The sequence below is a fragment of the Neorhizobium sp. SHOUNA12A genome, from assembly GCF_023006505.1.
Lineage (GTDB): Bacteria > Pseudomonadota > Alphaproteobacteria > Rhizobiales > Rhizobiaceae > Neorhizobium.
In genome coordinates this window covers 1-54,375 of sequence record NZ_JALBGV010000039.1, presented here as the reverse complement: position 1 = coordinate 54,375, position 54,375 = coordinate 1, and the positions used below count along the sequence as shown (strand labels likewise).

48 protein-coding genes and 3 pseudogenes are annotated in these 54,375 nt (G+C 55.2%); 29 read left to right on the top strand and 22 right to left on the bottom strand.

Going from position 1 to position 54,375, the window contains the following annotated elements; all coding sequences use genetic code 11:
• Positions 1 to 277 (top strand): hypothetical protein (locus tag MOV63_RS18150; RefSeq protein WP_247035440.1); only part of this gene is annotated, 277 nt, incomplete at its 5' end.
• A 1,014-nt stretch (positions 278 to 1,291) separates the two neighbouring features.
• Here MOV63_RS18150 and MOV63_RS18145 read toward each other — a convergent pair.
• The 6 genes from MOV63_RS18145 to MOV63_RS18120 all read right to left on the bottom strand — a co-directional run bounded on the left by MOV63_RS18145 (position 1,292) and on the right by MOV63_RS18120 (position 6,581).
• On the bottom strand, positions 1,292 to 2,134 hold the full coding sequence (locus MOV63_RS18145) for an ABC transporter permease (protein WP_247035438.1): 843 nt from the start codon (positions 2,132 to 2,134) through the stop codon (positions 1,292 to 1,294).
• Complete coding sequence (locus tag MOV63_RS18140; protein ID WP_247035436.1) at positions 2,131 to 2,985, bottom strand: ABC transporter permease; 855 nt, start codon at positions 2,983 to 2,985, stop codon at positions 2,131 to 2,133. Before MOV63_RS18140 ends, MOV63_RS18145 begins: the two co-directional genes overlap by 4 nt.
• Before the next feature lie 25 nt (positions 2,986 to 3,010).
• On the bottom strand, positions 3,011 to 4,093 hold the full coding sequence (locus MOV63_RS18135) for an ABC transporter ATP-binding protein (RefSeq protein WP_247035434.1): 1,083 nt from the start codon (positions 4,091 to 4,093) through the stop codon (positions 3,011 to 3,013).
• Positions 4,093 to 5,115: an ABC transporter substrate-binding protein gene (locus MOV63_RS18130; protein WP_247035432.1), complete on the bottom strand. Its 1,023-nt coding sequence runs from the start codon at positions 5,113 to 5,115 to the stop codon at positions 4,093 to 4,095. The genes MOV63_RS18135 and MOV63_RS18130 overlap by 1 nt, the downstream gene beginning before the upstream one ends.
• A gap of 194 nt (positions 5,116 to 5,309) precedes the next feature.
• Positions 5,310 to 5,495, bottom strand: coding sequence for a hypothetical protein (locus tag MOV63_RS18125; RefSeq protein ID WP_247035431.1), 186 nt, complete (start codon positions 5,493 to 5,495; stop codon positions 5,310 to 5,312).
• A 138-nt stretch (positions 5,496 to 5,633) separates the two neighbouring features.
• Entirely contained in the window at positions 5,634 to 6,581 is a 948-nt protein-coding gene (locus tag MOV63_RS18120) for a hypothetical protein (protein ID WP_247035429.1), read from the bottom strand.
• An 882-nt stretch (positions 6,582 to 7,463) separates the two neighbouring features.
• Here MOV63_RS18120 and hutH point away from each other — a divergent pair.
• Positions 7,464 to 8,993, top strand: a complete 1,530-nt coding sequence (hutH, locus tag MOV63_RS18115; protein WP_247035422.1) for a histidine ammonia-lyase — start codon at positions 7,464 to 7,466, stop codon at positions 8,991 to 8,993.
• 224 nt (positions 8,994 to 9,217) lie between these two features.
• Positions 9,218 to 9,967, top strand: a complete 750-nt coding sequence (locus MOV63_RS18110) for a UTRA domain-containing protein (RefSeq protein ID WP_247035420.1) — start codon at positions 9,218 to 9,220, stop codon at positions 9,965 to 9,967.
• Between the two features lie 338 nt (positions 9,968 to 10,305).
• Here the strand turns inward: MOV63_RS18110 and MOV63_RS18105 are convergent.
• Positions 10,306 to 10,599: pseudogene (locus MOV63_RS18105) on the bottom strand (IS630 family transposase); the annotation flags it as partial.
• A 324-nt stretch (positions 10,600 to 10,923) separates the two neighbouring features.
• Between MOV63_RS18105 and MOV63_RS18100 the strand changes: the two are divergent.
• The gene (locus MOV63_RS18100; protein WP_247035419.1) at positions 10,924 to 12,249 is read left to right on the top strand and encodes an NtaA/DmoA family FMN-dependent monooxygenase; all 1,326 of its coding nucleotides are present in this window, start codon (positions 10,924 to 10,926) and stop codon (positions 12,247 to 12,249) included.
• Between the two features lie 536 nt (positions 12,250 to 12,785).
• Here MOV63_RS18100 and MOV63_RS18095 read toward each other — a convergent pair.
• The gene (locus tag MOV63_RS18095) at positions 12,786 to 14,132 is read right to left on the bottom strand and encodes a hypothetical protein (protein WP_247035416.1); all 1,347 of its coding nucleotides are present in this window, start codon (positions 14,130 to 14,132) and stop codon (positions 12,786 to 12,788) included.
• Positions 14,133 to 14,524: 392 nt separating this feature from the next.
• Here MOV63_RS18095 and MOV63_RS18090 point away from each other — a divergent pair, with 392 nt between their 5' ends.
• Positions 14,525 to 15,541 carry a hypothetical protein gene (locus MOV63_RS18090; RefSeq protein ID WP_247035414.1) on the top strand — a complete coding sequence of 339 codons (1,017 nt, stop codon included), beginning with the start codon at positions 14,525 to 14,527 and terminating at the stop codon, positions 15,539 to 15,541.
• 759 nt (positions 15,542 to 16,300) lie between these two features.
• Here MOV63_RS18090 and MOV63_RS33055 read toward each other — a convergent pair.
• From MOV63_RS33055 to MOV63_RS18075, 5 genes and pseudogenes are all read right to left on the bottom strand, one after another.
• Positions 16,301 to 16,561, bottom strand: a complete 261-nt coding sequence (locus MOV63_RS33055) for a TOBE domain-containing protein (protein ID WP_366518560.1) — start codon at positions 16,559 to 16,561, stop codon at positions 16,301 to 16,303.
• The gene (locus tag MOV63_RS18085; protein ID WP_247035412.1) at positions 16,447 to 17,388 is read right to left on the bottom strand and encodes an ATP-binding cassette domain-containing protein; all 942 of its coding nucleotides are present in this window, start codon (positions 17,386 to 17,388) and stop codon (positions 16,447 to 16,449) included. The genes MOV63_RS33055 and MOV63_RS18085 overlap by 115 nt, the downstream gene beginning before the upstream one ends.
• Positions 17,388 to 17,567 (bottom strand): M24 family metallopeptidase, encoded by a 180-nt coding sequence (locus MOV63_RS33050; RefSeq protein ID WP_405029350.1) that lies wholly within the window; start codon positions 17,565 to 17,567, stop codon positions 17,388 to 17,390. The genes MOV63_RS18085 and MOV63_RS33050 overlap by 1 nt, the downstream gene beginning before the upstream one ends.
• A 564-nt stretch (positions 17,568 to 18,131) precedes the next feature.
• A pseudogene (locus MOV63_RS33045) lies at positions 18,132 to 18,593 on the bottom strand (aminopeptidase P family N-terminal domain-containing protein); the annotation flags it as partial.
• A 268-nt stretch (positions 18,594 to 18,861) separates the two neighbouring features.
• Complete coding sequence (locus MOV63_RS18075) at positions 18,862 to 19,857, bottom strand: LacI family DNA-binding transcriptional regulator (protein WP_247035407.1); 996 nt, start codon at positions 19,855 to 19,857, stop codon at positions 18,862 to 18,864.
• Positions 19,858 to 19,915: 58 nt separating this feature from the next.
• Here MOV63_RS18075 and MOV63_RS18070 point away from each other — a divergent pair, with 58 nt between their 5' ends.
• Positions 19,916 to 20,320 carry a hypothetical protein gene (locus MOV63_RS18070; protein ID WP_247035405.1) on the top strand — a complete coding sequence of 135 codons (405 nt, stop codon included), beginning with the start codon at positions 19,916 to 19,918 and terminating at the stop codon, positions 20,318 to 20,320.
• Positions 20,321 to 20,453: 133 nt separating this feature from the next.
• Here the strand turns inward: MOV63_RS18070 and MOV63_RS18065 are convergent, their stop codons facing one another.
• Both MOV63_RS18065 and MOV63_RS18060 read right to left on the bottom strand, forming a co-directional pair.
• Complete coding sequence (locus MOV63_RS18065; protein ID WP_247035403.1) at positions 20,454 to 22,307, bottom strand: histidine phosphatase family protein; 1,854 nt, start codon at positions 22,305 to 22,307, stop codon at positions 20,454 to 20,456.
• Positions 22,308 to 22,996: 689 nt separating this feature from the next.
• Positions 22,997 to 24,862, bottom strand: coding sequence for a hypothetical protein (locus tag MOV63_RS18060; RefSeq protein ID WP_247035401.1), 1,866 nt, complete (start codon positions 24,860 to 24,862; stop codon positions 22,997 to 22,999).
• Positions 24,863 to 24,890: 28 nt separating this feature from the next.
• Here MOV63_RS18060 and MOV63_RS18055 point away from each other — a divergent pair, with 28 nt between their 5' ends.
• From MOV63_RS18055 to MOV63_RS33035, 16 genes and pseudogenes are all read left to right on the top strand, one after another.
• Entirely contained in the window at positions 24,891 to 25,214 is a 324-nt protein-coding gene (locus MOV63_RS18055) for a hypothetical protein (protein ID WP_247035399.1), read from the top strand.
• A gap of 156 nt (positions 25,215 to 25,370) precedes the next feature.
• On the top strand, positions 25,371 to 26,549 hold the full coding sequence (locus MOV63_RS18050) for a Xaa-Pro peptidase family protein (RefSeq protein WP_247035397.1): 1,179 nt from the start codon (positions 25,371 to 25,373) through the stop codon (positions 26,547 to 26,549).
• Positions 26,550 to 27,231: 682 nt separating this feature from the next.
• The gene (locus tag MOV63_RS18045) at positions 27,232 to 27,735 is read left to right on the top strand and encodes a hypothetical protein (RefSeq protein WP_247035395.1); all 504 of its coding nucleotides are present in this window, start codon (positions 27,232 to 27,234) and stop codon (positions 27,733 to 27,735) included.
• A 447-nt stretch (positions 27,736 to 28,182) separates the two neighbouring features.
• A complete protein-coding gene (locus MOV63_RS18040) occupies positions 28,183 to 29,340 on the top strand; it encodes a hypothetical protein (RefSeq protein WP_247035390.1) in 1,158 nt (385 codons plus the stop codon).
• A gap of 1,113 nt (positions 29,341 to 30,453) precedes the next feature.
• Positions 30,454 to 30,942 (top strand): lytic transglycosylase domain-containing protein, encoded by a 489-nt coding sequence (locus MOV63_RS18035; RefSeq protein ID WP_247035388.1) that lies wholly within the window; start codon positions 30,454 to 30,456, stop codon positions 30,940 to 30,942.
• 16 nt (positions 30,943 to 30,958) lie between these two features.
• Positions 30,959 to 31,372: a TrbC/VirB2 family protein gene (locus MOV63_RS18030; RefSeq protein WP_247035386.1), complete on the top strand. Its 414-nt coding sequence runs from the start codon at positions 30,959 to 30,961 to the stop codon at positions 31,370 to 31,372.
• A 66-nt stretch (positions 31,373 to 31,438) separates the two neighbouring features.
• Complete coding sequence (locus MOV63_RS18025) at positions 31,439 to 31,717, top strand: VirB3 family type IV secretion system protein (RefSeq protein WP_247035384.1); 279 nt, start codon at positions 31,439 to 31,441, stop codon at positions 31,715 to 31,717.
• Positions 31,710 to 34,070, top strand: coding sequence for a DUF87 domain-containing protein (locus MOV63_RS18020; protein WP_247035378.1), 2,361 nt, complete (start codon positions 31,710 to 31,712; stop codon positions 34,068 to 34,070). The genes MOV63_RS18025 and MOV63_RS18020 overlap by 8 nt, the downstream gene beginning before the upstream one ends.
• A gap of 139 nt (positions 34,071 to 34,209) precedes the next feature.
• On the top strand, positions 34,210 to 34,968 hold the full coding sequence (locus MOV63_RS32835) for a type IV secretion system protein (protein ID WP_247035375.1): 759 nt from the start codon (positions 34,210 to 34,212) through the stop codon (positions 34,966 to 34,968).
• Between the two features lie 7 nt (positions 34,969 to 34,975).
• Entirely contained in the window at positions 34,976 to 36,304 is a 1,329-nt protein-coding gene (locus MOV63_RS18010; protein WP_247035374.1) for a type IV secretion system protein, read from the top strand.
• Positions 36,305 to 36,321: 17 nt separating this feature from the next.
• The gene (locus MOV63_RS18005; protein WP_247035373.1) at positions 36,322 to 37,047 is read left to right on the top strand and encodes a virB8 family protein; all 726 of its coding nucleotides are present in this window, start codon (positions 36,322 to 36,324) and stop codon (positions 37,045 to 37,047) included.
• Between the two features lie 22 nt (positions 37,048 to 37,069).
• Positions 37,070 to 37,855, top strand: a complete 786-nt coding sequence (locus MOV63_RS18000) for a TrbG/VirB9 family P-type conjugative transfer protein (RefSeq protein WP_247035372.1) — start codon at positions 37,070 to 37,072, stop codon at positions 37,853 to 37,855.
• Positions 37,842 to 39,194 (top strand): TrbI/VirB10 family protein, encoded by a 1,353-nt coding sequence (locus MOV63_RS17995; RefSeq protein WP_247035371.1) that lies wholly within the window; start codon positions 37,842 to 37,844, stop codon positions 39,192 to 39,194. The genes MOV63_RS18000 and MOV63_RS17995 overlap by 14 nt, the downstream gene beginning before the upstream one ends.
• Positions 39,191 to 40,243, top strand: a complete 1,053-nt coding sequence (gene virB11 / locus MOV63_RS17990; protein WP_247035370.1) for a P-type DNA transfer ATPase VirB11 — start codon at positions 39,191 to 39,193, stop codon at positions 40,241 to 40,243. The genes MOV63_RS17995 and virB11 overlap by 4 nt, the downstream gene beginning before the upstream one ends.
• Positions 40,244 to 40,523: 280 nt before the next feature.
• Positions 40,524 to 40,817: a helix-turn-helix domain-containing protein gene (locus MOV63_RS33040; RefSeq protein WP_405029348.1), complete on the top strand. Its 294-nt coding sequence runs from the start codon at positions 40,524 to 40,526 to the stop codon at positions 40,815 to 40,817.
• Positions 40,751 to 40,902 (top strand): annotated as a pseudogene (locus tag MOV63_RS33035) (IS630 family transposase); the annotation flags it as partial. The gene MOV63_RS33040 and the pseudogene MOV63_RS33035, both read left to right, overlap by 67 nt.
• Positions 40,903 to 40,988: 86 nt before the next feature.
• Here MOV63_RS33035 and MOV63_RS17985 read toward each other — a convergent pair.
• A complete protein-coding gene (locus MOV63_RS17985; protein ID WP_247035363.1) occupies positions 40,989 to 42,464 on the bottom strand; it encodes a hypothetical protein in 1,476 nt (491 codons plus the stop codon).
• Between the two features lie 242 nt (positions 42,465 to 42,706).
• Here MOV63_RS17985 and MOV63_RS17980 point away from each other — a divergent pair, with 242 nt between their 5' ends.
• Positions 42,707 to 42,967, top strand: coding sequence for a hypothetical protein (locus tag MOV63_RS17980; RefSeq protein ID WP_247035362.1), 261 nt, complete (start codon positions 42,707 to 42,709; stop codon positions 42,965 to 42,967).
• A 691-nt stretch (positions 42,968 to 43,658) separates the two neighbouring features.
• Here MOV63_RS17980 and MOV63_RS17975 read toward each other — a convergent pair.
• The 4 genes from MOV63_RS17975 to MOV63_RS17960 all read right to left on the bottom strand — a co-directional run bounded on the left by MOV63_RS17975 (position 43,659) and on the right by MOV63_RS17960 (position 47,764).
• Positions 43,659 to 43,823: a hypothetical protein gene (locus MOV63_RS17975; RefSeq protein ID WP_247035361.1), complete on the bottom strand. Its 165-nt coding sequence runs from the start codon at positions 43,821 to 43,823 to the stop codon at positions 43,659 to 43,661.
• A 110-nt stretch (positions 43,824 to 43,933) separates the two neighbouring features.
• Positions 43,934 to 45,985 (bottom strand): type IV secretion system ATPase VirD4, encoded by a 2,052-nt coding sequence (gene virD4, locus MOV63_RS17970; RefSeq protein WP_247035360.1) that lies wholly within the window; start codon positions 45,983 to 45,985, stop codon positions 43,934 to 43,936.
• Positions 45,986 to 46,035: 50 nt separating this feature from the next.
• Positions 46,036 to 47,049: a relaxase/mobilization nuclease domain-containing protein gene (locus tag MOV63_RS33030; protein ID WP_405029349.1), complete on the bottom strand. Its 1,014-nt coding sequence runs from the start codon at positions 47,047 to 47,049 to the stop codon at positions 46,036 to 46,038.
• A gap of 253 nt (positions 47,050 to 47,302) precedes the next feature.
• Positions 47,303 to 47,764 carry a DNA mobilization endonuclease VirD1/MobC family subunit gene (locus tag MOV63_RS17960; protein WP_247035358.1) on the bottom strand — a complete coding sequence of 154 codons (462 nt, stop codon included), beginning with the start codon at positions 47,762 to 47,764 and terminating at the stop codon, positions 47,303 to 47,305.
• A gap of 276 nt (positions 47,765 to 48,040) precedes the next feature.
• On the opposite strand from MOV63_RS17960, the gene MOV63_RS17955 reads away from it, so the two are divergent.
• The gene (locus MOV63_RS17955) at positions 48,041 to 48,736 is read left to right on the top strand and encodes a conjugal transfer ATPase VirC1 (protein ID WP_247035356.1); all 696 of its coding nucleotides are present in this window, start codon (positions 48,041 to 48,043) and stop codon (positions 48,734 to 48,736) included.
• A gap of 1 nt (position 48,737) precedes the next feature.
• Positions 48,738 to 49,313, top strand: a complete 576-nt coding sequence (locus tag MOV63_RS17950) for a VirC2 family conjugal transfer protein (RefSeq protein WP_247035354.1) — start codon at positions 48,738 to 48,740, stop codon at positions 49,311 to 49,313.
• A 486-nt stretch (positions 49,314 to 49,799) separates the two neighbouring features.
• On the opposite strand, the gene MOV63_RS17945 is transcribed toward MOV63_RS17950, so the two are convergent.
• Positions 49,800 to 50,408, bottom strand: a complete 609-nt coding sequence (locus MOV63_RS17945) for a hypothetical protein (RefSeq protein ID WP_247035353.1) — start codon at positions 50,406 to 50,408, stop codon at positions 49,800 to 49,802.
• A 414-nt stretch (positions 50,409 to 50,822) separates the two neighbouring features.
• Here MOV63_RS17945 and MOV63_RS17940 point away from each other — a divergent pair, with 414 nt between their 5' ends.
• From MOV63_RS17940 to MOV63_RS32825, 4 genes are all read left to right on the top strand, one after another.
• Complete coding sequence (locus MOV63_RS17940; protein ID WP_247035352.1) at positions 50,823 to 51,746, top strand: hypothetical protein; 924 nt, start codon at positions 50,823 to 50,825, stop codon at positions 51,744 to 51,746.
• Between the two features lie 441 nt (positions 51,747 to 52,187).
• Positions 52,188 to 52,427, top strand: a complete 240-nt coding sequence (locus MOV63_RS17935; protein ID WP_247035351.1) for an agrocinopine phosphodiesterase — start codon at positions 52,188 to 52,190, stop codon at positions 52,425 to 52,427.
• Entirely contained in the window at positions 52,420 to 52,830 is a 411-nt protein-coding gene (locus MOV63_RS32830) for an inositol monophosphatase family protein (protein ID WP_309500837.1), read from the top strand. Before MOV63_RS17935 ends, MOV63_RS32830 begins: the two co-directional genes overlap by 8 nt.
• Positions 52,808 to 53,188, top strand: a complete 381-nt coding sequence (locus MOV63_RS32825; protein WP_247035350.1) for a hypothetical protein — start codon at positions 52,808 to 52,810, stop codon at positions 53,186 to 53,188. Before MOV63_RS32830 ends, MOV63_RS32825 begins: the two co-directional genes overlap by 23 nt.
• 420 nt (positions 53,189 to 53,608) lie before the next feature.
• On the opposite strand, the gene MOV63_RS17920 is transcribed toward MOV63_RS32825, so the two are convergent.
• Positions 53,609 to 54,241, bottom strand: a complete 633-nt coding sequence (locus MOV63_RS17920) for a hypothetical protein (protein ID WP_247035349.1) — start codon at positions 54,239 to 54,241, stop codon at positions 53,609 to 53,611.
• Between the last annotated feature and the right edge of the window lie 134 nt (positions 54,242 to 54,375).

The window sequence follows — 54,375 nt, the reverse complement described above, 5'->3', positions numbered from 1 at the left end:
GTACCGCGAGTTTTTGACCTTCATCCATAACTTGGTGTCCACCTCTTTTAAGTGGACACCACATGCCAAAGCTCACTCAAATACAGAAGGTGCGGAGAAATTCGCGCTTACGAATATGTCCCCCGCCTTGCTGCGCAAGCCTCTGTCGACGAACTCATGGAAACGGCCTGAGCAGAACACATCAGGGATCAACTTCCAAGGCTCGATCAGGACAAACTACCACTTGGCCCGGAAATGTGTCTCACGGACGCCCGATGGTTACGCGGAAATCTTGTAATGGGTGGTGGCAGTGCGCCAGTAGGAATGCCCAGTTTTTGTTCGGAAGTGGCGGGCGGGACACAATGAACCCAGCCTATTCTATCTCCTTGTAATTCTAATGTTTTTTGACGGCTATTTTCGTAGGTCCCTGAGGGCTTACGAGCGGCCGGGCGATGGTTAGGCAGGAGGAAGTCCTTCTTGATCAGCTCCTCCCAGTGATCAAAAACCGGCGTAAGCATCGGGTCGAGATAGCTGATTTCGCCATTCATGAGCGCAAGATGCGCGTCTCGCCGCAGAACCTGATGCGCGCTGCAGGCCGTCCACCCGAGGATTCCTCATATCCGTCGTACTCAAAGCCCCTCCTCCCGCAGTCCTTCCAGCACACGAGTGACAGTTGGCAAGCTTATTCCCAGACCGATCGAGACCCGCGAAGGCGACGTCATCTGTTTGCGACGTACAAAATCAATGATGGTGGAGCGGTTGATTGAGCGCAGTAGGCCTGCCTGTGCCGGAAGTTCTCTCATGGTTGCCCTCTTCGCAAAGAGAGCTACGCCTGAAGCCATCACCAAGGAGATGTCAGCTTTGATTGTAGGCTCGCGGCGCAAATGTTGGCAAAAGGCATCGATAGCCGGCGGGACCGCCAGAAATACCACATTAGTAACCCTCCGTCCGAGCCGGCGCGGACCGCGCTACCCAAGCCATGGGTAATAAGTTTCACCCTGTAAAGACACGGTGGCGGTTCTTCAGGATTCGGAATACTCGGCCGAATTGAAGTCGCAGTCGAAGAGGTTGGGCCGACGCTTGCCTCGCCGAGGGTGACGGGGCTGGCCGCCAGATGCATCTCCGTCTCGATGCTGTTCCACAGGCACAGTTCAGAGATAGACGGCTGAGAAGTTGGCTGCTGCAAAACTACCTTTCACCGATGGTGAGCATTGATTCGCGCGGTGTCAGCGGATGGGATTCTTGCTTGAGGGCCGCAGGAGATCAAACGCACTACCGGTTTTCGGATCGCGGATATGATCACTCTTCCGATCTAGCTGCGGCGACCGGTAAAGACGTTCAGACCGACCAGGCGGTCGATGATAAGAACGACGATCGCAGAGCCAATCACGGACCATGTGGAAACCGCGGCGATCAGCGGCCTATACTGGTACAGAAGATACTCATAGATTTTGATCGGCAACGGCTGTAGTTCGCGCGGCGTAAGGAAGACTGAGATGGAGAAGTCATTCCACGATGTTATGAAAGCGAACAAAAACCCAGCGATGACCCCAGGTTTGATCAAGGGCAACGTCACCGACACGAACGTGCGCCACGGGTTTGCTCCGACACTGCTGGCAGCATCCTCCAGCGCCGGGTCGAGGTTCTCAGTTACCGCTGTAATAGTTCGTACCGGGTATGGCATGGTGATCATCACGTGACCGATCACGAGGACAAAAAGGTTGGTCACCCCGAATGCGTAGATCACCACCGAATACAGCGACAGCGCAAAGATCACTGATGGGACGAGCAACGGCCCCATGAACGACAAGGTCAGGATCTTGGCCACCGTTGGGGGAGCTTTCCGCAGTTGCAACGCGACCGGAAGCGCAAAAATCGTCGAGACTGTGGCCGCTACCGCTGCGACGGTAAAGCTGATCAGAGCGCCATTCACGAAGCTTCCGTCCGTAAGAGCCGCAACCATCCAATGTAAAGTCAACTGCTTGGGTGGGAAGAACATGGCTTCCGCGTTCAAAGCCGCGCCGACGACCACAAAAAGTGGTGCCACGACGATGACGAACGCACAGAAAGCGGCAATGCCTAATGCTGTAGGGAGTGGCAACCGCATTTTCCTGCTCGAAACCACTTTGTCCGTCGAGATTGTCGTGGCACTCATGTTGCTTTCCTCGCCGTGCGGAAGGTTCGATTGATGGCGAACAGGTAGATTGCAGTAATCAGGATGCTCAGAATGGTCAGGCTAATCCCGATCGCCGCCGCGAAGGGAAAATTACCCTGCACGGTGGCCTGTTCGTATGCCATCATACCCATCATTCTCACTCGGCCGCCGCCCATGAGAGATGGAATGGCAAATGCTGCGGCGTTCAAAGTGAAGGCAATCAGGGTCCCCGCGACCACTCCCGGTAGCGACAGCGGGAAGGTCACCGCCCAGAACGTTTTGTACTTGTTTGCGCCGACACTTGCCGCCGCCTCTTTGAGGGCGGGGTCGATCGCGGCGATTACGCCGATGAGTGGCAAAACAACATAAGGGATGGCAATCTGAACCAAGCCGATCAAAACGCCAATCTCGGTATACATGATGCGAACCTTCGGCATGCCGATGAAGGTCAGGGCGCTATCGACAAGCCCGCCACTCATTAGAAGAACATTCAATCCAAAGATGCGGATGACAATGTTCACGGAGAGAGACACGACCACCATGCTAGTGAGAAAGCCTCTGCGGTGCGGAGGCAGCTCGGCGATATAATAGGCGAGCACGTACCCGATAATCAAAGCCAGTACCGTAGACAAAACCGAGAGCTTCACGGTCGTCCAGAGCGCTGTCTCCAAATAGAAGGGATCGGTCCAGAACCTCGCGTAGTGCGCCAGTGTGCCGGTAAAGACAGGCGCACTGCCAACCTCGTGTGATGACATGCTCGTCGCAACAAGCCAACACACGGGGACGAAAAAGAAAAGTATGACGAACGCGAACGGCAAGAACAACGGTGCGCGGGTCGCCCAGGCAACCATGCGCTCCCGGAGCCTCCCGTGTTCGTCACTCTGTGGCAATGACGGCGTTAGTGACATTAATTCTGACCTTATCCCCGGGTTTCAAAACATCGGCGTTAGAGCGTTCCTGCAGGAAGATCGGCGACTCGGGCTCGTGAGTGAGTTTGATCCCGTACCGGATCGCCGATCCCTCATAGATCACATCACCAACAGTGCCTTCGAGCTGATTGGTGGGCAGCCCACTGCCCTGCCGTTCAAGCACAAGCCACTCGGGTCGGACGATGACTGTGACCTTCTCCCCCACCTGCTTGACCGATGGCGCATGCGCGGTAACAACAGCGCCATTGCCAAGCTTGATCTCAGCCCTGCTCTCCCGAGAATTCTGCACCAATTCCCCGGCCAGGAAATTCGCGCTACCGAGGAAGCCAGCAACGAAACGGTTGGCCGGACGCTCATAGACTGTCCGCGGGTCGGCGATCTGCTGAATCCTTCCGGATTGCATCACCACCACCTGGTCGGACATGGACAGCGCCTCCTCCTGGTCATGGGTGACGAACAACATCGTTACGCCCAGAGACCGCTGGAGCCGCTTTAGCTCAATGCGGAGCTCTTCCCGCAACCGCCGATCCAAATTGGACAGCGGTTCATCGAGAATGATCACCTCCGGGTCGATCGCAAGCGCTCGCGCCATGGCGACACGCTGCTGCTGCCCGCCACTCAGTTCCCGCGGATACCGATCCTTCAACCCGGTGAGTTGCACCATGCTTAGCGCCTCGTCTACGCGACGGGCGATTTCTTCCCGGGGCAACTTGCGTATGCGAAGACCGAACGAGAGGATCTCTGAGACAGTCATGTGGGGCCACAGGGCGTAGTTTTGGAAGACCACGCCGATGTTGCGTTTGTAAGGAGGCAGATTGGTAACCTCTCTGCCTCTGATCGAAACACGACCGTTGTCGGGGATGATGAACCCCCCAATCACTCGCAGCGTTGTTGTCTTGCCGCACCCGCTGGGCCCAAGAACGGTGATGAACTCACCGTTCTTGACCTGAAGAGAGACGTCATCCAGAACGTCGATGTCGCCATAAGTCTTGCGGCAATGCGACAGCTCAATGTCGAAGCCTTGGGTCATTATCGCTGAATTTCCCGTTCCCAGCGCTGCTGCCATTGATCGTACACTGAAACGATATACTTCCAGTCGGAACTTTTCAGATCCTTGACGTTGTCCGGCGTGATCATGATCTTCGCCTGCACTTCCGGCGGCAGCTTGGCTTCGCGGTTCGTCGGGAAATAACCAAGGCGAGTGGCCATATTGAGCCCGGATGCAGGGCTCAGCAAGTGGTTGACCAACTTCTCTGCAAGTTCGGTGTTCGGCCGGCCAGCCACCACGCTGAGCGTCGACGCGAGCGGGAAAAAGCCTTCCTTCGGAATTATGCCCTGGATTTTCACGCCTTCAGTGTCACGTGCCCAGCCAATACGACCGTCGGTCCACATGCTCATGGAGATCTGGTCGTTGCGATAGAGTTCGAGATGGTTGGCGTGGGAATCAACCCAGACGTCGATGTTCTTGGCGATTTTGGCCATTTCGGCAAACCCGGCATCAGGATGGCGCTCATCGCCGCCAGCCTCTTTCGCGAAGAGGGTGATGAGATCGATGTTTTCAGGCCGGAACCCACGTAGAGCAATGCGGCCCTTGTATTCCGGCTTCGCAAGATCGTGCCACGATTGCGGCGGCTTCACCTCGGCGGGATTGTAGGCAATCACATATGCGCCGAAATTCGCGGCCACGACTGCGTCGGAGTAAATCGCGTTCGGGTAGATGTTTTTCAGGTTCGGAACCAGGTTCGGATCGAGCGGCGCGAACGCCTTTTCGGCCTCCATACGAAGCGCAAACACCGGATCAGAAACGATAACGTCGACTTCTTTGTTTCGGACACGAGCGATGTTATTCGCGCCCGAGCCGGCGACGATGGTCACCTTGACACCGTTTTCCTGCTCGAACGACTTGACGCTCGCGACCATGGCCTCGTCATAGGCGCCGCCGAAGCCACTGAGGATTAGTTCCTTTTGTTGCGCCAGAGCCCCTGAGCTTAGCGCACAGGCTGCCACCATCATTACGCCACCAACGATGGCTTTCCCTAAATGCCATTTCATGGATTTATTCCCCTTTGGTTAAAGTTTGGCTCGCATGAGGACCGGACAAACTTTCCGCGTCAGACACCTTGTCCTACCGCAGAATTTCGGTTGACTTCAGGTTTCGCGACTGGGCCTCTATTGCCGTCAAGGCCCATCAACTCGTGTTGGAACGTCGTCTCTTTGTGCTGGGATCGACCGCGTCGAACTAAGGTTCAGCGCGACCGAGCAAACACCGCTTGGGGTTTTAGGCTTAAGAGCCACTCAAACCCATTTCTCGAGAAACGCAATGTCAAGTTGGATAAACGGTCGGATTGCGACGGATAGCCGCCAACCAGTTCGCCAAGCCATGCCCTGTTTGGGAGGTCACTGATTTTCTCGAATTCAAACCAGAATGCCATTGCGCCGTTCTCCTCTTCCCGCATGTTTCTGCAGATTTGTCTATACATATTAACAGATAGGCATAGCCAATCAAGATAATTTTTCGTCGCTTAATCAGAAGCGGCCCCTCACTTTGGGGCCGCCACGTTCACTGCTCGCTACGCAAGTTCTACCGTCAGGAAAATCGGCTCTTTGTTGCCAAAGTTGCTTTCCAGAACGGCGCGACCAACCTTGTAGAGGTCTTCGGCGTATTCCGGCAGGATCTCGCCGAGAACCGGTGTTGCGATGTCTTCGGTCACTTCGCCATACTGGACGATAACCTTGTTGCCGGTACCCTGAGAATAGCGGATCCGTCCGACCGGAGCGTCGCACTGACGTTCCTTGACATTCACCTTTGCCGTGCTGACGACAGGAGCCCAGGCATATATGGATTCACCGCTGACAACGGCGTGGTCCTGAACGACTTTAAACGGCAGAGCCTGGATAAAATCGAAGCAAAGTTCCGGGTTTTCCTTGGTCGCCAGATAGGCAATGACGCGAATGCCCAGCGGTTCCCACGTGAGGCGTACCTTCTGGCCATTGGCAATCTTCACTCGGCGCGACGGGTCGGCCAGCGCCGCAATCGAACCTTTGGGAGTCTCATAGGTGAGATGCTTGCCGATGCTCCACGGGAAGTAGTGGAAGGACCATGCCGCCAGGCGGTTGAGGTAACCCAGAAACGCCTTTACGGCTTCAACCGCTTCCTCGCGGCTGGTTGCAGTTGGGAGATACTTTGTGATCGCTTCGGCGAATGCGCCCATTTCCTGCAGGCCGCTGTAACGCAGATAGTTGCTGTACGCGTAATCAAAGCGATGCACGAGTGCACAGCACTGCTCAAGGGTGAACCTCTCGTCCTGGAACGTCAGCAGAAGCGGGTACCACGTGTACATCGACTGGTCGCGAAGCATGCCGTTCACGAAATCCAGGTTCGTGAAGTACTGGTTGTTTGTGCCGACCGCGAAAGTCCCGGTGCGGATATCCTGAAGCTCCTTTGGCTCGGTGCTTTCATAAGCATGCGTTGCTGCCCCCACCGCCTTAACGACGTCACTCAATTTATTAAACGACATTTCTCGGATTCCTATTGTTGATCTTGTGTGGCTCTGAACTCACCTCAATTAGCATAGCCAAAGACGCTGTTTTGTATATACCATTAACGGCCATGCGCGCAAATACTCGCCCATAAGTCCCCGCGCAGAACGGGAATGGAGCGTTCTTGGAAAAAATTTCGGTATAATCTGCCCGAGGGATAGAAACAAAATTCCACTTCGAGCGAGTTTTATCACCGTGAAATAAATATTTTTGCTTGTGCGGGATTTTTTCTGCTGCGGATGGCGGTCTTAACGTAATTTGCATGCCGCGGTCTAAGGACGGGTATGGTATATATCTATTCGAGCAATGGTGATAACTTACTCGATTTTGCCAGGACGATGTTAGCAATGGGAAGATCGATCGATATTGCGTGACCAGAGCTCGTGAGTATGGTCGTGACCGAATATTCAGACGAAGATAACCCCAAACTCTGCGAGCAGGTTTGGCAAGATCTGCCATTCCATCTATGGATGGATTCCAAGGATCAGCACATCACCGGTGCGGCTGCACCGACGGATCGTCGATTGCGCCATCGTGGATCGTAGATATTCCCAGGCGAGCGACAACAAATTCTTCATTCAGTACAGCAAGGGTCTGGAGCCCTGGCGCAGCCCACATTTGGAAAATTTCTGCCGCAATATCACCGTCTGCTGCCGGTGGTCGGCAAGGCTTGAGTCCGCATAATCAATTAATCGCCTTTTCGTATCAGCTATCGGGGCGGCTCCAAGCGGGAGCCGCCCTATGCATTTTTATGACGCGGCGCTTTACATCGGGACAGATTTCATATTTGTATATACAAAATGGAGGCCATAGGACGGTTATGTATGCCTCCAATTTCCCCTCTCCAAAAGGTATGGAACATGGAAAACACGCTCGTCCCCGGAAGGGTCTCACTCGAAACTCTGGCTGCCGTCTATGAAGGCATGCTCGTGCCCGTTGTTGATGCCGCCGCGCTGAAGAGGGTGCAGGTTTCTGCCAACCGGGTCGCCGAGCTCGCCGGGGGCGAGAAGGCCCATTACGGCATCAACACCGGCTTCGGGAAACTGGCGAGCGTGCGCATCCCAGCGGAAGACGTGGAGACCTTGCAGCGCAATCTGATCCTGTCGCATTGCTGTGGTGTCGGAACTCCGCTCGCAGACGGGGTCGTTCGCCTGATCATGACGCTAAAGCTGATCTCGCTGGGAAGGGGCGCCTCGGGCGTGCGGCCGCTGGTGATGAATGTTCTTTCCGCGATGCTCGAAAAGAACGTCTTGCCGATCATACCGGAAAAAGGCTCGGTCGGCGCCTCTGGCGATCTTGCTCCTCTCGCCCATATGACCGCGGCCTTGATCGGCGAGGGCCAGGCTAAGTTCGATGGCGAGGTGATGTCGGCAAAGGTTGCATTGGCAAGAGCCGGCCTGACGCCGATTGTGCTGAAGGCTAAGGAGGGCCTCGCCATGATCAACGGCACTCAGACCTCGACGGCACTCGCATTGGCGGGCCTGTTCAGGGCTCATCGTGCTCTGATTTCCTCCCTGGTTTCCGGCGCACTGTCCACCGACGCGGCGATGGGATCGACGTCGCCTTTCCACCCGGAGATCCATAGTCTCCGGGGCCATCAAGGCCAAATCGACGCGGCCAAAACACTGAGATTGCTCATGGATGGATCCCAAATTCGGGAAAGCCATCAAGAAGGCGATGAGCGCGTTCAGGATCCGTACTGCATGCGGTGCCAGCCACAGGTCGTCGGGGCTTGCTTGGATCTTCTGCGACAAGCGGCGAATACCTTGATCATCGAGGCCAACGCGGCCACGGACAATCCCCTCGTACTCTCCGATGGTACGATTGTCTCGGGTGGCAACTTCCATGCTGAACCCGTCGCATTCGCAGCAGACCAGATCGCGATCGCAATCTGCGAAATCGGGGCAATCGCCCAGCGACGCATCGCCCTGTTGGTGGATCCGGTTTTGAGCTACGGCCTGCCGGCGTTTTTGACGCCGAAGCCCGGTCTAAACTCCGGCTTCATGATCGCCGAAGTCACCTCGGCCGCGTTGATGTCGGAAAACAAGCAAATGTCGCATCCCGCTTCGGTCGACTCCACACCGACGTCGGCAAATCAGGAGGACCACGTGTCGATGGCATGCCACGGCGCGCGCCGTCTCCTTCAGATGACAGATAACCTGTTCTCGATCGTTGGGATCGAAGCCATCAGCGCGGCCCAGGGTATTGATCTGCGTGCTCCCCTCACCACCAGCCCGGAGCTTGGTGCGGTTCGAACGGTCATACGGACGTCGATACCAAAGCTTGAAGACGACCGCTATATGGCGGACGATCTCAAGCGGGCGACCGAGCTCGTTGCAAGTGGTCGTTTGGTCGCTCCGTTGACCAAGGGTCTCTTGCCGCTGCTCTAATCCGCAACGACACAGTTCTTTGGACGGCGGCACCATTCGTGCCCTATAGAGTCAAATTTCGGTAGAAAACCCTTCTTTGGACCCGTTAGAAGCTGCGACCGGACCGGCCTTCGGTGTACGAGCAATTCATCATATGTTATAGACCAATGAGAGATTATATACAGAACGGTCAGAGAATATGATGGTGAGCGATTCCCACTTTCGTAAGGTAGCGTTGTCTGCCCATGGATGATTTTGTAACGGAAAAGCCGGCTTCTTCACGATACCTGGAGATCCAGCGCGATATCGAAAGCAAGATGGCGACTGGTGAATGGGGCCCAGGCTATCGGATCCCTCCAGAGCGCGAGCTGGTCGATATTTACAATTGTTCTCGAATGACTGTGAACAAGGCTCTGTCAAGTCTTGCCGCTTCGGGGATGATTACTCGAAAGCGCCGGTCTGGCTCCTTTGTCGCGCCTCCGCGTATCGAAGAGCCATTGATGCATATCCAGGATATCCGAGCAGAGGTCATGGCGATTGATCGGACCTACACGTTTGAGATTACCGATCGCAGCATTCGTACAGCCACCGACGCGATCGACGCACGCCACGTCGGGGTTCTTGTCGGAACGCGCCTTCTGACCCTTGAGGTTATGCATTATGCCGACAATCTGCCTTTCACAATGGAAACCCGCCAAATCAACCTGGATGCGGTCCCGCAGGTGGAAAAGCTACAGTTCAAAGACGAGCCGCCCGGCAGCTGGCTCCTTCACAACGTTCCCTTCACGGACGGAGAGCACTCGATCCGCGCGGTCTCGGCAGACGCAATCTTGGCCAGAAGGCTGCAAGTCGTTGAGCGCACCGCTTGCATTTCTATTGCCCGCAGGACTTGGCAGGACGGCGTGCTCATTACCTTCGTTCGCCTCATTTATCCTGGTGATCGCCACCGTTTCGTCGTAAGATTCAAGCCGTCAATGACACTTGGCGCCTCCTAACGGCCCGGAAAGCAGACAAAAAGGCTGGAGCACTGCCTTGCGGCGTTCAGCCGAGCCAGAATTGATTTCATGGCCGAGGCCACTGGCCACCTGCGTGCAAGTGGCCGCGTGATCGATGCACGATACTGTTCGGAAACCCTTTTCGCCCATGTCAACGAAATACCACTATACCCCCCTTCCGACATAACATCGACCTCGTCGAACCTTCAGGAAGGTTCAAGATAGGAAGCGTTCAATGGCTCCCGTCCGAATAGGGGATAGATATCGGCGGCACTTTTACCGACTTTGTTGGTTGTGACCGAAGGTTTCCGCGATATCTTTGAGCTCTCCAAAGCCTTCGTCTCACTGATCCTGATCTGCCGTTCGACAGACAAGAGCAAGACCATTTCGTCGAGCGTCACGTCCTTGCGTTCTTCGATCAACTCGATGACGAAGGCCTCGTGTGCACCCAGTGCCGACGGCCGCCTCCAACCCTGCGGTCGGGAGGTTGGCTCACCGTCTTTCGCTCTTGTAATCCAGCGGATCGCCGTGCAAATGGCAACCTCGAACCGAGCCGCCGCCGGGGCCGAAAGGCCAGCAGCAGACGCTTTCAACAAACGCAATCGAAGGTCATCGTCCAATACCCGTGCCATCATCCACCTCTTCGCTGTGGATGTTGAATCAGTTTCGGCTCGCATCGTCACATCAGGATTGATTCAGTGATCGCCGGATTGGCTCTAGTCGCCGCTGGATGAAAGTGGCCTTGGCAGGTCATATCCAGCCCCAAATCGCCCTCAATTGATTATACTTGTCGTTGATATGTATATACCATATAATTGAGAAGGCTGATAGAGAGAATGGGCCAACGCCTAAAGGAAAGCTGTGAGCGATATTCGGATTCAAAAGGCTTCTCCAATTTTAAATGCCAAGAACATGTAGTCGGTTGAGCACTGCAGATGGTTTGATAAAGGAGACTGATGTTGCCTGATAAGAAGAAGCTCAAACTGGGCCTTCTGCTGGAAGGTGCTGGCCGAACGTTCACAGACTGGGCGCACGCAAATGCGGTCCGCGACGCCGGATCCAGCTTTGACTTTCATAGGAGACAGACACAGCTTGTGGAGCAGGGCAAGTTCCACTTCGTCTTCCTGGCGGACCAAGTCTACTGCGAAGCGAGATCGGAACCGCACGCTCTGAGCCGTTTGGAGCCGATCGCTCTCTTGTCTGCGCTTGCTGTTGCCACGCAGCGCATTGGATTGGTCGGGACCGTCTCGACGACATTCAGCCATCCTTATACAACTGCGCGGCAGATGGCCACGATCGACCATATTTCAGGAGGCCGAGCGGGCTGGAATGTGGTTACCAGCGATCCGAACAAGGGCTGCCAGAACTATGGCGGCGTGCCTCAACTTTCCCACGCCGACCGCTATCGGATGGCACGTGAATATGTTGGACTTGCCACGGCACTTTGGGACAGTTGGGAAGACGATGCATTCGTCCAGGACAAGGAAAAGGGAATCTTTTTCGACCCGGCCAAAATGCATACGCTTAACCACAAAGGGGAATTTTTTCAGGTCCAAGGCCCACTTAACATTCGCCGTGCTCCCCAGGGCTATCCCCTGCTTCTTACGGCGACCTTCTCCAAGGAAGGCCGTGTCTTCGCTGGCGAATGTGTTGAAGGCGTTTTTAGTATACCGGAAAATCTGCCTGAATCGCAGGATCTCTATAGACAGATCAAGGCAGCCGCCATCAATGCTGGTCGCAATCCTGAGCATGTCATCATCCTTCCGACCTGCAAGCCGATCGTCGGCAGCACAGAAGAAGAAACGGCAAAGTTAGTTCAGGAGCGTCGCGCCAGCGTGTCTTTCGAACAAAAGTTGCGTTATTTAGGTAAGTGGTTCAAGAATCACGACTTCTCCGTTTATGACCCCGATGGACAGATACCGCTGGAGGTCATTGCATCAGGCCTCATTGGCCACGAAGGCGAAGTCGAAAGAATCGAGCATGCGACAAAGGTTGAAAAGCTGAGCCTTCGCCAGATTGCGGAGCGTTTTGGCCAGCCGGTAGATCGCTTCGCAGGAACTCCGCAGCAGATAGCAGATGAGATGGAACTTTGGCTGCGGGAAAAAGGCGCGGACGGATTTATCATGGGAGAACCACTTCCCGGCCAACTCAAGGTGTTCGTTGAGGAAGTCGTTCCCCTTCTCCAGAGACGCGGCCTCTTCCACGAGGATTATGAAGGGGCGACGCTACGTGAAAACCTCGGCCTGCCACGACCCAAGAATCGTTTCGCCGCCAAGGCCTAATTGACGTGGCAATTTACGCACAAACGCACAAACGCACAAATGAATGAATGAACCTAGTTTCGCACGCCACATAACCATATATCCTGCAACAGCAGCGGTTCAATTCCGAGCCCGCAGCCTGATTAGAGGCAGGACGGTGATCAGGATGATAGGCAGCGTCGTCAGGTGGAGGAATTTGCGACCGCAAACTCAATGTCGTCGGCCTTAGATGAGCGCGACTAGATTGAAAACGATGCCTTGCCCACCCTCACGAAAAAAGAAAGCAGTGCCGGCTTCTACGATATCACAATCATTATTGACGCAGAAAATTTAAAGAGCGTATGTAGTTGGTATTGTTATCCGGGATAAAGCTAAGCTACTTTTTTGCAGATGTTGAATTCATTTTTTTGGTTTAAATGATGGCGTTGAAGCCTCTGAAAATCAGTTGTGTTGCACGTTAATCCACCGGTTCCTCAGAGGGTTGAAAGCTCTGTTCTGCCTCTATTCGATTGTTGAATATCCCGTTCTTCCACCGCCTTTTACTGGCATCTGATCTTTCACCAGAGATATCGGGCCATTTTCCCAGGATATTTGCAAATGCGAGGCACCCACTCGATCAAAAAGGGCACGGTTTTGCCCGAAAAGATCATGACGTAAGTGAGTTGCAAGCCCAGCATAATGAAGTACCTGTAATCCTCGACAGCTGTTTCTTTAGTTGCCCGGTATGGGATTGCGACGAAGAACATCTGGCCGAAGAGGCCGGAGACCGTGTTGGTGGTAAACTCGACTAAGTCATCGATGAGTTGCTCATCTTCGGTGACCATAAGGAAAGTGTTGATTTCCATGACAGTCGCATATCCGAGTGCCTGGAAGAAGGTGCCCCACGCCCGAAGGTAGAAGAAGGCGTTACCAAAGAGAATGATACCGTTCGCATAGGAATAGTAGCTCTTGGGGTTTTTGAAAAATGCGAAAAAGGCCCCGCTAAAGCTTTGCGTTGATCTGTAACGATGTCCAGGCGGCAGGGCACTGTCGAGGAAGTCGATCTTGCGGCGGATCCCGCGCCTTGTAACCGACAAAGCTAACTTCGTCGTTTTGCTGAGTTTCTTGGGTTTGGTCCACTCGGTGAGGTCATTAAGCACACCCCTCAGCCGCGTGCATTCATTCACCGTTTGCGTGAAAGAGGTGGTCAGGCCTTTTTTCGAGATCCGGCGATTAAGCCAAAAGCGATACCAAAACCTTTCGGCGAATTGCGCGCAGATCTGAAGCAGGATTCCGAAGACGCACGCAGGAATAAGGTAGGCCTGTTCGTAGTAGAAGTGGCGGAGATCCCTATCGAAGCCCAGTGGAGCAAACCAGATACTTGTGGTAACAGGCCCAACGGCTTGCTCTCTGATGAACTGGGCACAGACGGAAGGGACCTGATAGCTGCCGAAAAGCAGGGGAAAAAGCTGCCACGTAATAAAGCTGGAAGTAGGGACCGAGCGAACATTGAAGATTTTTTCGCCGATCAGGCCGAAGCTGAGATTGGGGAGCGTGAGAAGCGCGACTATGAGAGGCCAAAAATACCACGCGCTGAGAATGATCCTGAGATGCCAGGTTACCTTGCTGCGAAATCGTGCATCCGGTTCGGGTTGCTTCCAGACAATCTTTTTGGAAAAAGGCGATTGAACTTCGCCTTGCCCCAAGATGCGTTTGAAAACCGCGTCCTCCTTGTTCTCAAAAATCTTAAGGCGATCCTTGATATGCTTGGGATAAGTGGCGACGAGATCCGTATTGACCTTGACACGGTGGATCCAATTCTCGTCCGCGAATTGACCGGGAAGCAGCCGATCGTCGCGAGGGTTCCAGGCCCCAATGCAGGTCACCCAATCGACGCTGTTCAGGGCGTTGCGCCAACCCATCATTTAAGTCGGCGGTGATGGATCCGGTTTGTTGAGTGCTTGTTGGGATTGATTGGGCCGGTCTGTTGAATTGTTATTTTGAAGGGATATCAAACATTATTCCGGCAGAGGAGGAAGGCGGCACTATATAAGTTCACCGGATCATGTCGTTAGCGAGCAAACATCTAACTTGACACGTCATCCGCCACGTCAGCATAGCGATCTGGCTACGTCCCCTGCCACGTCATCCGCCACGTCAGCATAGCGGCCCGGCCACGTCATCCCGACCGATGTCACTATACAACTGCTCCAAGTCCATACTTCCATTCCTCATCAACACCACCGCCTCTCAAACAATCAAGACCTGCTCCGACAAGATTCAACGATCGCACCGGCCACCGAAGTCAACATCCGACATGGCGTCGCAGCAATATGCCAACCTCACCGCGTTGATTGCGGCCATAGAGGAGGCAACCAAGCACATCTCCTCCGAGCAGCCCACGGAGGTGGCCGATCTCTTTTCCGGAAAGCATGAGAATATGATCGGCACCGGCGGGCAATTTTTCTCGACCGGTGTCTTTGCCTTCGCCTATTCCCTCTGCGACAGCATCAATGACTGGCCCAATCTGGCCAAATGGGCCCGCGATCCCGAGGTCTCCATCGACATTCTTCTCAAGCTTCTGAAGGACCTTGCTCAGCAGAACATCAACTATCAGGGCTACAACAAATTCGGCAGCATTCAGACCTTCGGTCAGTCTGTGATTGACTTGTCGCATGCTGAACCGGGCAACAGAGAGGAGATCACTCGGGCCATCTCCGCATTCGCCCGACACTACAACATGTTTCATCAATGGATGCACCAGGCCTTTCCCTGGAATGTCGGAACGCAGCCGGAATTCCAGTATCCAAACCTCACGGATGCCGAACCCGTCGAACCGGACCCTTCACGCCGTGTCAAGATTGAGGACGGCCGCGTTATCGAGCTGTCGTACATCAAGATGTATCCGGACGCGCCGGCTGAGAACCTGCCGACGTTGAAAGCGGTGCTCGCAGTCAACGAAAACCCAGAGCTCGCCCAGGAATGGATCGACTACCTCACGAACTATGATGAGATGGCTGTGCTCATGAACGCTGCTATGGTCAGCGGCGGATCCATTTACGGATGGGCTCCCATCCTCAGCAGAGCTGCGATCCAGCAAAAGGAGCGACAATGCGATGCCCCGATCGGCCGCATTCGCTATTCCCCCCTGACAGGCAACAAGATTATCATTCAGGATGGTCCTGTGACCGAGGGCATTGAGACCCCGGTGCTAGGCGAGGTTCTTCCGGAAAGTCTCAACGACCTGGACGTTGTTTCCAAGGCCATTCGCGACAACACATTTGCCAAGAATACGCAGAAGGCGCATATCTGGGTCGTCATCACTCTCGCCTAAACGGCAAGAGCAAACGTCGGATCGAATTCAACATCAGGCATGGCTATTGCCCGCAAGGAGCTCAACCTCCTTGAGCGATTTCCTTATAAAACCGGATACAACATCCAGGAAATTCTCAACAATCAAACAGACGGTACACAACTACCGCACAAAAATACTGTTTAGCAAACATGTTGAATGGCTTTGCCATAGCAAGTATCAGCAGATATGAACGATAAAGCACGATGTTCTCTGCAGCGGTTTCGCAATTCCCTCGTAAACACCATGACCAATTTTTGAAATTTCAATCACGTGACATGTCGGGCATCCATATATTGAGATCGAACCATTGTCAGGATAACCTAACCTAAGATTAATCCCTCATATTGCGCCGTTTACAGGTCGATATATCCTGCCAAACAGGCGTCACGCGAAATGCGCGATAGAAAATACCAACAAATGGGTTCGCCACTACCTGCCGCCAATCAGGACATCCGCCGAACTGAACGACACGGGAAACAACACAAGCAGCGGGAGGAGAACATAAATCGATATGACGACCAGATAGGCCGGCTCGGCGAGCAACCAGCAAAAACGCGATACTGCTGGAAAGCTCAAGCGCGCCTTTGCATCGTCACCCAGGATCGCCTGCTTGTGCCGCAGTGATGAATATTGCGCCGATCGCTGTAATCATTGCGACTGGGATGCCGATGCAGAGACTGCGTCTCATCATGTTTACCCCTCTTTTTGTCATGTTCTTTGCCTCTCTGAGAAACCACCTCAAGACGATCCTTCGGCGGGAAGTACGGCGACGGAAGCAGGCGCCCATCTTGCGATGACGGATTTGCCGGGGCCAAGATCCCCGGCAATCTCATTTCCACGCACGATCGTGGCGAGCAAGGACTGCCCGTCGGGAAGTGTTAATGTCACGCGCCAGCCGGCGCCGAGATAGGTGACGTCGCGAATGTTCGCCGGAACTTCAAAGACGTTTTCGGCAGTTGAGGCTGCCGCTGAATGAACGGAGACATTTTCTGGACGCACGACGATATCGAACCGCCCCACGCGGCGGACGGCAACGCCTGGCGCGGGCCGGTAATCTCGTAGCCGCGACCACCATCGATCGATTTCACCCGCAGAATCGAGCACTCCCCCAGAAACCGGGCGACGAAGTGATCGGATGGTGAAGCGTAGATATTTTCCGGGTCGGCCACTTGCAGAAGCTGGCTATGAGCCATGACCCCTATCGGGTCTGCCATACCCATGGCTTCGGATTGATCATGCGTCACATAGATAACCGTGAGGCCGAGCTCACCTTGAATCCGTTTCAGTTCCAGCTGCATCTGGTCTCGAAGCCGTCTGTCGAGGGCGCCAAGCGCCTCGTCCATGAGCAGCAGGCTCGGGCCGAAGACAAGCGATCGAGCAAGAGCCACGCGCTGCTGCTGGCCACCCGACAACTGGGAAGGATAGGAAGTGCCACGTTCGGTCAGATTGACGAGGCTCAGCGCTGCCTTCACTCGCTCTTCGCGATCCGGGCGCCCGACGCCGCGCATCTTTAGGGGATAAGCGACGTTTTCGGCTGCGGTGAGATGCGGGAAGAGCGCATAGTTCTGAGACACAACCCCGATCTGACGCCGATGTGGCGGCACCTCGGCAACCGACGTGCCCGACATGAGAACCCGGCCTTCGGTCGGCCTGTCGAACCCGGCAAGTAGCATGAGAAGCGTTGTCTTACCTGAACCGCTTGAGCCGAGCAGCGCGAAGAACTCCCCTGTCGCGATATCAAGACTGACATCATTGACCGCAGTGACCGCCCCGTATCGCCGGGCGACGCCCTGAAATGAAACGGCTGGAAGCAGTTTGTCCTTCATTAAACAGCCCTACCAAGCTCGAAAGGGGTGAGCAATTCACAACCGGTTTCGGTCACGAGGACCGTATCGCCAAAGCGTGCCCCACCCACGCCGTCCACGTAAATTCCCGGCTCAACCGTAAGAACCCTGCTGGGTTCAAGCACGGTCGGGGAGCCGGCCTTGAGCTCATGCCGTCCCAACGCGAATATCCGATCGACCGGCCCGTCAGGTGCAGGACCGGGCTCTCCCAACCGCTGCGATCAATCACTTCCATGGCAGCGGCATGGACATCGCCAGCCGTGACGCCTGGGCGCACCTTCGCCCAATGCGGCTTCCTGTGCCTCCCTCGCCAGATCGATCACTTTGCGCATTTCCGGGGCTGGTTCGTCGGAGCCGATTTTGACCGGCCGGTCAAAACCGATCAGATGTCCGTAGAAACCCGTGCTGCACCGGCAGATCTGCACGATGTCGCCCTCCCACATCTTGCGGGCGGCCCCTGCCGCATCGCATCGCGCCGTGCGTTCGGAACCGCTTCCCGTCATGTGCAGGCCGTGCGCCAGTGGAGACTGCTCTCCGTTTTCGCCCCATAGCTCGGCAGCACGCTCGGTGCCTGCAAAGGAAGCAAGAGCCACCTTCCACTCCGGAACACCAGGTGCGATGGCGTCACGGCTGGCTTCAAACTGACGGGTTGTCACAACATAGCAGCACAATCGAATGGCGTTGATCGCCGCAGCATCCTTGATTGTAAGCAGATCACGAAGCAGCGGCCCCGCATCCTTGACCCGGTGGGTCCCGAGCACCTGCCTGACCAGCTCGATATTGGCTCCGCTGGCGCCGTTGAAGTCGATACCAATGGTTCTGGCGTCGCGCGCCGTCTCCTGAAGATATTTGGCAAGTGCATCCTGATGCGTCATCGGACCTGGCACAGGCTCTGCCCACTCAACCCATCTGGTGACCACCGGCGTATTGCATCGGGCTCTGATCTCTTTCTTTTCGCTGCCGTGTGACACGAAACTGGGCGCCCCAACCTGCGGGAGGATGAGCCAGATCGGACGCGTGACCGGCAGGCCGTGGAGACCGGTAATGAAGCGAAGAATGTTAGTGCCTGCCTGCGCGAGAACATCGAGACAGTGTTCCCTCATGCCCGTCTGAGCGCGCTTGACGCGTTTGCCGTAGTCGGCATCCGAAGGGAGATTGATCCTGGGAGTTGCGGGATCCTCGGTCATGTCATTTTCAGTTGCCCATTGTTTGTATTGCCGATGCAATCGATTGGATCGTAAAGATTTATTCGCCGCGCGTCGCAATTTATCTGCGTCGAAGCCAAGAATATGCTCGTTTTGACCCGGATACGGGTCTTCGACATCCAGTGGATTCATCTTGATTTTGATCGCCTGCTCACGCAACGCGACCATTCCCGCCCATCCGTCTATCGGGTCGATCCGGGGGAAACGCTCCCGACCAGCGCCGGGCCAACGGTTTGCATTGTCGAACGCCTCAAACGATCGTCGCGACGCTATCTCGCAGTATCAGCCGGTGGTCGAGCACGACCTTGCTGGATGAGGGTGCGTCCTTGTAGACCTGCCGGAACAGCGCTTCCGCGCCTCTACGACCCATTTCGAAACGGGGGACCGATACCGTTGACAATGGCGGAGACATGAGCGGCGTCAGTTTCAGATCATCGAAACCGAAGAATGATATGTCTCGCGGGATGATCTGATCGGCTTGCCGAGCTGCGGCCATCGCTCCGATCGCCAGTTCGTCGGTGGCGCAGAAAACTGCTGTAGGTCGATCACCCTCGTTGAGTATGGATTTCATGATGTGGAAGCCGGAATCCGCGTCATCGTTGAACGAGTCGGTTGCGCGCATCCTGGCGAGCTCCGCAAGGCCGTTTTCCCGCATGAAATCGGCATAGGCGCCCCTTCGATCACGGTAAGTCTCGGAGTAGTTTGGTCCGCCGATATAGACAATTCGCCGGTGCCCCCTCTGATGAAGGTGCTGCATGACCTGCCTCGTTGCAGCGCAATTGTCGATCGTTACGCAGGTTACCCCTTCGTGGGGGACGGCCCGGGATATCGCCAGCACCTTCCGTTCGAAGCCCGGCATGCTAAGGACTGGCTTGGGAATGCTGCCCGTAACGGTGATGATGCCGTCGACCACCCCCGTCAACAATTGCTTTGCGAGTTGGGCTTCCCTTTTCGCTTGTCGCAGTGTAACCCCCAGCAGAACGTTTATGCCACGCTCGGCCAGAGTTTCAACGATACCCTGAACGACATCCGAGTAAAACGGTGCGGCGATATCGGACACAATCACCAGTATCTGGTTTGCGCGACCACCCCGCAGATGCCGAGCGGTCTCATTCACAACGTATCCCGTCTCGTGGACGATCTTGTCGATCAGGGCCCTTGTCTCTTTGGTGACGCGCGGACTTCCTGCCAAGGCTCGGCTGACTGTCGAGGTATCGACGCCAGCGAGGCGCGCGATCTCAGCCATCGTCGGGCGTCGTCCAGAGACAGGCAGTTCGGCATTATCGTCCATCGATGAAGGCGGCATGGTCATCCAAAACAAGCGCGTCTCAAGACCCTGGCACCAACTGATGGCGGGGGCTTTTAAGTACCAGTTGAATAAATTACCTACAATGCTTGCTATCGATCATCAAGCCGGCATTCACGCCATTTGCCAACAATGCAATCGGTTGTATCGGCGATTCAACCGATTGCCTTCAGAGCAGGCGGTGCCAGCGCCTCGATCTCGCACAAACCCACAAACATACAAATTTAGGGATCAGCAAACAAATGAATTCCACATGCCTATATATCCTGCAAAAAGCTATAAGCCGCATTTCGAAGGTCGTGATCCTGGAAATTTAGTCATGTCACCTCACAAAATTCATGGATGGATTAAAACTCATTGTGCAAATAAACTAATTGCGTTGATGATTGCTAATGACCACTAATATTGACTGCCTTTCCTGTTGAAGGTGCGGCTATCTCCATTTTTTCATCCTCCTGTTGAAGGTCGGATCTTTTTGTCAATGAAACAAAACCGAAGGAAAACCTCAAAGCTCTTTAAAGCAATGGGCGGAAATTTCAGATGTACGCGCTAACGTCTGCGAGAGGGACTTCCCACTTAGCCTGAGCTTCAATTCCCTCGCACAAAGCGACGGTGCGGTGGCCACCGTTCAGAGGCGCCCCCGCCTTGTAAAATTGAACCTTACCGGTTCCAAGCGAGATGTCTCTGACGATATCGGTGGTTGGTCCCCCGCCACGAGCCGAGGCGGCAACCATCCATCGCTTTTCGGCGGCGAAAGCCAGAGCTTTCATGGCGCCGGTGACGGTACCGGCTTGACCGGGCTTGAACAGGAAGCCGCCAATAGCATTGCGCTGGAAAGCCTCTTCCATGCGCCCGATGTTCGTGACAGTGAGATCGTCGCCGATAATGACGGTATTGGGGATCTCCCTGCGAGCCATGGCAAAACTGTCGAAATCGTTCTCGTCAAACAGGTCTTCCATGAAGACGAAGGGGAACTTATCCGCGAGCCCTTTGTAATAAGGGATCAATTCCGCGGCAGAAAGACGCTTGCCGTTCCATGGATAAGCGCCGTCCTTGAAGACATCGCTGGCAGCGCAGTCGAAGGCGAATGCAACCTGATCCGTGCACCCGAGTTTATCGACAGCCTCTTGCATGAGGCCGAAAACCACGTGCGGGTCAGGCGAAGGCGCGCTGTATCCTCCAGAAGCGCCCACCGACGGCTTTTTCCCCAGATGAAGCTCAATGACCTTTCCGAGTTGCCGATGGATATCCACGCCCATCTGCACGGCATGGGCGTAGTTGGAGGCGCCGTGAGGCACGATGATGTGTTCGTAGATCAGATCATCGCGGCCGCCACCGCGTACTCCGTTGACGATGTTGAAAATGGGGATGGGCAAGGAAACGGGACGACCGCCTGCGGCGAATTCATAAAGATCCATCTCCATGCTTGCCGCCGCGCAACGATAGACGGCGGCCGAGATCGAGCCGATCGCGTTACCTCCGAGCTTGCTCAAGTCGGAAGTTCCATCGAGATCGAGCATTGTCTGGTCGATGCCGGCCTGGTCAAAGACGTTCATTCCCATCAGGGCCGACGTGAGTATGGTCTCGATATTTTGGACAGCCTTGCGAACGCCGAGCCCGTTATATCTCGCTGGGTCACCATCCCGGAGGACGGAAGGCTCGTAGGCGCCGACAGTCGTACCGGTGGGCGCGGCCTCGGTGGCCTTCGCTCCTCTCTCCGTCGTAATCGTGACCTGGACGATGGGGCGGCCCGCGCTGTCGATGACTTCGAGAGGCTTGATCGACGCAATGCGCTGGGCGGAAAGATTGATGACCTTCCAGCCGGCAATGGTTTTCTTGAAGTACAGAAGCTGAGCATTGCCGAAATCCTCCCGATGGGTGACGTTGGTTTCAAAAAGGCCGATGAGCAGGCGGTTGATATCTCCGTGCGCGCAAAGAAGCATGTTCTCCTTCGTGAAGTGATGCATCGCGTTGGCAATTTGAAAGGAGAAATTCTCCCTTTCCTGGGTGGTGGGGAGGTCCTTGGTATACAAGTCGGCAGGCGGCTTTCTTCCTCCGTAGATCCCGTAGTCGCGCTCCTTGAAGCCGTCTTCGACGATGATGTTGAGTCGCTTTCGTTCGTTGACGATGTCCGCCGTCTCCTTAGCGCGCAGGAATGGAGAAACGACGATGCCGGCAATCTGCAGGCCCTCGACAACGGGGCGAGCCGCAAGGGCCTGCTCCCTTCCCGTGCCATCGAGCGAGACATCCGTGTGGCCCTGCGCCAATCCCCGGGCATTCAACTCCGTCTGTCCATGGCGCAGAGAGAAAAAGCTCTTGAGGTTCGTGGGAAGAGCCGCCCGCGCGGCACCAAAATAGTCCTCGCGGTAGATATCCCAGGAGGGAGCCATCTTCGATGACCTGGGATATGGTGCAGAAGAGGGTCTTGTGTTTTGGATTTGGTGCAGATCAGGGCTTTGTGTTTTGGATACGGAAAAGTTTGTGAATTGGGCCTGAAGAAGAGATTGAGGATGAGGGAGGGAGGGGATAATTTATACCCGTCGCTTGCCTCGAGGCCGCGTCGCCTCTGCAACGTAACCAATGGCGGCTGGGGCTGCCACGTCATCGATGACGTGGCGCTAGCGTATCCACTCGCTCAGCCACCCGGTTTGGGGATGAGGTGCTGCAAAGCCGTCAGCTGGTGCTCCAACACGACTTCGGCCGCATCATCGCGCCAATACCGCGTTAGCATCGAACGGCGTGAGGGAAAGCCAGCCAGTTCCTCGTTCAGGAATACATGCAAAACATGGGCCGGAAGAGACCGACTTCGCTTTAATAGCCTCACGAATTCCCTGACATCACTTATCCGAACGGTACACGCAAGAAATTGGCAGACATATCATATTCATTCTGCTTACTGGCCCTTTGCGGCAATGTACTAACGAGCGACAAAAACATCATGAATACCTCAGATTTTTTTGGGCTTTTGTTGTTTTCAATGTGCAAAATCCATCCTCAAATGAAATCCTGACGCAACCCTCCTGTTGACCCGCATTTGATTGCGTGTACCAGCTGTGACCCTGGCAAACGCCAAGCCAATTCAATCAATCTGATTGGACCCGGTGAGAGCAGCAAGCTCCCGTATCTGCTCCAAAAACGACACCGGAATAGCGCCGTCGTCCTCGAATTTGGAGGCAAACTCCTCCAAGGCAGGGAACACATGGGTCTTTGATAACTCATCCAGCATTGCGCCCGCCTCGGGATCATCCGCGTCATCAGCATCGACCCAGATGAGGCCGGGCAGCGAAAACGCGTCCTTCTCGTCTCCGCACAGGCCTTCATCGCCCTCGTCGGTTTCATCGAGTGGCGGAAAGGAAATGAGTGGCGCAGAAACGTGGCGGACGTCAGCTGCGACACGGCCAGTCTCGTCGAGCTCATCTCCCGGGCTGGAAGCGGTCGGGTCTTCATCGCCCCCGATAGGAACGCAGCAGCGGATCATTCGCTTGGCCGCCGTCGCGATGAGACGTTGGACGAAGATAATGCTTGGAGCCACGGCAAGGCCCAGCACGCAGACGAATACGGCATTGCAGTGAGCCATGACAGCCGCGAACCCCGGCTCCCTGTCGTAGATGTCGCGGCGCCCGGTGGCGCGAACTTCGTGGATCATGCGGGCGGCAAAGAAGAACACCGAGCCGAAACGGCTGAGGATCAACACGAGGAGGCGATACTGCATCTGCTCGGCCGTGAGTTTAGGGTTCTTGACACCGAGCCCAATCTCGATGACGATCGTCATCAGAATAGCAACGTTGTCGGAGAGAGCTTTGACGTTTCCGACAGCAGCGGCGACCAGAATGGCGCCCGTTGCTAAGGCAAAGATAAGGCTCGGTGCCTTCGCGATCGCCTCCCGCAGCAACATCTTGAAGAATTCCGTCCAGGTGCCGGAGTTCGGATCGATTTCAAGAAGCAGCAGGTCGGCTAGGGTGTCAACCTCGATCTCGGCTTCCTTGGCGGTAGCAGCTGCTCTATTGCCGGGCCGGTTGGTTGAACCCACTGCAAGCGTATCTGCAGATTTCGTAGAGAAAGCCTGCAGGCTATCGATTATCGACTTCAGAATAGCAGCATCCGCCTCGCTAGGGCCATTGCTTCGCGAGCGCTCAAACTTATAGGCACGCTCTTCGAAAGTGTTCTGCATGTTCCTCATATAGTAGCCGAGGATTGGGACCAGATTGGCCATGGTCGAAACGACCATGGTCGTCTTGTCCGCAACGATCTCCACGCCAGCTAGCGTGAGGATTTCCATGGCATAGGAGACGACAGCCATGCCACAATGGGTATACTGAATCTTCCATCCCTGGTGGATTGCCCCGGCTTCGTTATACATGAGGTTTCCCAGAAGCCTGATGGCGCCGATGCACAAGGCAGACCAGCTTCCGATCTTCCAGGCCTTTTCCTGTGCCCCCCACTGAAGCCATGCGGCCCCAGTAAAGAAACCCATGCCAGCAAGGGTCTGGACGAGTTTCATGGCGGCAGGGTCTTTGTGCAGGAGACGTCCAATCCTGGTCAAGACGCGGCGCTGTTTTTTCATGAGCAGCTTACGCTGGCGCTCCGACAAAGAAGGGAGCCCATTCTCGCACAGGTCCTTCAGCTTGTGACAGGCGGCTAGACCATTCGCCGTGACGCCGTCATAACCAGCATAGGCCTGCATGGTTTGGACACTGTCTCCCGAGGCTTCGCTGGCGGTGACCTTGGCGAGGTCGAGCAGATCGTTTCTGCCGGCATCATCCGCGGGAATACCCATCGCCTCCATGAAACCGGCGACATTTCCGGGCAGGAGCTCGGCGCCCGCGAGAACCTTGTCGCCGCCAACAGCGACCACGCTCGAGGCGAATTTCACCAGCAGATACTGCTTGAGGCGGGTGGCTTGCTCGGAAGCAGCGGAAGCGGCGGCGGCGGAAGCGCGAATCATTTTGAAGGTGGATGTCCGGAAGCACCTGATGGACGTGAATGTTCGAAAGCGTTTGAATGTGTTTAGTGAGTTTGGCAGTGAGTTTGGCAGTGAGTTATTTGTTTCGCATCGAAAGGCGGGAAACCGGGACATTTTATCCTTCCTCTGGTCCAAATTTCCCCATGACGGCAGCTTCTGCTTGCCACGTCAGCAAAATCGAACAACCAGGTTTTCGGGCAAGGACGGTGTGGGTGACGTGGCTTTACACGTCAGCATGTCTCTTATTCGCAAGCGTGACGATTTCGACCATTGGCGTTCCAACAGAATGACGTGGCGTGGCGCGCGAGAAAGGCGGGATGACGGGTCCAAATGACGAATGCCTCGCAACGCTCGCAGCTAAAAAATATAAAAGTAGCCTATACGACCAAAACCTGAGCGAAAATCAACAACCACATCACAGACAAAAAATCGACCAGACGTTTATCGCTGCACTAAACGCCAATTCAAAACTCTAACGCAATCGAGTTCAATGGCCGCTTCCAACTCTTTCCTGCCTTCACAGGCGGATTATGAGGCCCGCATCGACCGCGCCAAGGCTGCGATGAATGAAAAGGGCGTCGATGTTCTTGCACTGGCCGGCGCCGACATTCTTCGCTTCTTTACGGGCCTGCATGGGCTGCCAGTTACGCGGCCGATCTGGCTGATCCTTACACAGAACGGCTTACTCGGTTTCGTCTCGCCCAGCAGCGAGGTCAAGGAAATCGGGGCCCGATGCAATACGCCGGTGGTCTCCCACTGGGTTGACGGCCAAACGCATCAGCGTGCGCTCGGTGAATATCTGACCAAGATCGCCCCGGAGGCCAACAAAATCGGTATTGATTACAGCGGCATCAACGGCACGAACCTTGTGCTGGTATGGGACGAGCTGGGTTCCGAGCGCGTCACGGATGTTGCTCCAATGTTGCGCGATCACCTGCTGGCCGTGAAGGATCAGGCGGGACTCACCGTCATTCGGCTCAGCTGTCAGGCCGTCGCCGAGACATTCAAAGCCAGCCGCGACGCGAGCATGCCCGGCGTTCCCGAATGGAAAGTCACGCTTGCTTCGTTTGTGGCGGGCACTGAAAAGACGGCCGAAATCTGGAGCGGAAACGAAGAACAGTCGCCTCTGTACCACGGCCTGCACATGACGGGAAGCGGGCCCGAGCGCACGGCGCGATGCCATGCCGCCGGAGCCGGCCGCATCATCGAGGACGGCGACATTGTGCAGATCTGCCGTTGCAGCACGGGTGTCTTCGGGCATCTGATCTGCTTCGACCGCCCGATCAAGGCAGGTAAGAAGGAGTTGTCGCCGGAGTTGCGCAAGATCATCGATTGCGCCCACGAGGCGCAGAAGGCCGCGATAGCTGCCATCCGCCCCGGTGTAACGGGCCACGACGTTGAGGCAGCGGCCATGGAGGTCATCGAGCGCGGCGGTTTTAAGAATGCCACTCTGCACCGTACCGGCCGTGCCCTCGGCTATTCCGGCTGGGACGGACACGAGCTCAAAGCAGGTTCGACCCACATGTTGCGCGCCGGAGAAGTCTACAGCATCGAGCCCGGCATCTATGTCGATGGCGTCGGCGGCGCTCGCTTCGGAGATACGGGCCTCGTGACCGAAGACGGCTGCGAAGTGCTTACCGATTTCGAGCTTGGCAGAAAGATCTGGTAGAAGACCAGTCGCATCTTTCCCCATTCTTTTCTTCTATCCGATATTAAAATCGGAGCCGCGGGTCGAAGCTTCAACACTGGCCCCCCAGCGTAAAACGAGGATCGTTTTCGTCTTTGAATGTAACGGTGCGACCTCGGTATTTCACTCGTTATTATGGAAATACTATAGTCAGAAAATCATGAATACATCATTCGGCTACTTTAGCGTCAATTTATGATAAGAAAAAGAGTGTTCGATGTCATATGCGATACCATGATTTCTCAAGTTTCAGATTTCAGTCACAAACTGGCATTCCGATCCAAGCTTGATCAGATAATGACAAACTCCATCTGTATATATCCTACCAAACCATCCTCATGCGCCATGGCAAAAAATGCGGGTTTTCAAATCAACGGCGCGCTGTTTCGATATATCCGAGCTGAGTATAAATGTATCAGATGATTAACAAGTGAACTTCTGCCTAAACAAACATACAAACAACACACCGGCATACTTCCCGCAATATGTGTTGCAAGGCTTGAGATCACCACCGCAATTCACTTTATGGCAAAGCACGAAATTGGCAGAAATGTCATTTATTTGATCTGCTAGCTAGGGGGCTGGGGCAGGAATTGAAAACTGCAATCAGGCAGGACTAGGGTACCATCGCTTTTGGTGTTTCAATATTTTTCGGTTTGTTGAAATGGTCAATAAAGGCGCAAACTTTTCGTCGCGGGGCGCAATTCGGTCAGGCGAATTTGTTGTCATACTCGTCGAAGATAAAACCCTGGTTCTTCGGCATGTTGAATTACCGGACAAGGATGTCGCCTTCAGGTCATCAGACGGAAGCGGGCAACATGACGGGCTGGTTGATGTAATTGACGAGGCCCATGATATAAAACAAACTCTGGTTGCAAGGATTATCGCGTACGTCCTGGTCGATTTCTTCGCCTGCGCAGGCGAGCGCCAATACAATGGCATTGTCACGTTGAGCAATGGTCATCCCTTCGCCCCGCATCAGAGCTCCTATCCAAAATGGTGCTGGGCGGCCGCAGGTAGGGAGCCAGCAAAACTGGACGTAATGCTGGTCACACAGCAAAATATTGAGCCGGTTGCAAACGCATCCTGCACAAATCCTGCGACAATATTGTTGTTGAGACCTCCGACGATTTCAACGACGATTATCTTTTCGGGCCATCCCTCATGATACTCAGCGATATAGCTGCGAATCCCGGCTAGATCTTGCATTTCCCCAAAATATCGAACTTTCGGTACCGCTGCCATTCCGCCGGTCGTAGGTTGGATTATGTCGCTCGAACGCGGTTTTTAGGACGGTTGCGCCGGAAATCGAGTAATTGACCTGGCAAATCCTGGAACGAAAGAAGGGTCAACCGCCCAGCCTTTATAGATGTACCGCTTGTCCCGCCACGTCATCAAAATCCCGGCCAGGTCATCGCACCACCGGTCGCCGTGCCACGTCATCCGCCACGTCAGCGCCGCGTCATCGAGGCCTGACCTTATAACGCAATTATAAGAGCCATCCACCCCACCTTTCCTTCGCCGCATGCAACAATTCGCAAAACCAGAGCCCGCAAAACCGATCCTGCACACCTCTGCCTTCAGACAAAACCAGCAAACCGGACAACCGCCAACGATGGAGGCTCACTCATCGACCGAGGGAAGCGCGAAGAGTAGGATCAATCTCCTCATTCTGGGTGGCGGGCCTATCGCGCAGGCGTTCACGATCCGATGCGGGAACCAAGGCATCAAAACCACGCTATGCGGGCCTGGCGATTGCCACGACCTGCCCGGCATCCAAGCTGGCAAGATCAAGACAAAGGGAACGCTCGTTACGGGTCGCTATAGCGACAACTTCATCCGCTCCTTTCCGGTCAGCGTCTCATTGGACATTGCCCATGCCATCAGCGCCGCCAACTATATCCTGATCATCATGACGCTACCTGCTCGCCACCAGTTCCTCAAGCAGCTCGGCGAAACGTACGACTTCACGGGAAAAGTCCTGGGCTCCACGAACGGCGCCGAAGACGCCCCTCTCATCGTCAAATACACCAATGCGTCTTACGGCGTCGGCTTTGCCTGCCACCCCATCATCGCTACGATCGAGGACGGGATGCTCTATGTCCAGGATCAACCCGCGTCGATCCCGACCACGGTCGTTGCGACCACCAAGGAGGGAACGCATCCGGACCGTGACGGCGTGCTGGAAGATCTCAAGACCATCCTCACCATGCATCTTCTTTTCATGCAGCCTTGGGAGGCTTTCAGTCGTGACCCAACCCTGGATCTCTACGGCGTACCTGCCATAGTCATGTGGAATGAGATCAACGCGGGTTCGAACGAGCCGTTCGTTCACCACATGAACAACATCGAAAACGCCTTCCTACGGAACGCCCTTCATAGTGACAAGTGGGCAATCAACAAGGCACTCGGTTGGTCTGTCCCCGAGACATTCACCATTCTCAACGGCAAGCATCGCACAGACCACGAGACGCTGTTTGATTGCCTGAATGATCGCGACATCGTTCGCAGCCTGATGACCAGCGACGCACCGGAGCCGGGCAATCATAGAGACTTTAAGCACGCGCGGTCGGCACGCCTGTGGAAAAAGCTCGGCAGGTGGCTTGGTATCCCCACACCGGCCATCGACCGCTTGTTTGCAGATGCCTTCACTCACGGTGTTGACCTTTGGGAAGGAGAGGACCTCTTCGACAAGCTAGGCATTAAAGATCTCAGGGATTTCGCGGCGTGTTATTCCAACCCCGATGGCGCAGCCGGCTCCGTCGAGACGTAGGTCGCCGACAAGCATCCAGAGGAGATTGGAAATCGGGTTCAATGGACAAAAGGGTGAATAGTTTTCGTTCTCGCCATCTCATCGGCCAAGGATCGCATCCAACATGCAATTTTCCGATGATTGAAAGGCCCAACTTTAGAGCATGTCATTCAACATGCGGCTCTCAGATATCTTCATGATGCTTCAATAAAAACCCTGCTCAGTAGCCATTCCATCTTTTCCATTTAAATTGACCGTTTCGAATTTATCGGGAAGAACAGTCTAAACTGTCTGTAGCCAAAATTCTTTCTAAAAACACAACAGATACTCGCATCGTGGGAAGTACGGTGTTTACAGCTCTATATATCCCGCCAAGCAGCAAACGATGCCCGGCTACAGAGACCATCAGGACGCGGCCGATCGCTCGTCTCGAGATAAAACGCCCGAAATCGCCACGGCTTTCAACCGACGAAAGCCAACGACATCGTCCAAACCCAAAACATTCCCTCCCCGCATTTATTGCCAATGTATTTCATCCGTAACAGCCACCTCCCAGATCACCTATTCGCGCCCCGCCATTACAATTGCAACGCCCGTAAACGTTGACAACTTCGTACGAGCTATCAAAATACGAAGCGTTACCACGCAAGATATTTCGAAAACGACAAAGCTATTAGATGAAAATACGATTTCGAATGGAATAAAATTATGTCTTTTCTTCAAAGAAGGCCAAATAAGAATTACTCTACTTATATGAGAGCGGTGTCGGCAAGCGCCGTTACAGCTCTTCTGCTTGGACATGCGAATATGGCACAAGCGGGTGTATTTGAAGAATTTGAAAATGGTAGTGTAGTCGAAATGGATGGCGGCGTAGTCTCCACCGCGCCGCCATCTGCCAGGGTCAGTTATCAACCTGACCCTGGCACTAGGATCGCCAAGCCTGAGCTCAATCCAGATTACTTGGCCGACATCTCGCGGAAAAAGCCTCGCTTGCGGCCCGCCTGGACCGCATCGGTCGTTTTGGACACAATCCCGCCTCCGCGCGCCGTCATACAGCCACCCTCTGCGGAGCTTCCAATTGCCTCACCGGCTCTTCCGCAAGGCTTGCGCTTGCCACCACCAAGGCAACTGTCGATGAGCCTGACCGAGCAGCAGCTGGCCGTCCGCCGCATGGCTGTTGAAGTGGGCCTTAAGTACGGCCAGGCGCCAGGAGTGATCCGCGCCAAGCTCAATCCCCAGCAGTTCGCCGCCCTTTTCACCACTATGATTCACCGCGAGAGCAATTTCGATCCGACGGCGGTTTCATCCGCCGGCGCCGGGGGCCTTGGTCAGCTTATGCCCGGGACGGCACACGATCTCGGTGTCGAGGATGTGTTTTCGGCCCAGGAAAATCTTGACGGCGCCGCTCGCTACCTAACGTCGATGCTGGACAAATTCGGCCTGCCTGAACTGGCACTCGCCGCCTATAATGCCGGGCCGGGCGCCGTCGAAAAATACGGCGGCATTCCCCCATATCAGGAAACTCAACAGTATGTCGCCGACATCTTGAATGCGGTCGGCCGCACACCCCGTTTTGCGGAGAACAAACCCTTCGGCAGACGCTATTCAGCACCTTCGACCTAATTCCTCGAGCAACAGAATGCCTGACAATGCAGGCTGGCTGCTCCGCGAATACCTAAAACTCTCTACTTTGAGCAACTATGATGGGGTCAAAATGAACTTTTTCCGAGATTATTTCCGCGATATCGATCTTCCGAAGCTGCTGTTTGCGGTCGCGATCTTCATCTTCATGTGGGCCGAACCTAGCCTTGCGCAGAATTTCGAGGGCGTGAATACGTTCATGAATAAACTGGTCGGGGCCATCACCGGTCCTATCGGCGCTTCGGTCTCAGCGATCGCCGTGATCGCCATCGGGTTCTCCTTCATGACCGGGCGCATGGACTGGACCTTTGCCGTGTCAGTCGTTCTGGGAATTGCAATCGTCTTTGGCGGTGCGGCGTTTCTGAATGGCATCGGCGTCGCAGGGAACCCTGAAATCGGCGGCGGCGGCTGATCGAGACGGTCGCTGCGATGGTCAACTGTCGAATATCCCAAGCAGGATCAAGCGAAAGGACGCCCAATGAAATACACACCCGTCTTCCTGGGGCTGACCCGCGAGGTGAGCTTCGCTGGTCTGCCTGTCATGTATCTTGTAACGCTCGTCGTCTTCGTCATCCTTGGGTTCATTATCACGAAGTCATTCGCTTATCTGATTATAGCGAGCGCCGTTGGCTATGTGACGCTGCGGGGCCTGGCAGCCTATGATCCCAAAATCATTCGCGTTTTCGTGACCACGATGCAGAGAACGCGCATGAGCCCATCGCTGCTCCGCGGTGAAGGCGTGGTGTATCGTGCTTGAAGCCCCAATCACCCATGCAACGCGAAGCGTCAGGGACAAGCACCTCGATAGCGGTCAGCTGCTTGTCAGCGGCTTGCCCTATCTCAGCGTCATCGACGATACGACCCTCTTGCTACGTGACGGCGACCTGATGGCTTCCTTCATTGTCGAGGGTATCAATGCCGACACGATCGATAGCCGACAGACCGCCGAGCTCAGCAATGCGATGTCACGATTCATAGCGCAGCAGCGCGCCGATGTCGCCTATTACGTGCATCGCATTTCCATGCGCGCACACCCGGTACTGCCTCCCATCACCAACCATCCTTTCGGTGCGGAGATCGATCGACGCTGGCAGAACTATCTCCAGACGATCGGACTGAGGGACCGCGTTACCATGGTCACACTGGTCGTCAGGCCGCCCCGCAGGATCGCCAGGTTTCTTCAGCTTGTCAGCGGCAAGGACGTCCATAGCCGCGAGGAGATCACTCTACGCGCCACGCGCCTCGATCAGATGATGAAGACCCTGATGGTCAGCCTTGATGAAGCTAAACCATACCGCCTCAGGGTATCGAATGGTCGGTGGCTTGGTTTGCTGCGCAGTTGCATCACAGGCACAATAGCGGATTTGATTCCTGGCCGGAAATTCCTGCCGATTGCCGATATTCTTGCGACCGCGCAAGTCGCCTTCCACGGACGCGTTTTCGAGTGCGAGGGAACCGAGCCTGGACAATACCGCTACGGCACAATCATTTCCGTCAAGGATTATCCGTCGGAAACATATCCGGGCATCCTGGATCGCCTCAACCTGCCATATGATACAATTGTCTCCCAGAGCTTTACCCCGATTGATCCGATTTCCGCGCAGAACAAGATCGCGCGTGTGCGCAAGCAGATGCAGGCTGCCGAAGATGCAGCGGTCTCGCTGATGGCGCAGCTGGAAGAAGCAGAGGATGATGTCGCATCAGGCCGAATGAGCTTTGGCGACCATCATTGCAGTATCGCGGTTTTCTGCGACAGCCTGAAGGAGCTGGAAGAGGCGATGACCTTCGTGACGCGGGCCATGCACGACGCCGGTGCCGCAATCGTACGGGAGAGTTTTGCCGCGCGCGCCGTCTATTTCGCCCAACATCCGGGTAACTTTTCCTATCGCACCCGTCCTGCAATGATCTCGTCGCAGAACTTCGCGGAATTATGCGCCATGCACGGATCGCCAAAAGGCCATCCTATCGAAAAATGCCCCTGGGGCGAAGCGGTAACGATCGTCCCTACAGCCCGCGGGGAAACCTTCCGTTTCAATTTTCACCTGCCTGGAAAGCCAGGGCAACGAACCGTCGGCCATACCCTGGTTCTAGGCCAAACGGGATCCGGCAAGACGCTCGGCACTGCCTTCCTAATCGCTCAGGCGCAGCGACTGGATGCCCGTATCATCCTGTTCGACAAGGACAACGGTTTCGAAATGGCGGTGCGGGCGATGGGTGGGCGTTATTCTTCCGTACGCATGGGAATAGACACCGGCTTCAACCCGATGCGCGCCGAGGCTGACGCGCGCGGCGTCGCGTGGCTCACGGACTGGATCGCGGCACTGGCAAACCATGACGGGCCAAAACTTTCCCCACTGCAACTCCAATCCGTGATCGACGCAGTTCAGTCCAATATGACAGCGGACGGCCGCCTGCAGAATTTCGAGCATTTTCGCAGCCAGCTGCGATCAACCGATGACGGCGGCGATCTTTACGCCCGTCTCGGTCGCTGGGACGAGATGGGCCAATTCGGCTGGCTGTTTAATGGCAAGGAGCGAGATCCGCTCGCCTTCGACAGCCGCCTGACGGCGTTCGATCTGACGGAGATCTTCGACAATGACATCGTTCGAACAGCCTGGCTGAGCTACGTGTTCCGCCGGGTAGAACGGCTGGTGGAGGATGAGCATCCGACGCTTCTGATCATGGATGAGGCCTGGAAACTGCTTGACGATCCTTATTTCGAGGCGCGACTCAAGGACTGGATGTTGACGATGCGCAAAAAGAACGTCGCTGTCGTCCTGCTCACCCAACGCGTCTCGCATATCAAGAACAGCCGTGCGGGTGATGCGATCCTGGAAAGCGCCGTGACCCGCCTCGTTTATCCAAGCGCCTACAATACGCAGGCGGAACTGGAACCGCTAAACCTGACGCCGATAGAAACCGAGTTCCTGCAGATCAGCAATGTCGATAACCACCTCGCCCTCCTGAAGTCGGGTGATGACAGTGTGGTCCTGGATATGGATCTTGGCGCGCTCGGCGCCGGCCTTGGCATTTTGGGAGGCGGGCGCGGCGAAAAGGCTCCCGCCGGCTGGCGCGACCGGCCCGATTTTCAGATGGAGATGCTTCAATGAGAGCGAGATGGATCGTATTCGCATTGGCGCTGGCGGGCCTCACGTCCTGCCAGTCGGTGCCAGCGGAACGAAAGAATAACTGCGCATGCCTGTGGGAAAGACCCACCGGCTTCGTCGATATCCTGAAAGGAGTAAGCACGTGAACCGCATCCTAACGCTCGCACTTCTATGCAGCATTGCGCTTTTCGATCCGACGGATCGGTTTATCACGGCCGCACAAGCGCAAAGCTCGATTAAGCCTTCGATTATCCCATTGTCTGAACCTGATATCGGAACACTTCCGTCCAAGCCATCCGGCGCGCAATCGGCCCATGACCAGGCGTCGATCGAACAGTTGATGAAAGCCGTGGAGCTGTCGCGTGTCATCGGTGGTGGGATTACCCAGATGCTCGGAGCGATCATCGGGACCAAAGCGGTTCCGCTTCATAACGATCCATCCGAAAAAGCCGCTCGAGACGGAGGGGCAGGCCTGAAAGCAATGGTCGATTCCTTCATGGCAGGAAAATTCGACGGCCCGGAAGGCATCAAAAATTCCGCCAACGACTTCCAAAAAGCTTACTCCCTTGGGGGGGGGGCCAGCGGGCCGAACGGCGAGGTACCACAAGCCGCTGCCCAAGCCATCGTCTCCGCGGCCGTAGCAGAGGAAGGGTATAAGCGAAGCAATCTCAGCATGAACCGGCTTGATGATTATTTGAAAACGCTCGAAGCAAGCCAGGATCTCAAAACCAGTATCGACCTCAATACACGCGTCGTGCTCGAACTAACTCAACAGGTCAACGAAACTGCACGCCTACAGGCGACGACGGCCTCTCTTCTAAGCGTGTTCTTGATCAAATTGAGCGGTGGCAGCGCCGGTAATTACAAGGGAATTAAAGAAATTATAGAGAAATACAGGTAGTATTCCAATGGCTCTGATCGCGGATGTCTCCAATTACATCGACGAAATTGTTGCTGGCTATGCGTCAGCCATTTCTAATACGGTTGCAACTCCTTTACTTGGTGTCCTACAGGCAACAGCTATTGCTGCCTTGATGCTTATGGCAATCAACCATGTAGCGCAGCTCAAGGCGGTAAGCTATTCTCAGTATTTTCACTGGTTCATCAGGTATTTAATAATTTATGCGTTCATACAGTATTGGGCAAACATCGAGTTATTTTACGATGCAATTCATAGCGTCCAGAAAGATTACAGTCTGGCGCTCATAAAAGCCAGCCTCAACCAACACCTCCCTTTCGACGTAAAGCCTGGGTCACCTTTTGATTTAAGTAACGTGACAGATAGCAGTCAAGCTGCCGATAGATATTTCGAGTGCGTAAGCGACGTTGCTAGAATGATGTTTGACACTGCAGTGTCCTTCACGATATTCCAAATTGCCGAAATACTTAAGTATTGCCTTCTTGGAACATTCGTATTAATTCTTGGATTTGCATTTAGTGCTATATCTCTAGTGATAATTGTATTTTCAAAAATTGGAATTGCGGTTGCATTGAGCTTGGCGCCACTTGCATTTGTACTTCTAATGATGGAGCAAACTAGAAGTTACTTTGAGAGTTGGGTGAAATTCTTGGTAGGTTTCTTTATTATTCAGATATTAATCTCATCGCTGATGGGGCTAATGCTGTTTGCAGCTATCCGAATGCTGGCAGATTTTATCGACAAATTACACGCTTGGTATAAAGGCATCTTCGGACCTGCTGGAGAGTGGTGGAGGGTATTTGAGTCACCTCCGTTTGCCGACTATTCAATACCTTTCGTCATGCTGGCTCTAGGAAGTCTCATTTTTGTTTCACAGATTCCGACGATGGCCAGCACTTTGGCCGCAGCCTCCGTCGCAACGGCAGGCGCCAGCCTAGCCAGCTCGCAGCGCCTGATGAATGGTGCCAATCGGATGGGCCGCACCGCCCAGCGCGGTCGCGACGCGCTCGGAGCGGCAAATGTGGCTCGCAAGGCAGGCGGCGGCATCGGCGGCATGACAACAGCCGCGATCGGTAGCATGCGGCAGAGTGCCGGAGCTCGCCAGGGCAGGCGCGACGACCGTATGACAGGCCGAATGCAGGGCGAAAACGAGAGAATTGCGGCCGTGCGCGAAAAGCAATACGCGCGTCCAGAGGCAAGCCGTCCAAGCGGCGCAGGCGCCAATAAACCAAGCGGCGCAGGCGCGGGTGGTCCAGGCGCCCAGAGCCCAACCACCAGAAATCCAGGCGGAAATAACGGAAGCGGTAACACTCCCTAAAGATAACGGATATTCCCATGAACATGCATTATCTAAAACGATATTTTATCAGTGGGCATCACCTCGAAGCGGCCGCCGCTCCCCCGATTCACCATGCTTTCGAGGATGAACTCTTCTTCACCCTACGCCAGCAACGTAACAATTGGGCCAGGATTGCGGTCGGGTCGGTGATTGCGGCCGTGCTTTCCCTCGGATGCCTCATCGCAATCCTCCCCCTCGACGAGACAAAGCCCTATGTCATCATGGTGGACAAGACCACCGGCCAGGCGGAAAAGATAGTTCAGGTTCGGCCGGCAACACTCGATCAACAGGATGCCGTGCGACAGGCAGAACTCGTTTCCTACGTCGTCGATCGGGAAACCTACGATCCGGCTGACAATCCCATACGCATTCCGGATGTTCTGACCCGCTCGACGGATACCGCCGCCAGTACGCTGACGCAGCTCTGGAGCTCGAACTCGCCGCAATATCCCCCTTCCGTCTACGGTCCGGATGTACGCGTACGTGTGGTTGTAAAGTCGATCTCTTTCAACCCGTCAGTCCGCAATGCTCCAGATGTAGCCCGGCTGAGGATCACGAAAATTCGTGAGGAAAAAGGGCAAGCGGCCGCGGAGCGCAGCTTCATCGTGACGGTCGCCTACGCCTTCCGGCCCAAGGAAAATGCCACGCTTGCCGCCGTATGGAGCAATCCCCTTGGCTTCATGGTCCTTTCTTACCGCATCGATGCGGAAACCGCCAAATAGATTTCATGACAGGAACAATATCATGATATTAAATCGAAATATTTTATTCCTTCTCGCCTTCTGCAGCGCAACCCCCGCTTTTTCCGCCTCCCCTTCACCGCAAGTCCAGGCTCCTGCGGAAAGTCCTTCTGATCCACGTATCAAGACCTTCGCCTATAACGAAACCAACGTCTACAGGCTGGACCTTTATCTGAAATCGGTCACCTCCCTGCAGTTTTCCGAAAGCGAGGAGGTACAGTCGATCCTGATCGGAGACAGTTCATCATGGGAGGTTGTCAAGTTGAAGAGCGGCAATGTTGTCAGCCTCAAGGCTATCGTTCCTTCGGCAGCCACCAACATGACGATCTATACCACCACCCGTGTCTACACGTTTGATCTGCGTTCGATGGGAGAGCAGCCGCCAGGTGGTGAGAGGAGTGCGGTGCTGCGCACCGTCTTCACCTATCCCGAGGAAAAATCCGCCAAGCAGCAGCCTCTGGAGGCTGTAGAAGGCCGGCGGGTCAATTCCGACTATATGGTATCCGGCAGAGCCCGCTTTCGGCCTGGCTGGGTCCAGGACAACGGGCGTCAGACGACGTTCTTCCTGCCTGCCAATGCGCCTCGGCCGGCGATTTTCAAGGTGGGCCGCGACAAGAAGGAAGCGCTCGTCAATTCGCGGACGAACGGCAATACGGTCATCGTCGATGGCACAAGCGATTACTGGGTTCTGCGGATCGGAGACGAGTCCGTCTGCATTGGGGCCAAAGCTGCAGTCTCGGAGAAACGCGGCCTCTTTAGCCGATGGGAGGTCGCGCATGCAGGACGATGACGCCGGTGGGTTTGAGCACCACGAAGAACCCAAGGCCAGCCCTCAGCCACTTTCCGACCGTGAAGTGCTCCTGCAAGCGCGGCGAGCCCGCCAAAAAGGTTCCGCTGGCAAAGGACTTTCCAATAGGCGGGTTTTGACGGCGGCCCTTATGGCGGGCTGCGCCGGGGGCCTTTTCATCCTTGTTGGCCCAGCAAAAGCATGGAGGATGTTCGGCACGGCCGACGGTGATGCGCAAAAGACGTCCCAGATAAGCTTGAAGGTCGATAATGAAAACGGCCAGCACTCGCCGCTTGATTTCACCGTTCCAGCCGCCAAGCCCGACAATACCCTGAACGAACAGATCAAGGCGCTTCAGGATCAGGTTGCCAGCCTTAAGAACGGCAAGACAGGCATGTCCAACGCCGAGATGCAAAAAATGCTCGAGGCCTATAACAACACCATGGCACAGAAGCTGGAGGCGGAGCGCAAGGCCATGGCCGAGAACAATGCCCGCCTGCAGGAGGAAGCGGAGAGAGCCAGAGTGGCCACACGGCGCGCCGAGGAGGCGGCAAGGCGGCAGGCAGACGCACAGAGAAACAGCGAACAGCTGGATAAGAAGCAGCGGGAATCGAATTCTGTCCTGATTGACAACTCGCAAAGCCAAGCCGAGGCCGCGAATGCAAATCCATTCGCCGAGGAAACCGACAAAAACCGGCGTTTCCTAAAAGCCAATGCTTCCAGCGTCGTGCAAACCTCCATTTCGCAACGATTGCCGGACCCCTCGCGCATGGTCGTACAAGGGACGATCATCTCCGCCGTGCTTGAAACCGCCATCGATACCGCGTTGCCCGGCAGCCTTCGAGCGCAGGTCATGGAACCGGTTTATTCCTTCGACGGCTCGCGGGTCATGATGCCGCAAGGCACGATTCTGATCGGCGAGTTCAACAACGATGTCGAATTTGCCCAAAGACGCGTGATGATCGCTTGGAACCGAGCCATCACCCCGGAAGGCAAATCCATCGCGCTGGGTTCGATCGGCACCGACACGCTTGGCCGATCTGGAACAGAGGGCAATGTCGACAACCGCTATGGCACGAAGTTTGGAGCCGCGGCACTGATCAGCGCGATCACCGCAATACCGACGATCATCGCGTCGCAAACCGATAGCCGAGGCAGAGGCTCTCAGGGCGCCACGGTAAACGTTAACACCGGCGGCCAGGTCGCCAATGATATCGGCGGCAATGTCGGGGATCAAACGAACGCCGCGCTTGGTAAATATCTCTCCCTTGGGCCGATTATTCGCATTCCTCAGGGAGAAGAAATACGTATCTTCGTCAACCGAGACCTGGTGTTCAGATGAACCATCACTCCCATCCTGATCATCAGAACCATCATGAGCGCCATAGCCATTCTGGCCCCTCTCACAAAGAAATTTCCTACGTCGAACAATATCTGGAGCCGCTTAGAAGCTATCTCACCGACGATCGCGTCAATGAACTGGTGATCAACCCGAACGGCTCGATCTTCATCGAGCTGTCAGGTGCAGAACATATGCACGAGATAGGAGTGACCTTGCCGTCACAAGCGATCAAGCGCCTCGGCGCCCAGCTTGCCGGCGAGACGCGCAACACGCTTGGGGTGCTCACTCCGATCGTGTCCGGCCGCGTCAATGTCTGGGGAAAACCACAACGTGTCCAGGTCGTGGTCGAACCAGCGACCGAAAACGGAATATCGTTGTCCATCCGCAAATACCTCGCGCGGGCGCTCGCCAGCCAGGATATCGTTTTCGTCGAAGGCACCCAGATCCATGTCGACGACGAGCGGCGCGACCGGCACCGCGCGATCGCCGAGATGGCGGAAAAAGGAGATCTGCAAGGTCTTTTCCGCCGCGCGGTCGATGAAAAGTTCAACGTCCTGATCTCCGGTGGGACTTCATCCGGCAAGACGACCGTGGCTCGATCGCTGATCGAGATGATGAATGTCAACGAACGGTTGATCACCATAGAAGACGCGCAAGAACTGTTTCCCCCGCACCGCAACCAGGTGGGCCTGATTTCGGACCGTAAGGAGAATTCGCCGCGCATGCCCTCCAAGCTTCTGGAAAGCTGCCTGCGCATGCGTCCCGACCGGATCATTCTCGGCGAGATCCGCGGCGTCGAGGCCTATGATTTCCTTGAAGCGATCAATACCGGTCACCCGGGCGCAATTACCACCATCCATGCGGACAGCCCCGCGCTTGCCTTCGACCGGCTGGCCTTGATGGTGATGCGGTCCGGCGTGAGGCTTTCGCACAGGGACATCATCACATATGCAAAGCGCACCATCGACCTCGTGATCCAGGTCGGCCGGCGCAACGGTCGTCGCGGCGTTCTTGAAATCTATCTGCCGTCGCAGGAGATGGATCGGTAGGGGTCGGCACGCGCTCCATGAGGGCGCCCGCTAAAAGCCTGTTGGAGGTAACAGGGTTCCTGTTTGGCTCGATGCATGATTTCATAACCACTCACCCAATAACCCCTTTGAGGCGCTTGAACATCATCACGAGATCTTGGCCCGAATTACGGTCCTACGTTCCCAGGGTGCAACGGCCCAATAGATTTCCGAGGATCTCAACACCCAGGGCTGGTCACCCGCAAAAAATTCCAGGTTTGACGCGCTAATCGTTCAAAAGCTCCTCGAGCGAAAAGGCCTCGTGAAAAAGCGGCCGATCTGGTCAGGTCACGTGCCCCATCGTGACGACGACGAAGTGACGTTGGAGGAACTCTCGGAAAAGCTTGGCGTCCATAGGCAGACCGCCTACGACTGGCTCAGACGCGGAAAGTTAAAAGGGCGTCTCGAGAAAGTTACAACAAATCTGGCTTGTCAGCCTGTCTCAGGCCTCAACAGGAACCTCATCAGGAGAGTCATCCTGGCAAAGCAATTGAAATGGCAGTCTCAAAACTCAAGGCGCTCTTGCGAAAGCGAGCCGCCCGCAGCTTCGATATGATCACTCACGCCATCGGCGATGTTATCAACCTCTTCTCCGTCGCAGAGTGCTAAACTTTTTCAAAGCGGCAGGATATGAGGCCTAATAAACGAGACATGCTTTGATTCAGGGCTGTGGCTCTCGCCAAGGCAGAGGGTGAATAGCTTAGCGGCCGCTGCCTGTCGCTGATGTTCACCGGCCTCGTTCTCGCATGCGCTCCAGGGGTCGATTAATGATCGGCCGAACATTTTCCTTATTCGGATTGTCATCAGGATTCCCGCGCCATACCCCGTTATCCGGAGCCTGCCTCGATACCTGATCTTGCAGTCTTATCTCCACCAAAGCCCGAAGGTGCTCCCCAGGTACGTCTTCGTGGATGGGGAAATCAGGTATTTTGTAGGTATTTGTGCGCCTCTCGGCTCCGAAAGCCGGCATCAAATCCGACCTCCGGCTCCTCGCCACCGGGGGCGCGTGTTCGCTCACAACCTCGCCCGAAGATGGCAATGGCCGGACAGCGGTTTCATCGTCATGGATTCGAAATTCGCTGGGTGCTGAGCTGTCCGGGCTCTCAAACCTTCGACGACGAGATGGTGGTGCGCTATGTTCGTCGGCATCGCTTTCGTAGGCGTTGCGGTTGCGCCTGACACCGCGCGCGGTTGCTGGACTTGATCCGGGCAAGAGTGGCAATGGCATCTCCGCTGCTCCATCTCTATTCTCGGATCTCTCCGGACTGCCAAGTCTTCGGAGCCGAGAAGGCGAGATTTCGTCCGCGTCGCTTTCGGGGGTAACCCGACCGGAACGGATACCGTTTATGACGGGCGGGCTTGACCCGAGCGAGACTGCCGGACTCGAAAAGTTCGAGGGGATTTCGGGAGAACTTGCCCAGAGCACCTGATCTTCATCGCGTGAGGCTGCTAAACGTTCGTCAAGTAAACGGAAATTGCGTTCAACTACGTCATCTAGCAGGATTTTCATTGCTGAAAATAGCCTCGGTCGGGTTCTTGCCAGATCAGTCGCCAATAGTTTAGTTGCCATCTCTATATTAGTTGAAGATATCTCTTTTTTAACCTGAAATCCGTTCTCGTCTATATCGTCTCTGAATTGATATCTCTCATTAAATACTGATTCTTTGTACGATGTACGAATATATACATTGTTAAGATATATTAGGTAATCGTCCTTCATCTGCAGTGCATCGTGTGCGCTGATTGATTGCCCTAAGTAAGGCGCTGCTGTTCTATCTTGTAATTCTCTCAGAGGTTCGCGGCTCAGGGGGAGAGGTTCGTTTAAACTCTCAGCACACAATTCTGCCGAGACAGTTACCCCTGTAGTAATCTCTTCTACCCATATCTTATTTAACCGATCCAGCATGGTCGCGCGATTTGATGTCGCTAGTTCCCCTACACCCACATGTGCGTCCAAATGCTCGTTCATCGTGTTGAAATATAGTCTAAGATCATCTTGGAGCTGTGCCCCATACTCGCTGCTCTTCGGCGAGACAAGAAGGCCACCCCACGCTTTAACTATGAATCTCTTTAAATCTCTGTCTGTTTCGGGGTCGAGTTCGAGAGGAACAAACTGCAGATGACTGTTACGCGAAAACAGTTGGCGGACCTGCACGGCAAATATAAATCTGTCCATCGCGTCGGGCTGTTCGTCACTGCTCATGATGTAAAATACCTAATCTACTGATGGATATCTGGCCGCTCGTTTAGCGGGATTCCCGATCCCTATCACCGGGACGACCATTTATAATTGAGCTTCTAGGGCCCTCGCGGATCGCTTCCGTGATGTCCGGACCACCATATTTTACCGGAAGCAATGTCGGGAGCTCAGACGGCGGGGCAGTTCTGTTCGGAGGGGGAGCAATTTCCACAACCGCGGGCCTTGGAGCCGTAAAGGTCGCTACAGTGGCCACTCCAGTCACCGACCCAACGGAACTGCGACTATCGCGCGACAGAACCGAACTCATGCTGCTGCGGCTATCAATGCTGCTGTTGAGCAATGTGGACCCTGTCGAAGATCTGTCACCTTCGCTCCATGGCTGGCTTACCACGGAACTTGTCGAACCTCGGGATCCTACCGCGGTCGATGCGGTCGAGAACCTGCTGGGCGGCATTGGTAATTGCGCCGACGTCAATGGCCGGGAAGCTTCAGGCGGAGGAATTTGATTAAAAAAATAGAAGGCCTCCATTTCCTCCGGCCTAACCCTAAAAAAGCCGGGTTCGGTGGTCGAGGCTGGCCGGCCGTCGGGCAGCGTTGCTTGTGGATGCTGTGTGTCCGACCTAAAGGGTTCCGGTGGTAAACGCTGGCGTGGCAAGGGTTGAACACCGCGCCCACGGTTGCCTTCAAGCGTTGCCAAGGTTTCCTCATGCACGTGAGGAGGCGGTCTAACGGCCGATGTCGAGTTTAAAGGCGCGGCGGCAGTGGTGGTCGGCGAAACCCAAGGCCAATGCCGGAGACCGGGCCCACGTTTACCTTCGAGCGTTGCCAAGGTTTCCTCATGGACCTGAGGGGGTGGCCTAACGGCCGATGTCTGGTTCCAAGGCTCGCTGCCGAAACGGTCGTGGACTCGCGTGGCATTGGCGATGCCTACCGAGCTTGTTTCGTCATTTTGGAGACCGGGCACTACGGGCGCCGTGCGCGGCCGGCTCGGGCTCAAGGGTGCGCTGATTTCCGGGCGTGGAGAAGAGGCAGACCATTGAAATGTTTGGTTGATGCGCAAAAATGCTCTCTTGAAGAGACCACGTATTCCGCCCTGTTCTTCTGCCATCCTTGTAAATCCTTTTTGTGATTGTCGATATGGCGGGGTATCTTATCGTTCGTCGGCGCGATCCTCCGACGCGCCCCGCGCATTCAACCTTAACGGGACGGCGCACGGGTGCGCAGATCATACTCCCGATGGCCGAGGCGGCCGCGGATCTCCAATTCCGGTGGTTTCGGCGGTTTTTCGCCAACGACACTTTCTCGCTGCTGGTTGATTTTGCTGCCGGCATCCGCGGCACCTGCATCCCGGTCGTTCATCATGGCCTCCTCCAGCAATGTTGGATCTTAAATATCTGATACTTTTCCCACGATTTATATTGAACGTATACTTCAATAAAGTTCCATTTGTAATTTTTCATCTAGAAATATGACTATTCCAACCCCATCGACTTGCTCGCATCCGAATTACGCTGCAGCGCGATAATCCGGTCGAGCAGTGCGCGTTGCGCGGCCAGCGCCTTCAACTCCGCCTCAGTCGGGCCGCTCGGGGTCGGATAGGGATCCTCATAGGCTGGATTTACAGGTCTTTTTGTTTCTTCATAACGCTCCCATTCGGAGCCGTTGCCACCCGAGCTTTCCGAAGCGCCGGCCGGCGCATCCGGCGGATGAGTTTCCTCTTCGTAATCAGCGTTCTGATATGCAGGAACGGGCGGGTACATCTGCGGAAGCTGTTCGCCGTTTGGATACTGACCTCCAGCAACGCCAGTGGATGGGACTTCTACCGGCGGTGCCGTCTGTTGGACCGTTGATACCGGCGCAATCAGTTGGCCACCCAAAGGCTCAGGTTCCGGCAAAGGCCCGGTCTGCGCCTCAAACAGGCGCTTGAGAATGCGATCCGAATAATACTTGACCTTATGCATCTTCAGCGGCGGCTGGCCTTTGATCAAAACGATCTGCGTCTGATCATCCATGAGGCGCACCTGTTCCGGCCGCATCAACGGCGCACCCTGGTTGGATATCTGAATATTGGTATCGAACATGTTACTTGTACTGTAAGACTTCGATCTTTCTCTATAGCTGTAGTCGCCGATGGCCTTTGAGATATAGTTCGGCGTTTCGTCATCAGCCGTCGCCATGAATACCTGGATCCCGGTATTGCTGAGAAAATTTTCCTTGCCCGCCTCTTCATAGGCGCCAGTCAGGGCCGCGAGGCTTTGAATGATGAACATGAAGCGGCCTTTGTAGCCGGCGATCGTCGTTACAGCGGTCTCGATCGATTCCAGCTTTCCGAGATGCTTGAACTCGTCGAGCAGGAAGAGCACTTCGAAGATTTCGTCCTTTTGCGGCATGCTGCGCTGCAGAATGGAAACGACTTGTTGGAAAAACAGGCGCACCAGCGGTGCGATGACTTCCAGATCATTCGGGCTGACACAAATGAAGATAGATGTGGGATCACGACGCAAGTCATAAATCGAGAAGTCAGACGTTACCGTCGCCGCCTTGATCCTGGGATCGGCCCACAGGTTCAGTCCTCCATCTCCCAGCACCGAAGTATAGGACGTCAAGATTTTGGTATCGTTACCCGCCATATTGTCGAAGATACGTTGAGCTTCAACGTTTTGCGTTTCTTCGGCGAGCTGCGCAAACAGCTTGTATTTCTCACCGGGCTGGGAAAACAGGTCGTATACGGCGCCGATCGACGGTGTGCCGCGCTCGATGCAGGCGAGAATACCTGCAACGAGCAGATCGCGAGCACCGTCGATAAAGCCCTCCGATCCCTTGCCCTTCGGTGCAATCAGATTATAGGCAAGGCGTCGTGTCTCGCTGAAGCGGCGCTCAGGCGGCATCTCGACGATATCGAGGACCGGGTTGTAGCTGTGGGTGCGTGCCGATGGATCGAACGGCGCGAACTTATACACACGGTCGCCGCGCGCCAAACGCGAGCGCGAGGTCATCTCGAACAGCTCCCCCTTCACATCGAGCGCAAGGATGGAACCGTCGAAAGTCAGCAGCGTCGGAATGACGATGCCGACACCCTTGCCGGCGCGCGTAGGGGCTACGACCAGGCTGTGGGGCTGGTCGCCATTGGTCAGATATCTTCCGAAACCGCGCGGGCCGCTGGTCTTGCCGAAGATCGGTCCATTGATCTTGCCATAGGGCTTGATATAGCCTGCCGCTGCCAACTCACCGAAACCGGCCCAGCGGGCCGTACCGTGATCGTCGTGCTGTCGCAAGACAACGATCGTGATGACCAGGGTGATGATCACGGCGGTCACCCCGATCGTCATCAATCCGCGGATGAAGACCGGCGTCACATAGCCCTTATGGAAAGGCGTTTCGTACCAGAACGACAGGATATCGAATTCGTCGATCGTTTGGGCGCTGATGCCACGCTGGAAGCCAGCATACAATGTGGCGAAGAATAAGCCCACGATCAGCGACAGCGCGAAACCATAGAGCAGCGTGTTGCGTTTGTTATGCATGTGGCTGATGCCCTTCCCGGCTACGGTCAAAGCCTTTCTGCAGCGCGCTTCTAGCCTCTGCCATCATCACCTCTTCTACGTTTGGAGTCCCCGGTGCCGTGCGGGCCCGTGCGCTTCCGCTTCTCGCCCTTTGCTTGCTCAGCGCCTGAATCGGCCCCGGATCTGGGTGAGTTGCCTGCCGATGCATCGATCGTATTGTCAAGCAACTCGGATCCGCCGCCGGAGCCTCCACTCGCAGATCCACCCGTTGCGGAATGACCCTCTGTCGATCGTTCCTCTGGCGTAGGCTCGCGCGAGTTTGTTGGCGTTGCATAATACAGGTCATTCGATGGATCCTGTTCGACGTAGCCAGGCGCACCGTTTGTGGCGTGCAGCGGCGCGGGTTCGCTGGCGAGCGCGTTGCCCTGCGATCCGGAACCACCGCCGGAGCCGCTGTGATGCGAGCTGCCCGTAGGAGCATTTGTCCCGGCTGGCTTGGGGGACGACCCGGCTGCATCGCCAGGCGCGTGTTCCGCGCGCGGCCGCCTGCGGCGTGAATGACCCCCGTCGGAACCCATTCCCGCACCCGGACCATCACCGCCCGAAGAGCCGGGGCCTCCACCTGCCTGTTGCCGCCGCACGGCATCGTCGCGGAAGATCTCCTCTGTCCGGTCTTCCCACTCTTCGCGGACGCCAACTCCGACGCCGGCCGCATCCGCAAATACCTCGTGTTGCTCGCGTGTAAAAGGCTGGGTACTCCAAGGGATCGGCACCCTTGCATCCGCCAGAAGGTCAATGCCTTGGATTTGTGCATGGTCAGCAAACCGTTGGCGCATCAGGTCGTAGTTGATGCGCTCATTGCGGTTGGCAAGCTTCAACCATTCGTGACCGGCGCTCAAGGCGCGCCGATTGAGGATGACGTGCACATGCGGATGTCCCCTATCGACGTGAAAACCCAGGATATAGGGCCTTTCGCCGGCGACCGCGCCATCACCGAACATTTCAGCCGCCCATGCTATGCCGGCGCGCTCTGCGGCAGCGTGATCGGTTCCAGGGGGAAAGCTTGCGACGATATGGGTCGTCATGTCCTGCTCGGGGTCACGTACCCCGGCCATTGCGGCCCAGCGCTCCGCCCATATCCTCAGCTCGTCGAAGGGTACGACGCCCCCGCCATACCGCTCTGAAAATCGAAGCCTGACCTGTCCCCTCCGGGCCAGATACTTGAATTGCGAGCAGAGGCGACTGACGGTGCGTGCTCCACCGCCGCGCACGACGTGAACTATTGCCTGCGATGCCATGGGAAATCCTCTTTAAGCCGAAATGACCGGGTTGAGCGCCTCACTTCGAAGCATCTTTGAGCTTCAGCCGGCCGTCGAGGCGTCGTTGGGAGACATTCAGCATCGACATCAAGGTGGCGTCGAGCTTGGCGAATTCATAACCGAATGCGGCTCGTTGCGCCTGAAATTCCTGCATGTCGACCCTGCCGCTTTGTGCGTAGGCGGCGTTCAGCTGATTGATGGCGTGGGAGATGTCACCGATCTCTCCTATGATCGTCTCCAGAGCCTGCTGGGTCCGGGCATCGAGCTCAAGGAAGCCGCCGATCTTACGTGCGGCTATCCGAAGGGCCATGTTGTTGGTAATACCCAAGGCGACGGCCTGAGCGTTGAAAGCTTCGAATTCCGCTTCACGCAATCGCACGCTGACAATCTTGTAGCCGTGCGGATCAGTCTGCTGCCCTCGGGTGCGTGACAGGGAAGTGGCTATCTCTTCCGGGAGAAGGGCGAGTTGTTTGTTGTGCATGGCAATAACCTGAAATCTGTTGGATGTAAAAATTCCACCGTCCAGTAAATTGAATGAATACGAGCAGTTTAATACCGTGACTGTGTCCTACCCATATAGTTTGCGTCAACGGTGGTTTGGATGGGTGACGCTGTATTACGTTACAGGTGAAACGTCGTTGCCGCCCGGCGAACTATTATGGCGGTTGAGCCGGCCGGATTATAAATGTACATATGAACAATATTACAGGTTTACATTGCGAAAATTACTCGCGCTTTGGCGAGGAAAGGGTTGTTCATGAAGCTCATTACATGCTGCTCCTTCAAAGGTGGTGCTGGCAAGACAACGGCATTGATGGGGCTATGCTCGGCATTGGCAACCGAAGGTAAGACGGTTGCGCTTTTCGAGGCTGACGAAAACCGGCCGCTCACACGCTGGAAGGAAAACGCGGTCACGCGCAATACGTGGGACCCGCGTTGCGAAGTGTTTACAGCAGATGATTTGCCCCTTCTCGAAAAAGCCTATGAAGTGGCGGAAGGGCGCGGTTTCGACTATGCCTTGGCCGATACCCATGGTGGGTCGAGCGAGCTTAACAATACGATCATAGCCAGCTCGAACTTCCTTCTGGTTCCGACCATGCTGACGCCGCTGGACGTCGACGAGGCGCTGGCGACCTATCGCTACATTATCGAGCTCCTGCTCAGCGAAAGCCTGGCAATTCCGACCGCCATCCTGCGTCAGAGAGTTCCTTTCGGCAAGCTGACCGCATCGCAACGCTCCGTCGCCGAACTGCTGACCGCCCTGCCACTGACCGATCAACCGATGTTCGAGCGGGATGCGTTTGCCGCGATGAAGGTGCGGGGCATGCTGCATCTCAGCATCCGCAATGTCGGCAACGACCCGGCCATGCGGCTGATGCTCCGCAATCTCGATGCAGCAATGGAAGATCTCCAGAACCTCTCCAAGTTTGTACACCAATCCTTAGAGGACTGAGATGGCGATCCGCAAACCCACCTTATCGGTGACGGAGGCGAGGCGTCTTTCAGTCGTGCGGTCAGCGGCTTCGCAGCAGATATCACAGCCGGACGGCGACGCGGCCGCACCGTCCGTTCCTCTTCCTGCGGCACCGGTCCCACACCCGAAAAAGCAGGCTCCCACTGTCAAACCTGTCGCCGCTCCTGCCCCGAACATAGGACGCAATCCGCCCAAGAAGGTCCAGGTCTTCGTTTCGGCATTCGTGCCGGCACCGAAAGTGTCTCCGGTCTTCGACATTCTCTGCAAGCAGTATCCTCCGCAAAAAGCGTTGCAGATGATCCTGCGCCGTGCGCTCGACGACTATGAGGAAATACTGACGGATGGTACCTTCCAGAAGAGCCCGGAGTCCTACCCGCCAGATACATCCGAGGCTCATGCGGTCCTTGTTCAGACGTCACGGATGATACCGGCAAAGCTCTTGAAGCTTGCCCGCGCCCACTTTGATCCGCTCGAGCTTGAGAGCGCCCGTGCTTTCGGCTTGAAGCTTGCTACGGCAGCCCTTGCCGCCTTTTTCGCTCGTGAATTCAAACGGTGATCGTGAAGGTCCTACGGATGTTTGGATCAGGCCGGGACGACACAGCCCCTCAAAGTGCGGATAAAGCCGAATAAGAATTACCTGTCATGATAGGTTGGCATACAAACCAATCAACGCCCGAACGTAGTTTTGCACAGCACATGACCATATATCCTGCAAAAGCTGGGTCTGAGGCAGGAAATGCCTGATCCTCTTGTCAAGCGGACATCGCAGGGCGTGGAGTGACATCATGAACCCGCATATCCATACGATCAGGGATTGAAACATTCAGCAGAGATATCGTTTATTCGCTCTGCTATATCTCCCGTAAATTGCTAAAATAGGGGCACACGATTTTTGTGGGTCTTTGAGATTTTCCATCCAGAAAACAATATGCGCAATTCGATCCGGCTAGCTCTGACGAGTTGTTGTCATACTCGTTCTCGCAAAAATCCCGGCCTCGGTTTTCCGTCATGTTGAATGCAGAAACGGTAACTGACTTCATCCTCAGGCGGTATCGCTGGTCTCCGCGGCGCCCACGTCGACCGCAGCGACGAGCCTCGCGTCAGGGCGATCCTTGTGGGCATCGTTGTTGAGATCGAATTTCTTTCGAATGTCCTTGGCAACGCCCATTTCCACCATCAGGCGGTAGTTGCGTTCGTCGTCGAACTGCTCCTGGGTGACCTTTTGCCCGGCGCAGGCAGCCGCCAGTACGTCGATGTTTTTGACGTCCGGGATCGCATGGTCTTCCGTGATACAGACCTCGTAACGCACGGGCACTTTCGAGGCTCCCTGGGTAGTCAATCGAATATTGTAAATATGCGTGAATCCGCGTTTGCACAGCAAGATGCTGCAATCCTCCTCAAGTTCGGAAGCGGAGCTGAGGAAAAAGTCAATGATCTTCGCAGACAATTCGCAATCGAGGATAATGAGGTTGGCCCTGCCCGCGCGAAGACTAAAATACCAATGCTCCATCTCCCATTGCAGCAGCAGCGCTTCTTGCCATAAAGCACCATCCATGTTGCCGATTGGAAGATGACTAAAACAGCAATCCTCCAGCCGCTGTTTCAGCAGCCGCGATTTCGCGGCCGCCTCTTGCGATGAAGCATCATCCATCCTGCCGTGATTGGAAATTGTGCTGCGATAAATGCGACAGTGTTCGGTGTATCGATTATCTTGAGGAGAAAGTTTGGTTTGCCGCGCGTTTGAGGAGTTGGAAGGCAGGGAAAGTGGCGGCCGGAGGCATGCTTTATAGGGGTGGTGGTGGGCTCCACCTGTATAGCCTCAAGGGGGTCGTGCCACGTCAGCCGAACACGCCACCCAAAAGCCTGCTGACGTGGCATGACGTAACAACCCTTCCGGTATTCACCACCTTTCAATGTATAAAAGCCGTCACGTCTCCTGCTTTTTGAGAAACACTTCGACACGCTCACCCACACAATCGTCCTCAAGCCCCACCAAGACTGACAGCCATAGCCGCAGCGCGCCAGCAAACTCATTCCGCTTCCAGTCACACAGGACTGAAGTACCATGGCAACTCCTCAACCGGCTCAACCGGCTCAACCGGCGTCGCCGTACGAACTCGTCGATCACGCACAGGAAGGCATGACGGAGCTGGCTCGGGTCTTTAAGCTGCTGGCCCAGAACCCCGCAGAGACAGGTACAGCTGGGAATGTCGTCGCCAACGCGTCGCTCTCGTTGAAAGACACCGGATTGATCTCGCTCAGGAAGGCATACCAAGGATGTGCAATCGTGAGTTATCAATCTGCCGCGCAAACACAGGCACCCACCTATCCAGTGGGCGTCGAGGCAGGAAATGTCATCACAATCTGTCCGCTTGGAGGAGATGATAAATTCTTCCGAAACAGGAAGGACTATTGGGTATCCGTGATGTTTCAAAAAGAAATGGTACCCGAGATGGCCGTGGTCATCGTGGAATCCGGGCAAGTTCGGGAAAGCACCGGCAGGGCCAGTTGGGTGATCTGCGGCGGGCCTGGCTGGATAGCCAAAATCAACGGGAAACCCGTCCCCACGCCTCCCCAGGCGGACTATAATTCCGAATCAATCCGCTTGGCATATAGCCTGGGTAAGGAGACGACCTCGGACAAGGAAAAAGCATTCCTCGCGGTTGTTAAGGGGATCGCTGGCTTCGAGATCACGAAGAGCGAATACGAGGTCGTGCCATTGATCGAAATGCTGCTAGGCAAACGTTCGAGCTATGCGGTTTTCAACGCGACATGGCCTATCATGGGACCCTGGATCGGGATCATGTGGGGAGCTCATTTCTTTGTGATGATCAACGGGCAGCCCATTAACGCCGACATGCTCCATCCGATGAACCCCAACGAATTGTTCGACCTCATCATCGCAACGCAAGCGGTAGGCGACCGCCATCTATACGACGGTGCGACCTTGCAAACTCTCATGAAAAAAATAGCGGCACAGGGTCAGTAAGAGAAAAGAGCAAGGACAGCTCGGGAAAAATGGTGAAAACCGGGTTTCAACACGCCGGCAGTTGGCACGCGCATCAAAACCGGGTTCAACACTCCGGCACAAAACCACCAAAAGGATCGGATCGATTGTCTTTTCCATAGCTAGCAAGTACCGCGGTTTATGAGCAAGAAGTTCACTGCAGCATCCCGCAAATGTCCGTGAAACGTATGCCTGATTTTTTGACCTTTTACGTAACGTCGCGCATATCAATCTCCTGAAATCAAGCCAACGATCGTGAGACATAACAGAAGTTCAGATGCGTCGCCAAAGCCGTTTACAAGTCGATATATCCTGCAATTCCGATATACTAAGATTGGCTCCCGCCGTCACCGTCATCTGCCGACGGTCGGCCTTTCCCACTCGCGCCTTATCGATCCGGCAGCACTTGCGCGGGAGGCGGAGGTGGATGCCATCAACCTCGAAATCTACCATTTTCCGAGCGGCGAGGCGCGTCAGCTTCATAATGGCGGCATCGCCGCCTTCCTGCATGTGCCACCTCCAGGCAGGCTTTCCAGTCTGAAAAGCTACGGTGTGGATGTCGAGGCAGACGTTGTCGCGTGGATTCGCGACGGTCTGCTCGATCAGCTCATCAGCAATGACGTGTCTCAGGTCGTGCGGCTCAAGGACGAAGCCAATGCATGATATCGAAGCGATTGTCGAAAAGATCGCCCGGAAAGCCGGCGGGCTGGCGCTTGAATATTTCGAATCCCTGGACAGGTTGCCGGTCGAGAGGAAAGGACATCTCGATCTGGTAACCGAAGCAGACAGAGCCGTCGAAGAGTTTCTGCTCGCGAATTTGAAAGCGGCTTTTCCGGAGGATGGCATCTACGGCGAGGAAGGAGGCGAGATCCCCGGTACATCCGGCCGGATCTGGGTCATCGATCCCATCGACGGCACGTTCAATTTCGTTCGGGGCGGCGAAAACTGGGCGATTTCGATCGGCCTCTATGAAAATCGCCGACCAACCTTCGGGGTGATCTTCGCACCCCGCTCGGGGCCTGATGCTGGTTGGTGGAAAATCGGTGCGGACGCGGCTGAACGGTAAACCGATGCAGCCCTTGCGTCCGCTCGACCTGTCGCAGGCGGCGATGGGTTTTGGCATACATCCCACGGTCTCCACCGAAGACCGGCTGGAGTTGATGCGGTTTATTTCGGATGAGCTGCGGATCGGCAACCCTGTCCTGATCTCGGTCGCGCGGGGGGAGACGGATGGCTATCTCTCGCTTGGGGATTCGAGCTGGGATGTGATGGCCGCCCTGCCGATCCTTGCCAATCTTGGCGTCTCTCACACAATCAACTGGGATAATACCGACCTCGCGCAAAAGCTTTGTTTTGCATGTGGTAGCGAGGAACTCGTAAGCCGAGTACGTCCATTGCTGGAAAATGTTTCAGCGGTCGCATAACAAGATGTTGCCGAACCTCCCGGCGCGCATCAAAAATCGGTTACGGGGCGGCGCACGCATCGGACCCCCGCGAGGGCTAAGCCCCGGCAAGGTCCCATGCGTGCGTGACAGTTCGAATGACATCTACGCACAGATGAATTGACCAAGGCATGAACGAATGAACGAATGCATAAACGTAGTTTCGCACATCACATGACCATATATCCTGCAAATTCAAAAGCTAAGTGGTCAAAAGCCGCAACAGCACACTTTTCACGTCATGGAAAACAGATAGGGACAAAAGATCGGGCGGTAAAATCAGATTATTCAATTTGGTTTGATAGGAAAACTTGATAACTCAAAAAACTCTTCCTCCCACACTCAATTCGTTTCCTGTGAATCCACGGTAGTCGGCTTTACCCGCCATAAGTTCGACGAACATCAGACGCTCCAAGAGCGTGTCCTTCGCTGGATCAAGTGGGGGACCGGATTTTCTTCGGGCAAGGCGGGGAACGGCGTTAGCTCCCATAAATCCTCAACGAATATCAGGAGTTCCACGGGCGGTGCTCTGGCGGGATCAAGAATGATCTCTGTGTCTCTAGCCCCCTCCCAAACATCGCTCCTGAGATGCACGTGCACCTTCGGCGGCTCGATGTCGATGCAGAATATATCGTCGAGTTCCATCAAAGTAAAGAGCAATCCCTCTTTGGTAGTCTTGTACCAAGAACTATCAGAACATCTCAAAACTCGGTCGAAGAAAACAATGTAGTCCCGGCGATGTCGTTGCCTAAGCTTCATAGAATAGGCGTCGTTAAGTCCGAAATCTTGTTGGCATCCGGAAGCTATGCCCACGAACGTTATGTCCTGGTACCTTCCCTCCATTGCCTCAATGTATACCAACAAATTATCTTGTTGTTCATGGTTATGACTTAGCAAAGGATAAAAAACTACCATCTGGGAAAACCGTGAGCGAAATTTTGGCTGTAGATCGGGAAAGCCTACCTGCTTGGCATTTTCAAGCTTGTCTTGGTCACCGTTAAGAGCCACGTCGCTCCACTTATAATAGCTCGCCATTGTGAAATCGTTGAGGAAGTAAAGAAATGTGTTAGTCGGGGTGTTTGACGACAAAAGGAGCGGACATCGCCCCGTTTTTATATCGGCCCCGACTGAGGCGGTCGCTCCGTGCCGGCCGGGGCCACGTCAGCATG

Coding starts and splice junctions, on each gene's coding strand:
- MOV63_RS18145 (WP_247035438.1), bottom strand. CDS start 2,134: ATGAGTGCCACGACAATCTCGACGGACAAAGTGGTTTCGAGCAGGAAA.
- MOV63_RS18140 (WP_247035436.1), bottom strand. CDS start 2,985: ATGGTTGCCTGGGCGACCCGCGCACCGTTGTTCTTGCCGTTCGCGTTC.
- MOV63_RS18135 (WP_247035434.1), bottom strand. CDS start 4,093: ATGACCCAAGGCTTCGACATTGAGCTGTCGCATTGCCGCAAGACTTAT.
- MOV63_RS18130 (WP_247035432.1), bottom strand. CDS start 5,115: ATGAAATGGCATTTAGGGAAAGCCATCGTTGGTGGCGTAATGATGGTG.
- MOV63_RS18125 (WP_247035431.1), bottom strand. CDS start 5,495: ATGGCATTCTGGTTTGAATTCGAGAAAATCAGTGACCTCCCAAACAGG.
- MOV63_RS18120 (WP_247035429.1), bottom strand. CDS start 6,581: ATGTCGTTTAATAAATTGAGTGACGTCGTTAAGGCGGTGGGGGCAGCA.
- hutH (WP_247035422.1), top strand. CDS start 7,464: ATGGAAAACACGCTCGTCCCCGGAAGGGTCTCACTCGAAACTCTGGCT.
- MOV63_RS18110 (WP_247035420.1), top strand. CDS start 9,218: ATGGATGATTTTGTAACGGAAAAGCCGGCTTCTTCACGATACCTGGAG.
- MOV63_RS18100 (WP_247035419.1), top strand. CDS start 10,924: ATGTTGCCTGATAAGAAGAAGCTCAAACTGGGCCTTCTGCTGGAAGGT.
- MOV63_RS18095 (WP_247035416.1), bottom strand. CDS start 14,132: ATGATGGGTTGGCGCAACGCCCTGAACAGCGTCGATTGGGTGACCTGC.
- MOV63_RS18090 (WP_247035414.1), top strand. CDS start 14,525: ATGGCGTCGCAGCAATATGCCAACCTCACCGCGTTGATTGCGGCCATA.
- MOV63_RS18085 (WP_247035412.1), bottom strand. CDS start 17,388: ATGAAGGACAAACTGCTTCCAGCCGTTTCATTTCAGGGCGTCGCCCGG.
- MOV63_RS18075 (WP_247035407.1), bottom strand. CDS start 19,857: ATGGCTGAGATCGCGCGCCTCGCTGGCGTCGATACCTCGACAGTCAGC.
- MOV63_RS18070 (WP_247035405.1), top strand. CDS start 19,916: ATGGTCATCCAAAACAAGCGCGTCTCAAGACCCTGGCACCAACTGATG.
- MOV63_RS18065 (WP_247035403.1), bottom strand. CDS start 22,307: ATGGCTCCCTCCTGGGATATCTACCGCGAGGACTATTTTGGTGCCGCG.
- MOV63_RS18060 (WP_247035401.1), bottom strand. CDS start 24,862: ATGATTCGCGCTTCCGCCGCCGCCGCTTCCGCTGCTTCCGAGCAAGCC.
- MOV63_RS18055 (WP_247035399.1), top strand. CDS start 24,891: ATGGACGTGAATGTTCGAAAGCGTTTGAATGTGTTTAGTGAGTTTGGC.
- MOV63_RS18050 (WP_247035397.1), top strand. CDS start 25,371: ATGGCCGCTTCCAACTCTTTCCTGCCTTCACAGGCGGATTATGAGGCC.
- MOV63_RS18045 (WP_247035395.1), top strand. CDS start 27,232: ATGGTCAATAAAGGCGCAAACTTTTCGTCGCGGGGCGCAATTCGGTCA.
- MOV63_RS18040 (WP_247035390.1), top strand. CDS start 28,183: ATGGAGGCTCACTCATCGACCGAGGGAAGCGCGAAGAGTAGGATCAAT.
- MOV63_RS18035 (WP_247035388.1), top strand. CDS start 30,454: ATGAGCCTGACCGAGCAGCAGCTGGCCGTCCGCCGCATGGCTGTTGAA.
- MOV63_RS18030 (WP_247035386.1), top strand. CDS start 30,959: ATGCCTGACAATGCAGGCTGGCTGCTCCGCGAATACCTAAAACTCTCT.
- MOV63_RS18025 (WP_247035384.1), top strand. CDS start 31,439: ATGAAATACACACCCGTCTTCCTGGGGCTGACCCGCGAGGTGAGCTTC.
- MOV63_RS18010 (WP_247035374.1), top strand. CDS start 34,976: ATGGCTCTGATCGCGGATGTCTCCAATTACATCGACGAAATTGTTGCT.
- MOV63_RS18005 (WP_247035373.1), top strand. CDS start 36,322: ATGAACATGCATTATCTAAAACGATATTTTATCAGTGGGCATCACCTC.
- MOV63_RS18000 (WP_247035372.1), top strand. CDS start 37,070: ATGATATTAAATCGAAATATTTTATTCCTTCTCGCCTTCTGCAGCGCA.
- MOV63_RS17995 (WP_247035371.1), top strand. CDS start 37,842: ATGCAGGACGATGACGCCGGTGGGTTTGAGCACCACGAAGAACCCAAG.
- virB11 (WP_247035370.1), top strand. CDS start 39,191: ATGAACCATCACTCCCATCCTGATCATCAGAACCATCATGAGCGCCAT.
- MOV63_RS17985 (WP_247035363.1), bottom strand. CDS start 42,464: ATGAGCAGTGACGAACAGCCCGACGCGATGGACAGATTTATATTTGCC.
- MOV63_RS17975 (WP_247035361.1), bottom strand. CDS start 43,823: ATGATGAACGACCGGGATGCAGGTGCCGCGGATGCCGGCAGCAAAATC.
- virD4 (WP_247035360.1), bottom strand. CDS start 45,985: ATGCATAACAAACGCAACACGCTGCTCTATGGTTTCGCGCTGTCGCTG.
- MOV63_RS33030 (WP_405029349.1), bottom strand. CDS start 47,049: ATGACGACCCATATCGTCGCAAGCTTTCCCCCTGGAACCGATCACGCT.
- MOV63_RS17960 (WP_247035358.1), bottom strand. CDS start 47,764: ATGCACAACAAACAACTCGCCCTTCTCCCGGAAGAGATAGCCACTTCC.
- MOV63_RS17955 (WP_247035356.1), top strand. CDS start 48,041: ATGAAGCTCATTACATGCTGCTCCTTCAAAGGTGGTGCTGGCAAGACA.
- MOV63_RS17950 (WP_247035354.1), top strand. CDS start 48,738: ATGGCGATCCGCAAACCCACCTTATCGGTGACGGAGGCGAGGCGTCTT.
- MOV63_RS17945 (WP_247035353.1), bottom strand. CDS start 50,408: ATGGATGATGCTTCATCGCAAGAGGCGGCCGCGAAATCGCGGCTGCTG.
- MOV63_RS17940 (WP_247035352.1), top strand. CDS start 50,823: ATGGCAACTCCTCAACCGGCTCAACCGGCTCAACCGGCGTCGCCGTAC.
- MOV63_RS32830 (WP_309500837.1), top strand. CDS start 52,420: ATGCATGATATCGAAGCGATTGTCGAAAAGATCGCCCGGAAAGCCGGC.
- MOV63_RS17920 (WP_247035349.1), bottom strand. CDS start 54,241: ATGGCGAGCTATTATAAGTGGAGCGACGTGGCTCTTAACGGTGACCAA.